This is a genomic window from Oceanobacillus caeni (genome assembly GCF_019037185.1).
In the GTDB taxonomy this organism is placed as follows: Bacteria; Bacillota; Bacilli; order Bacillales; family Amphibacillaceae; genus Oceanobacillus; species Oceanobacillus caeni.
Window position 1 is genome coordinate 1 of sequence record NZ_JAHHXM010000015.1, and the last position, 57,671, is coordinate 57,671.

General features: G+C 37.5%; 51 protein-coding genes, 1 pseudogene and 3 riboswitches (1 of these 55 running past the window's edge). Of the genes and pseudogenes, 32 read left to right on the plus strand and 20 right to left on the minus strand.

Annotation, left to right across the window (positions count from 1 at the left end):
* Positions 1–338: 338 nt before the first annotated feature.
* From KM885_RS09840 to hpaB, 3 genes are all read right to left on the minus strand, one after another.
* Positions 339–974 carry a pentapeptide repeat-containing protein gene (locus KM885_RS09840; protein WP_216883866.1) on the minus strand — a complete coding sequence of 212 codons (636 nt, stop codon included), beginning with the start codon at positions 972–974 and terminating at the stop codon, positions 339–341.
* 355 nt (positions 975–1,329) lie between these two features.
* Entirely contained in the window at positions 1,330–2,004 is a 675-nt protein-coding gene (locus KM885_RS09845) for a phosphatase PAP2 family protein (RefSeq protein WP_204797712.1), read from the minus strand.
* A 348-nt stretch (positions 2,005–2,352) separates the two neighbouring features.
* Positions 2,353–3,795 carry a 4-hydroxyphenylacetate 3-monooxygenase, oxygenase component gene (hpaB, locus tag KM885_RS09850; protein ID WP_216883867.1) on the minus strand — a complete coding sequence of 481 codons (1,443 nt, stop codon included), beginning with the start codon at positions 3,793–3,795 and terminating at the stop codon, positions 2,353–2,355.
* Positions 3,796–4,013: 218 nt separating this feature from the next.
* Here hpaB and KM885_RS09855 point away from each other — a divergent pair, with 218 nt between their 5' ends.
* The 6 genes from KM885_RS09855 (at position 4,014) to rbsB (ending at position 9,783) form a co-directional block, all read left to right on the plus strand.
* Complete coding sequence (locus KM885_RS09855; RefSeq protein ID WP_060667686.1) at positions 4,014–4,997, plus strand: LacI family DNA-binding transcriptional regulator; 984 nt, start codon at positions 4,014–4,016, stop codon at positions 4,995–4,997.
* Position 4,998: 1 nt separating this feature from the next.
* Positions 4,999–5,877 carry a ribokinase gene (rbsK, locus tag KM885_RS09860; RefSeq protein ID WP_047185976.1) on the plus strand — a complete coding sequence of 293 codons (879 nt, stop codon included), beginning with the start codon at positions 4,999–5,001 and terminating at the stop codon, positions 5,875–5,877.
* Positions 5,878–5,880: 3 nt separating this feature from the next.
* A complete protein-coding gene (rbsD, locus tag KM885_RS09865) occupies positions 5,881–6,291 on the plus strand; it encodes a D-ribose pyranase (protein WP_047185977.1) in 411 nt (136 codons plus the stop codon).
* Positions 6,292–6,440: 149 nt separating this feature from the next.
* On the plus strand, positions 6,441–7,922 hold the full coding sequence (locus KM885_RS09870) for a sugar ABC transporter ATP-binding protein (protein ID WP_216883868.1): 1,482 nt from the start codon (positions 6,441–6,443) through the stop codon (positions 7,920–7,922).
* A gap of 1 nt (position 7,923) precedes the next feature.
* Complete coding sequence (locus KM885_RS09875) at positions 7,924–8,862, plus strand: ABC transporter permease subunit (protein WP_370447411.1); 939 nt, start codon at positions 7,924–7,926, stop codon at positions 8,860–8,862.
* A gap of 12 nt (positions 8,863–8,874) precedes the next feature.
* Complete coding sequence (rbsB, locus tag KM885_RS09880; protein WP_047185979.1) at positions 8,875–9,783, plus strand: ribose ABC transporter substrate-binding protein RbsB; 909 nt, start codon at positions 8,875–8,877, stop codon at positions 9,781–9,783.
* A gap of 60 nt (positions 9,784–9,843) precedes the next feature.
* On the opposite strand, the gene KM885_RS09885 is transcribed toward rbsB, so the two are convergent.
* On the minus strand, positions 9,844–10,302 hold the full coding sequence (locus KM885_RS09885) for a DinB family protein (RefSeq protein WP_145523602.1): 459 nt from the start codon (positions 10,300–10,302) through the stop codon (positions 9,844–9,846).
* A gap of 152 nt (positions 10,303–10,454) precedes the next feature.
* Positions 10,455–11,207, minus strand: a complete 753-nt coding sequence (gene nfsA / locus KM885_RS09890; RefSeq protein WP_047185981.1) for an oxygen-insensitive NADPH nitroreductase — start codon at positions 11,205–11,207, stop codon at positions 10,455–10,457.
* A gap of 179 nt (positions 11,208–11,386) precedes the next feature.
* Positions 11,387–11,597, plus strand: a riboswitch (cobalamin riboswitch).
* Between the two features lie 126 nt (positions 11,598–11,723).
* Between nfsA and KM885_RS09895 the strand changes: the two genes are divergently transcribed.
* The 6 genes from KM885_RS09895 to KM885_RS09920 all read left to right on the plus strand — a co-directional run bounded on the left by KM885_RS09895 (position 11,724) and on the right by KM885_RS09920 (position 18,670).
* Positions 11,724–12,005, plus strand: a complete 282-nt coding sequence (locus tag KM885_RS09895) for a hypothetical protein (RefSeq protein WP_047185982.1) — start codon at positions 11,724–11,726, stop codon at positions 12,003–12,005.
* On the plus strand, positions 11,986–13,092 hold the full coding sequence (mmgD, locus tag KM885_RS09900; protein ID WP_420874571.1) for a citrate synthase: 1,107 nt from the start codon (positions 11,986–11,988) through the stop codon (positions 13,090–13,092). The genes KM885_RS09895 and mmgD overlap by 20 nt, the downstream gene beginning before the upstream one ends.
* 93 nt (positions 13,093–13,185) lie before the next feature.
* Complete coding sequence (locus KM885_RS09905; protein WP_216883870.1) at positions 13,186–14,619, plus strand: bifunctional 2-methylcitrate dehydratase/aconitate hydratase; 1,434 nt, start codon at positions 13,186–13,188, stop codon at positions 14,617–14,619.
* Between the two features lie 105 nt (positions 14,620–14,724).
* Positions 14,725–15,630 carry a methylisocitrate lyase gene (prpB, locus tag KM885_RS09910; protein ID WP_216883871.1) on the plus strand — a complete coding sequence of 302 codons (906 nt, stop codon included), beginning with the start codon at positions 14,725–14,727 and terminating at the stop codon, positions 15,628–15,630.
* A 704-nt stretch (positions 15,631–16,334) separates the two neighbouring features.
* On the plus strand, positions 16,335–17,702 hold the full coding sequence (locus KM885_RS09915; RefSeq protein WP_216883872.1) for an FAD-dependent oxidoreductase: 1,368 nt from the start codon (positions 16,335–16,337) through the stop codon (positions 17,700–17,702).
* Between the two features lie 164 nt (positions 17,703–17,866).
* On the plus strand, positions 17,867–18,670 hold the full coding sequence (locus KM885_RS09920) for an arginase family protein (RefSeq protein ID WP_216883873.1): 804 nt from the start codon (positions 17,867–17,869) through the stop codon (positions 18,668–18,670).
* A 170-nt stretch (positions 18,671–18,840) separates the two neighbouring features.
* Here the strand turns inward: KM885_RS09920 and KM885_RS09925 are convergent, their stop codons facing one another.
* The gene (locus tag KM885_RS09925) at positions 18,841–19,944 is read right to left on the minus strand and encodes a 5-methyltetrahydropteroyltriglutamate--homocysteine S-methyltransferase (RefSeq protein WP_060667675.1); all 1,104 of its coding nucleotides are present in this window, start codon (positions 19,942–19,944) and stop codon (positions 18,841–18,843) included.
* Positions 19,945–20,159: 215 nt separating this feature from the next.
* Positions 20,160–20,915 carry a cyclase family protein gene (locus KM885_RS09930; RefSeq protein WP_216883874.1) on the minus strand — a complete coding sequence of 252 codons (756 nt, stop codon included), beginning with the start codon at positions 20,913–20,915 and terminating at the stop codon, positions 20,160–20,162.
* Between the two features lie 91 nt (positions 20,916–21,006).
* A riboswitch (SAM riboswitch) is annotated at positions 21,007–21,108 on the minus strand.
* A 167-nt stretch (positions 21,109–21,275) separates the two neighbouring features.
* Between KM885_RS09930 and KM885_RS09935 the strand changes: the two genes are divergently transcribed.
* The 4 genes from KM885_RS09935 (at position 21,276) to KM885_RS09950 (ending at position 26,472) form a co-directional block, all read left to right on the plus strand.
* Positions 21,276–21,947 carry a FadR/GntR family transcriptional regulator gene (locus tag KM885_RS09935; RefSeq protein WP_047185640.1) on the plus strand — a complete coding sequence of 224 codons (672 nt, stop codon included), beginning with the start codon at positions 21,276–21,278 and terminating at the stop codon, positions 21,945–21,947.
* A gap of 234 nt (positions 21,948–22,181) precedes the next feature.
* Positions 22,182–23,438, plus strand: coding sequence for a CynX/NimT family MFS transporter (locus KM885_RS09940; protein ID WP_216883875.1), 1,257 nt, complete (start codon positions 22,182–22,184; stop codon positions 23,436–23,438).
* Positions 23,439–23,776: 338 nt separating this feature from the next.
* Entirely contained in the window at positions 23,777–24,733 is a 957-nt protein-coding gene (locus tag KM885_RS09945; RefSeq protein ID WP_216883877.1) for a substrate-binding domain-containing protein, read from the plus strand.
* 20 nt (positions 24,734–24,753) lie between these two features.
* Positions 24,754–26,472, plus strand: a complete 1,719-nt coding sequence (locus tag KM885_RS09950) for a methyl-accepting chemotaxis protein (RefSeq protein ID WP_216883878.1) — start codon at positions 24,754–24,756, stop codon at positions 26,470–26,472.
* Positions 26,473–27,080: 608 nt separating this feature from the next.
* Here KM885_RS09950 and KM885_RS09955 read toward each other — a convergent pair.
* Both KM885_RS09955 and KM885_RS09960 read right to left on the minus strand, forming a co-directional pair.
* Positions 27,081–27,848 carry an SDR family oxidoreductase gene (locus KM885_RS09955; protein ID WP_145543024.1) on the minus strand — a complete coding sequence of 256 codons (768 nt, stop codon included), beginning with the start codon at positions 27,846–27,848 and terminating at the stop codon, positions 27,081–27,083.
* A gap of 99 nt (positions 27,849–27,947) precedes the next feature.
* Positions 27,948–28,721 carry a DeoR/GlpR family DNA-binding transcription regulator gene (locus KM885_RS09960; RefSeq protein WP_145523614.1) on the minus strand — a complete coding sequence of 258 codons (774 nt, stop codon included), beginning with the start codon at positions 28,719–28,721 and terminating at the stop codon, positions 27,948–27,950.
* A gap of 283 nt (positions 28,722–29,004) precedes the next feature.
* Here KM885_RS09960 and KM885_RS09965 point away from each other — a divergent pair, with 283 nt between their 5' ends.
* The 9 genes from KM885_RS09965 to KM885_RS10005 all read left to right on the plus strand — a co-directional run bounded on the left by KM885_RS09965 (position 29,005) and on the right by KM885_RS10005 (position 40,058).
* On the plus strand, positions 29,005–30,108 hold the full coding sequence (locus tag KM885_RS09965; protein WP_204798520.1) for an MDR/zinc-dependent alcohol dehydrogenase-like family protein: 1,104 nt from the start codon (positions 29,005–29,007) through the stop codon (positions 30,106–30,108).
* 36 nt (positions 30,109–30,144) lie between these two features.
* Positions 30,145–31,413, plus strand: coding sequence for an MFS transporter (locus tag KM885_RS09970; protein ID WP_216883880.1), 1,269 nt, complete (start codon positions 30,145–30,147; stop codon positions 31,411–31,413).
* A gap of 153 nt (positions 31,414–31,566) precedes the next feature.
* Positions 31,567–32,571 carry a dihydroxyacetone kinase subunit DhaK gene (locus KM885_RS09975; RefSeq protein WP_047185649.1) on the plus strand — a complete coding sequence of 335 codons (1,005 nt, stop codon included), beginning with the start codon at positions 31,567–31,569 and terminating at the stop codon, positions 32,569–32,571.
* Between the two features lie 23 nt (positions 32,572–32,594).
* On the plus strand, positions 32,595–33,248 hold the full coding sequence (gene dhaL, locus KM885_RS09980) for a dihydroxyacetone kinase subunit DhaL (protein ID WP_060667666.1): 654 nt from the start codon (positions 32,595–32,597) through the stop codon (positions 33,246–33,248).
* A 199-nt stretch (positions 33,249–33,447) separates the two neighbouring features.
* Positions 33,448–33,939, plus strand: coding sequence for a ribose 5-phosphate isomerase B (rpiB, locus tag KM885_RS09985; RefSeq protein WP_047185651.1), 492 nt, complete (start codon positions 33,448–33,450; stop codon positions 33,937–33,939).
* Between the two features lie 26 nt (positions 33,940–33,965).
* The gene (gene glpX, locus KM885_RS09990) at positions 33,966–34,913 is read left to right on the plus strand and encodes a class II fructose-bisphosphatase (RefSeq protein ID WP_047185652.1); all 948 of its coding nucleotides are present in this window, start codon (positions 33,966–33,968) and stop codon (positions 34,911–34,913) included.
* Positions 34,914–35,046: 133 nt separating this feature from the next.
* Positions 35,047–37,068 carry a transketolase gene (gene tkt / locus KM885_RS09995; RefSeq protein WP_338113674.1) on the plus strand — a complete coding sequence of 674 codons (2,022 nt, stop codon included), beginning with the start codon at positions 35,047–35,049 and terminating at the stop codon, positions 37,066–37,068.
* A gap of 576 nt (positions 37,069–37,644) precedes the next feature.
* Positions 37,645–39,585 carry a TcaA NTF2-like domain-containing protein gene (locus tag KM885_RS10000; RefSeq protein WP_204798521.1) on the plus strand — a complete coding sequence of 647 codons (1,941 nt, stop codon included), beginning with the start codon at positions 37,645–37,647 and terminating at the stop codon, positions 39,583–39,585.
* Between the two features lie 200 nt (positions 39,586–39,785).
* Positions 39,786–40,058: a YqhV family protein gene (locus KM885_RS10005; protein WP_204798522.1), complete on the plus strand. Its 273-nt coding sequence runs from the start codon at positions 39,786–39,788 to the stop codon at positions 40,056–40,058.
* Here KM885_RS10005 and KM885_RS10010 read toward each other — a convergent pair.
* The 3 genes and pseudogenes from KM885_RS10010 to KM885_RS10020 form a co-directional block, all read right to left on the minus strand.
* Positions 40,032–40,832, minus strand: coding sequence for an ATP-binding cassette domain-containing protein (locus KM885_RS10010; protein WP_204798523.1), 801 nt, complete (start codon positions 40,830–40,832; stop codon positions 40,032–40,034). The genes KM885_RS10005 and KM885_RS10010 overlap by 27 nt on opposite strands.
* Positions 40,833–40,871: 39 nt before the next feature.
* Positions 40,872–41,636: pseudogene (locus tag KM885_RS10015) on the minus strand (ABC transporter permease subunit).
* A gap of 14 nt (positions 41,637–41,650) precedes the next feature.
* A complete protein-coding gene (locus KM885_RS10020) occupies positions 41,651–42,613 on the minus strand; it encodes a sulfonate ABC transporter substrate-binding protein (RefSeq protein ID WP_216883882.1) in 963 nt (320 codons plus the stop codon).
* A 231-nt stretch (positions 42,614–42,844) separates the two neighbouring features.
* Here KM885_RS10020 and KM885_RS10025 point away from each other — a divergent pair, with 231 nt between their 5' ends.
* Together KM885_RS10025 and KM885_RS10030 are read left to right on the plus strand one after the other, a co-directional pair.
* A complete protein-coding gene (locus KM885_RS10025) occupies positions 42,845–43,342 on the plus strand; it encodes a DUF3231 family protein (RefSeq protein WP_338113675.1) in 498 nt (165 codons plus the stop codon).
* 34 nt (positions 43,343–43,376) lie between these two features.
* Complete coding sequence (locus KM885_RS10030; protein WP_216883896.1) at positions 43,377–44,594, plus strand: MFS transporter; 1,218 nt, start codon at positions 43,377–43,379, stop codon at positions 44,592–44,594.
* 2 nt (positions 44,595–44,596) lie between these two features.
* On the opposite strand, the gene KM885_RS10035 is transcribed toward KM885_RS10030, so the two are convergent.
* Entirely contained in the window at positions 44,597–45,211 is a 615-nt protein-coding gene (locus KM885_RS10035) for a YitT family protein (RefSeq protein WP_244986975.1), read from the minus strand.
* A 279-nt stretch (positions 45,212–45,490) separates the two neighbouring features.
* Here KM885_RS10035 and KM885_RS10040 point away from each other — a divergent pair, with 279 nt between their 5' ends.
* The 3 genes from KM885_RS10040 (at position 45,491) to KM885_RS10050 (ending at position 48,159) form a co-directional block, all read left to right on the plus strand.
* On the plus strand, positions 45,491–46,039 hold the full coding sequence (locus tag KM885_RS10040) for a YusW family protein (protein WP_216883885.1): 549 nt from the start codon (positions 45,491–45,493) through the stop codon (positions 46,037–46,039).
* 258 nt (positions 46,040–46,297) lie between these two features.
* Entirely contained in the window at positions 46,298–46,630 is a 333-nt protein-coding gene (locus KM885_RS10045) for a DUF485 domain-containing protein (RefSeq protein ID WP_216883887.1), read from the plus strand.
* Complete coding sequence (locus tag KM885_RS10050; protein WP_216883888.1) at positions 46,630–48,159, plus strand: solute symporter family protein; 1,530 nt, start codon at positions 46,630–46,632, stop codon at positions 48,157–48,159. The genes KM885_RS10045 and KM885_RS10050 overlap by 1 nt, the downstream gene beginning before the upstream one ends.
* Positions 48,160–48,230: 71 nt before the next feature.
* Here KM885_RS10050 and thiT read toward each other — a convergent pair whose 3' ends face one another.
* From thiT to KM885_RS10075, 5 genes are all read right to left on the minus strand, one after another.
* Positions 48,231–48,827 (minus strand): energy-coupled thiamine transporter ThiT, encoded by a 597-nt coding sequence (gene thiT, locus KM885_RS10055; RefSeq protein WP_145543014.1) that lies wholly within the window; start codon positions 48,825–48,827, stop codon positions 48,231–48,233.
* Positions 48,828–48,922: 95 nt separating this feature from the next.
* Positions 48,923–49,021, minus strand: a riboswitch (TPP riboswitch).
* Positions 49,022–49,216: 195 nt separating this feature from the next.
* Complete coding sequence (locus KM885_RS10060; protein ID WP_145523797.1) at positions 49,217–50,422, minus strand: peptidase; 1,206 nt, start codon at positions 50,420–50,422, stop codon at positions 49,217–49,219.
* A 119-nt stretch (positions 50,423–50,541) separates the two neighbouring features.
* Complete coding sequence (locus KM885_RS10065; protein ID WP_216883890.1) at positions 50,542–51,726, minus strand: HD-GYP domain-containing protein; 1,185 nt, start codon at positions 51,724–51,726, stop codon at positions 50,542–50,544.
* An 82-nt stretch (positions 51,727–51,808) separates the two neighbouring features.
* Complete coding sequence (locus KM885_RS10070) at positions 51,809–52,462, minus strand: GGDEF domain-containing protein (protein WP_216883891.1); 654 nt, start codon at positions 52,460–52,462, stop codon at positions 51,809–51,811.
* A 235-nt stretch (positions 52,463–52,697) separates the two neighbouring features.
* Positions 52,698–53,519: a thermonuclease family protein gene (locus KM885_RS10075; RefSeq protein ID WP_244986976.1), complete on the minus strand. Its 822-nt coding sequence runs from the start codon at positions 53,517–53,519 to the stop codon at positions 52,698–52,700.
* A gap of 313 nt (positions 53,520–53,832) precedes the next feature.
* Here KM885_RS10075 and KM885_RS10080 point away from each other — a divergent pair, with 313 nt between their 5' ends.
* Together KM885_RS10080 and KM885_RS10085 are read left to right on the plus strand one after the other, a co-directional pair.
* Positions 53,833–54,222, plus strand: a complete 390-nt coding sequence (locus tag KM885_RS10080) for a hypothetical protein (RefSeq protein ID WP_204798526.1) — start codon at positions 53,833–53,835, stop codon at positions 54,220–54,222.
* Between the two features lie 294 nt (positions 54,223–54,516).
* Positions 54,517–55,512, plus strand: a complete 996-nt coding sequence (locus KM885_RS10085; RefSeq protein ID WP_047185669.1) for a LacI family DNA-binding transcriptional regulator — start codon at positions 54,517–54,519, stop codon at positions 55,510–55,512.
* 46 nt (positions 55,513–55,558) lie between these two features.
* On the opposite strand, the gene KM885_RS10090 is transcribed toward KM885_RS10085, so the two are convergent.
* Both KM885_RS10090 and KM885_RS10095 read right to left on the minus strand, forming a co-directional pair.
* Complete coding sequence (locus KM885_RS10090; RefSeq protein ID WP_216883894.1) at positions 55,559–57,004, minus strand: glycoside hydrolase family 32 protein; 1,446 nt, start codon at positions 57,002–57,004, stop codon at positions 55,559–55,561.
* On the minus strand, positions 57,001–57,671 hold the 3' portion of the coding sequence (locus KM885_RS10095; RefSeq protein WP_145523792.1) for an MFS transporter. 583 nt of this gene lie beyond the right edge of the window; 671 of the gene's 1,254 nt are visible here — the last part of the coding sequence; its start codon lies off the right edge, out of view — the gene reads right to left on this strand; it ends in the stop codon at positions 57,001–57,003. Before KM885_RS10095 ends, KM885_RS10090 begins: the two co-directional genes overlap by 4 nt.

Below are 57,671 nucleotides of genomic sequence, written 5' to 3' on the forward strand. Positions count from 1 at the left end.
AAAGTTCAAATTAAATCTTAGTTAGAGTATAAAATAGCCCATACCTTAATACTAGGTGTGGGCTATTTGACGCTTACCCAATTACCGATATCAAGCGCATGACTACTGATATCCGAGAGCTGAATGCTGATAAAAAGCGTCCTACTGCTGATATCCGGGTGCCGATTACCGATATCAATCGTCCGACCTGCTGATAAACTAGTGCTGACTACTGATGTCAAGCACATGTCTGCTGATATCCAGCTCCTAAGCAAAAGGATTATTGATGATGAAAGGAGGAGCTGTTGATGCACAGCTCCTTTTACCATAATCCGCCGATTGACTTCATGTGCCCATCATCAATCTTTAATCTTCAATCCCAATAACGATGCAAACTGGGTGGCTTGAAGGGAAGATACTTGGCACCCTCTCAAATTATCAATAGAAACAATTAAAGTCTCAAAATATGATGAGCTTATATCGATTCCTTTTAATGATGTATCCTCAAAACTTGCCCTATTCAAATTACAAGAAAGGAATTCAACTTTTTTTAGTTTACAATCATAAAAGTCGGCACTTTCTAATGATACATCTTCAAATATTAATTTCTCTAACTTTGAATTCCCAAACATCGCCATATTTAAAATGGAATCTTTAAACTTAACATTGCCAATGTACGACTCGGTTAGATTGCTCCCAAGAAGTTTGCAATTATGGAATTCGACTCTATTCATAGAAGCATTGCCTAGATTTGTATTGGAAAGATCGCAATTTTCAAAGCGCACATCGGTAATATCGATTCTGCTGAAGTCGGTATTCATGAATTTGCAGTTTTTAATTACACAATTGTATAATCGTACTCGTTCAAGGGTTTCATTGGAAAACTCAGAATCCGTGATAAGACTCATTTCAAATTCTGGATCTATCTCATTATAAATATCCGCAAAATTTCTAGGTATTAAATCATGAGCTATTTTAGGTGCATCTATTTTCATTTCGATACCTTCTTTCGGGGGAGATGTCTTTTGGAAGTATATCATACCCTAGTTAATAGAGGTGACTTTGTAGTTGCTTTTAGAGAAATGACAAAAACCCATTGTATTGCTAGTAAGATTTACTTTCGGTGCTTCCCTGATAGCACGGTTAATTTTTTTTGAAAAATTTTTTAACTTTAAAAGGTAACTCATTCTCCCGACAAGTACTCACCGGATCTACATTCCGTTTAAACGACAACTCATTCTCAACCTTTTTCAATAAAATAACTACCCAGACTCATACTGAAATCCGGATAGTTATATTTGAATTTACCATTTATTGAGATTGGGAAGGGTCCTGCCCCTCTGGTTCTATTTACCGCGAACGATAGTAAAAGGGACTTATTTTTTCCTGATGGTCGTATTTTTTCACGATTAGATATACTAAACAAAACCAAGCAACTGAAATACTAACGGCACCGATTGTATCAGATAAATAATGTGCTTCTAGGAACAAGCGGCTTAACGCTACGCCTATAATTAGAAATACACCGATTATGGATAAAACCGTTTTTAGTAAATTACCTTTTATTAAACGAAATACGAGATATAATAGAAACAAAAGTAAAATGGTGCTTCTCATCGTATGACCACTAGGGAAACTATAGGATGGGATTTCCAGTGAAAAGTTGAATACTTCGATGTTACTAACATCGTTACCCGGACGCTCCCTGTGAAATAATATTTTTAGAAGAAAGTTTAAAACCACTCCACCAACTGATAATGATAAAAAGAATATCGTGTGATACCAATCTTTTTTTAATACAAAGAGAGCGGCAATGACCAATGTAATGAATAAAATTACTTCACTAGCCCCTATTAGGGAAATAACATTCATTATTTTAACGATTGTCGTTGTCGAGATATCATAAACCCAATTTACAATATTCTGATCGTAGTTAGTTCCCTTTTCTCCTGTAAAAATAAATGTAATGGAAAAAAACACAATGATAGAAATGAACATGATGATAAGTATCGACTTGTTTTTCATGAAATACTCCTTACGCTTTATTAATTGAACGTACCCTATCATATATTTTAAGGATTTGTTAAGTCAATGGTTATGGCGTTAAGGGTTCTGTCTCTGTTATGGGGGGATGAAGGAAAACCCCTACTGATGGAAGTCTTCTTTACGAAATTAAACTAATTTGTGTAAAAACAGCATTTGGAAAATGTATCAGAGGACTTATCTTTCCCCGTCCCAATTAATGTAGCAGTGTTTTTCGCATTGTAAAACACTACTCTTTGTTTTTAGAAAGCTTTGATTGGAGGAATAGACCTATCCACATGGTTCCCCTAGCTAAAAATAAAGAATCTGGCACGATAGCCAGATTCAAAATTAATCCATTTCCAACAAATCCTTCACCCGCTTCACATAAGGTTCCTTATCATATGAAAAATACAACATACTGGTTAACCGAATTGGATCACCAAAGAAAAAGCGTTCATACTGGATCTCGCGTGTGCCGAAAGCGCTCATTGTCATATCCCAAGCTAGGCGGAAAATCTTAACACGTGATTCAGCATCATCGGCTTTCGATTGCAAATATTGATCCAAATCTCCCCTAAGTGATGATTGAAATGCTTGTTCTGTTGGGATGGACATTAATCCACTAGCCCCAAGTTGCTGGATAATTTCACTGAATCTTGCATAGACACGTGGGAATACAACACTAGCTACTTGTAACGTTTTTCGATCGGGTCTTATAAATCCCCATTCATCCAGTTCAGCTTCCACTTCCGATTTGATAACCAATGCCTTCATCGTTTCCAATGCAACAATGATTTCAGACGCCTTTTCCTGAACGTGCTGGTATTCACCAATATGGATTGTATCAATGATGGATTGAACCACACCTAGGACAAATTCGATTTTCACAATCTGTCTGGATACGGATTGGTGCAATGTAAGCGGAAGAAATGAACTAGCAGTAATGAAAGTATTGGAGACTTCTATATTGTTATAATAAAACACACGCTCCCACGGAACAAGCACGTTATCAAAGACTACAAGGGTATCCATTTCTTCATAACGGGAACTTAATGGATAGTTAAATGTAGAATCCCCACCAACAAATGACTCTCTACAGATAAATCTCAGTCCCTTTGTATTATTTGGGATAGCAAATGCAAAACCATTGGCCTTATCTTGTACTCCGCCATTTGATAACACCACGATTTCGTCTGTTATCCCACCCTGTGTTGCCAATAGCCGTGCTCCCTTGATGATAATGCCTTCATCGTTTTCATCCACGACTTTTGCGGCAATTGGCTCATCGTCTAAATCTTCAAAGTAAAACTGTCCACGATTGACTTGAGGATTTACAAATGTATGTGTCATGGATAAATCTTTTTCGCGGGCATATTCATAAAAAGATACTAGATGTTCGGGAAAACAGTTTTCTTTTCCTTTTAAAAAGTTTGCAGAAGATGCAAGTGCCGTCACCACGGTATTCATATAATCCGGACTTCTTCCCATCATGCCATTAGTGGATTGGGCCCATTGTTGAATCATGTTGCGTCTTTTCATTAGATCCTCTTTCGTTTTAGGTTGCAAATAAGACATTCCTACCCGATGTTCCGTTAACGGAGAAGGGTATGTCATCCTATCTTGTAACGCCTTTTTATGTTGCAAGTCATATAATTTTGCTTGACTTCTCATAACCCCTTTGAATGCTGGGTGCTCAGAAATTTTCCCGGTGACAGGGTAATCATCTACCCATACTTCCGTTTGAAGGCGGTCGATTCGATTGATATATTCACTTCCAATAATGGCTGGCATAACACACACTCCTTAAAAATTCATAATCAGATGTCAACAAGATTAAAATATTTTATTAGAATTTATGGAGATGGTTACAATTTTGGAAGCAGCTACATGTGATTGATTTTAATTGCTTAAAGATCATAGAAACAGGTTCCCAAGGATCCATCTCGACATTTAAAAATAAACATGTTAAAATAAATATGTAACCGGTTCCGGATAGGAGAAGGATGGATATGGCGATAACGATTCGTGATGTGGCGAAAGAAGCTGGAGTTTCAGCTGCTACGGTATCACGGGTACTGAATAATAGTGGTTATGCGCATGAAGATACGAGAAAAGCGGTATTAGATGCGATTCATAAATTAAATTATAAACCGAATGAAGTGGCTAGGTCATTATTTAAGCAAAAGTCAAAATTGATAGGATTAATACTTCCAGATATAACGAATCCATTTTTTCCAGCGTTGGCTAGGGGAGTGGAAGATCAACTTCGGGAAGAAGGCTATCGATTGATTATTGGTAATAGCGATGAGCATTTAGAGCAGGAAATTGACTACCTTGATACGTTTATCCAACATAATGTTGTGGGTATTATTGCTTCTGTTAATGAGGCTCACAGTGATATGTTGAAAAACCTAAATATACCAGTAGTTTTGCTAGATCGAACGATAGAGAGTTTGCCTGCTGTGTATGCAGACCAGTTTGAAGGAGGCAAGTTAGCTGCTCGGAAGATAGTAGAGCTTGGCTGTAAGGAAATCACCATTATAAGAGGCCCGGTAGAAGTGAAGCCTGTTTATGAGCGGTTTGTTTCTTCGTTTCAAACGTTAAGGCAGGCTGGTGTGAAGATAAATGTATTCGATTCCAAGCTTTCGTTCCAAGGGGCAAGCAATTCAGTGAAAACATTGTTTGACAAATACCCGAACACAAATGGAATTCTTGCCTGTAATGATATCGTTGCAGTTGCCGTCATGAATGAAGCACAGCGTACTGGTCGAAGGATTCCAGAGGATGTACAAATCATTGGATTCGATGATATTTCTATATGTGAAATCGTTTATCCGGGATTATCAACGATTCGTCAGCCTGCGTATGAAATGGGCGCTAAAGCTGCGGAAATCATTATTAAAAAAGTAAAACAGGAAGTTTTACCGAATATACATTGTAAGTTACCCGTTCAATTTGTGGAAAGAGAGTCCACAAGAAAGGTAGGAGATTAAGATGGTAAATATTGTAGTTGTTGGAAGTTCCTCTATGGATTTAGTCGTTACAGCTGATAAAAGGCCAAAAGCTGGAGAAACACTAATTGGAGAATCGTTTCAGACTGTTCCTGGAGGGAAGGGAGCCAATCAAGCCGTAGCTGCAGCAAGACTGGGTGCTAATGTATCCATGATTGGCCGAGTTGGAAAGGATGCATTTGGTAAGGAAATACTTGATAATTTAAAGAAAAATGGTGTTTCTGTAAACCATGTGGAACCCGTTCCACATTTATCTTCTGGTACAGCACATATCACGCTTGCTGAAGGAGATAACAGCATTATCTTTGTAAAAGGTGCAAATGATGAGGTCACACCATCCTATTTGGAAAAAGCTGATTCTATTCTAAAGGAAGCAGATATGATCATGGTACAACAAGAAATTCCAGAGGAAACGGTTGAATACATTGCAGATTTTTGCAATCAATTTAATAAAAAATGGTTACTGAATCCCGCTCCCGCACGGAAGATAAGCGATAACGTTATTGAATCTGCAACATATCTTACACCGAATGAACATGAGTTTACTGTTATGTTTGGGGAGGAGAATCGTTCCGAGGTACTCGCTCGTTATCCAAATAAGCTATTAATTACAGAAGGAAAAAATGGAGTTCGTTATTTTAATGGAGAATGCGAGGAAGTTGTTCCGTCCTTTGTTGTAGAAGCAGTGGATACTACGGGAGCTGGGGATACATTTAATGCAGCTTTTGCAGTTGCTGTTGCGGAAGGGAAAACAATAAAGGAGGCACTGCGATTCGCGAATCGTGCAGCATCCATTTCGATTACGAAGTTTGGAGCACAAGGTGGTATGCCAACTAGAGAAGAAGTGGAAGGGAATTTTTAAACAATGAAAAAGAATGGCATTTTAAATAGCAATATAGCAAAAGTATTAGTCGATCTGGGTCATACCGATACCATCGTTATTGGCGATGCGGGTCTACCCGTTCCAGATGGAGTATTAAAAATAGATTTAGCACTTACACCTGGTACGCCTTCTTTTCAGGAGGTAGTAAAAGCAGTCGTGGATGACATGGTTATTGAAAAGGTGACAATCGCAGAAGAAATGAAAGATACTAATCCAAATCAACATGAATTTATGAAAATGTTTTTTGGTCACGATATGGAATATGTGAAACATGAGCAGTTTAAACAACTGACAGCAAATGCGAAGGCTATCATTCGAACAGGAGAAATCACTGCATATTCTAATTGTATATTACATGCTGGTGTCTTTTTCTCCCACCTAAACGGACAGTAAGACTTCTACCTCAGGCTTCTGGAGAAACAAAGGAGGTAGGCGGGAGTCTTAATGCCCGTAAAGTTCCGATAAGTGCGACTAACATCAGTGGGGGATGAAGGAAAACCCCCGCTGACGAAGTCTTTTTTATAAAAAGAGGGGTGATTGATATGCGAATTTTGATGGAAAATATTCACAAAGCTTTTGGAGCTAATAAGGTTCTCGAAGGAGTAGATTTTGAATTAGAGCCTGGGGAAATTCATGCGCTAATGGGTGAAAATGGAGCAGGAAAGTCAACGTTAATGAATATTTTAACGGGGCTTTTCCATCAGGATCAAGGAAAGATTACGATTGATGGAAAGGAAACCGTGTTTAGTGATTCAAAACAAGCAGAAGAAGCTGGACTTGCTTTTATTAGACAAGAATTAAATATTTGGCCACAAATGACTGTTTTGGAAAATTTATTTATTGGAAAAGAGAAACGAAATGCACTAGGTGTTTTAAAAGAGAAGGAAATGAAAACGTTAGCAGAAGGCGTTTTTAAACGGTTGAATATTTCTATTCCGTTAAATAAAGAAGCTGGAACATGTTCTGTCGGTGAGCAACAAATGATCGAAATAGCAAAAGCACTGATGCTTGATGCAGAAGTAATTATCATGGATGAACCAACTGCTGCTTTAACGGATAGAGAAATTAGATTGTTGTTCCAAATTATGAAGGAGCTTACTGCAACTGGTGTTTCCCTTGTCTATATTTCTCATCGAATGGAAGAAATCTTTGAAATATGTGATCGTATTACGGTCATGCGTGATGGTGTATCTGTGGCAACCTCGTTCATTAAAGATACTTCCTTTGATGAAATTGTGAAGCAAATGGTTGGGCGTGAGTTAGAAGATAGATATCCAGAACGAAACCCTAAATACGGGGAAACGGTTATGGAAGTAAACGGGTTAACAAGAGAAGGCGTTTTTGAAGATATTCATTTTTCCATAAAGGAAGGAGAAATACTCGGGATATCTGGTTTGATGGGTGCAGGACGAACCGAGATTATGCGTGCATTATTCGGGATTGACCCTTACGATCGTGGAGAAATAATCATGAATGGAAACCCCATTTCTATTAAAAATCCATCAAGTGCTGCAAAACAAGGCTTAGCTTTTATTACAGAGGATAGAAAAGATGAGGGGTTAGTTCTAGATTTCTCCATACGTGAAAATATAGCTTTAACGAATTTAGAAAGTTTTGCCCCAAATGGAGTTGTGAAAGCAAAGGATGAGAAACAGTTTGTAAAAATGATGGTGGAACGATTAAAAGTAAAAATGGAGTCCCAAGAAACGAAGGCTGGTAATCTATCAGGGGGAAATCAACAAAAGGTAGTAATAGCTAAGTGGGTTGGCACTTCTCCTAAAGTTTTAATTATGGACGAGCCTACCAGAGGAATCGATGTTGGTGCGAAACGTGAAATTTATAATTTAATGAATGAGTTAACCGAACGAGGACTCGCAATCATCATGGTTTCTTCAGATCTTCCTGAAGTGTTGGGGATGAGTGATAGAATTCTAGTTATTCATGAGGGGAAGATCTCTGGTGAATTAGTTAGAGAAGAAGCAACACAAGAAAAAATTATGACGTTTGCTACAGGGGGTAATTAAAGTGAAAACAGCAAAGCTATCAACGATTTGGAATAAATTTCTTCCTCTATTGGCGTTAGTCGGTCTGATCGTCGTTGTTACGATATTAAATCCATCATTTATGGATCCGGCCAACATTATGAATCTATTACGACAAATATCTATCAATGGTTTGATTGCGTTCGGTATGACTTTTGTTATTTTGACTGGTGGAATTGATTTATCCGTAGGGTCAATCCTCGCTTTAACGAGTGCTCTTTCAGCTGGAATGATGGTAGCTGGAATAGATCCGATTCTTGCCATTATTATTGGTACAATACTTGGGGCGGTGTTTGGAGCGCTTAATGGTGTGTTAATTGCAAAAGGAAAATTGGCTCCATTTATTGTAACCCTTGCAACGATGACTATTTTCCGGGGATTAACTCTTGTCTACACAGGAGGTAAACCAATTACTGGACTTGGAGATTCCTATGCATTTCAATTGTTCGGTAAAGGATATTTTCTAGGTATTCCTGTTCCAGCGGTAACGATGATTCTTGCGTTTATTGTATTATGGTTCATGCTTCATAAAATGGCATTTGGACGTAAAACGTATGCTCTTGGTGGAAATGAAAAAGCTGCACTTATTTCCGGTATTAAAGTAGATCGAGTGAAAGTTCTGATTTATTCCATTAGTGGAATGATGGCAGGATTAGCTGGTATGATTCTAACTTCACGTTTGAACTCAGCACAGCCAACAGCAGGCCAAGCGTATGAAATGGATGCTATTGCCGCAGTTGTTATTGGTGGTACAAGTCTTGCAGGTGGTAAAGGACGTATTGCAGGTACGTTTATCGGGGTTTTAATTATCGGTATTTTGAATAATGCGATGAACTTACTCGGTATTTCATCTTTCTATCAACAAGTGGTAAAAGGTGTCGTTATCTTAATTGCAGTATTAATAGACAGAAAGAGATCATAAGAGGTGAAAAGAATGAAAAAGCTAGTCACAATTGCGATGGTTTTGATGATGGTCTTTTTAACAGCATGTTCCATGGAAAGTCCGTTTGTCAAGGATGGTTTAGGTGAAGATGAAAATGTAAAAATCGGATTAAGTATTTCAACATTGAATAACCCGTTCTTTGTTTCGCTTCGTGACGCCATTGTTGCGGATGCGGAGGAAAAAGGATATGAGATTATCGTTGTTAATGCTCAAGATGACGCTGCAACAGAGATTAGTGGGATTGAAGATTTAATTCAACAAAACGTGGATGTTCTTTTAATTAACCCGACCGATTCTGCAGCAGTTTCTTCTGCCGTACAATCAGCAAATAATGCGGGTATTCCTGTTATCACGATTGATCGCTCCGCAGATAACGGGGAAGTAGAAACACTCATTACTTCAGATAACGTAGCTGGTGGAGAAATGGCAGCTGACTTTATTTTGGAACAACTTGGTGAAGGTGCAAAAGTAGCAGAAATTCAAGGTATTGCAGGTGCATCTGCAACAAGAGAACGTGGAGAAGGATTCCATCATATTGCGGATAAACAGCTTGATATTGTGGCAAGTCAACCAGCAGACTTTGATCGGACGAAAGGATTAACCGTCATGGAAAACACGTTGCAAGGAAAAGGCGATATTCAAGCGGTGTTTGCACATAATGATGAGATGGCCCTTGGAGCTATAGAAGCAATTAAAGCGGCAGGTAAAGATATCGTTGTCATTGGTTTTGATGGAGTAGAAGATGCATTAGCTTCTGTTCAAGCTGGTGAACTTACCGCGACGATTGCACAACAACCTAACCTTATGGGACAAGAAGCAGTTTCTACAGTGGAAAAAGTGCTTAATGGAGAAGAATTAGAAGAAGTGATAAAAGTACCTTTGGAATTGAAAACGAAATAGGGGAGACGTGGGGATAGGACGAATAACCGCCAAGGCATTGGCGGTTATTTTCATACATCCTTACTTTACTTTAGTAGCTTCAACAACTCGCTTCAATGATTGAATTTGACCTAAATGCATTGCCTCATGGAAAGCCCCCGTTGCAGCCAATTCTCCATAAGTCTCATTACCTAGGAATCTCTTTGGGAGTTTTTGATTAAATGCTTCGCTAGGAATCTCTTTAATACGTACCAGTTGCTCGTTTAATTGCTCGATTAAGGTTTCTACTTTAGGAATATCACCTGTCCAGTCATCTGGTTTTGTACTAGGTCCAAAAATTTCGTTATAATTTGCTGGAATCTTTTCCTGACCTTTGAAGAAAAAGTGCTCGGTTACGACCAGGATATGACCGACTTGCCAATGAATATTGTTGTTGAATCCTTCTGGAACAATTTCTAAAACTTCGGACGAAATACCTTCTAACGCTTGTGATAAAGCTTTTCTTGTTCTAGCAAATTGACCTTTAACTAGTTCGCTCATATAATAACCTCCAAATAATTAAGTGGCTTATATATAATGTATCGAATTTTCAGATATAAGTCTAATCATATGGAGTCAGGGGGACAGGTTGCAAGTGCCGAAAGTTATGATAGTCAAAGTAGTGGTGATTGGGACAAGAGATTTACCCCTAATTATGGCAAATTAAAGCCTTTGCTTTTCATATATTCTCGCATATGGGTTCTTCTTTTATTTCTCATGAAATCGGCCATCGTTTCAGTCCAGCCTATATTTTTATTATTACTAGCTCTAGACTGATAATAATCGCTTATTGTTTGATCGTATTCCTCCAGTATATCTTCATATTTTTCCTCATGGTATGTATTCTCATGAAGAATAGCATCTACAGGGAGTCGAGGTTTTACGTCGTTGATGATGGAGGGTGTGCCTAAACATAATCCAAATAAAGGGAATACTTTATCCGGTAATCCGACAATTTCCCCGATTTGCTTCGGATTATTTCGCACGCCGCCAATATAACAACCACCATAACCAAGTGATTCTGCAGCAACGATAATATTTTGTGCCATTAAAGCTGTGTCAATGGTAGTGACAAGAAAGTTTTCAAGATTATCATGCTCCATTGCTACTCCATGTTTCATACAAGCATGTTCCAATCGTTTTAAATCACCACAAAATAAAAGAAATTCCGAAGCTTCTTTCACATGCTGATTCCTTGAGTATTCGGCAATTTTCTCCCTTTTTTCTAGGTCTGTAATACGAATGATGGAATATGCTTGAACAAAGTTAGAGGAAGAAGCGCTTTGTCCCGCGCGGATCATTTCTAACAAATGTTGCTTTGGTATAGGTGCTGAAGTATATTGGCGAACAGAGACGTGACTATTCATTGTGTTCATCGTTTCCGTTAATGCATCTTTAGGGTTCATTTCGACATCGCTCCTTATCTATTAATTAATTTAAGGCAATTATAGTATAGAGGTGCTAGTATTACAAAATACCCGAAACAGATAATAACAAGAGGAGTCCGTTATTCTGGCCCCTTGGAATATACAAAATTTATGTAATTATTGAAATATTAAAGCGGAGATGTTATACTTGGACTAATTTAATAGGTTTAGGAATAGGTGCAATAAAATATTCTTTTGAACAACCTTTTTTATTGCTTAAAAGGGAAATCGGTTAAACTCCGATGCTGTCCCGCAACTGTATATGGGAGCGATTCGACTACATACCACTGTTTTCATTCGTATGAAAATGGGAAGGTTCGAAAAGTGATGACCATGAGCCAGGAGACCTGCCTATTCTAGCAACATCCAAACCTACGAGGATAGGAGGTGTTAGATGCGACTGGGTTGACATGATAGCCATTGTTATCATGCTTCATCTTAATCTGCTTTTTATGTGTTTATGCATGCTAACAACTTCTATAGGGAGTTGTTTTTTTGTTTTCTGAAATAAAATCGGAACACATGGAGGAAAACCCAATGTATGGGACCGTTAGTTATTTTATTAAAAGGTTAAAGGAAATCATGATGAATAATTTAGTTGTTGATCAAGCATCTACATTGCAAGTGTGTTATTCACAAATAAAACAAGAGATTCGTGCTTACGCAGAAAATAAAGAGAAAGAGGAGGCTTATTTACTTAACTTTGAAAGGGCTTTCGACAATGTGCGAAAAGATTTACTAGGACAAGAGGAGGAGTTTGATGAAAACAAATATTGACTTTGTTCCAGGCCTTGAAGGGGTTATTGCAGCAGAAACAGCGATTTCTTTGCTTGATACAGAACAAGAAAAAATCATCTTAAGAGGCTATGATCTTATTGAATTGTCGCAGCAATATGATTATTTGGATGTGGTGCATCTGTTATTAGAGGATAAATTACCTGATTCAACCGAAAAAGGTCAATTGGAAGAAAAGCTGAAGGACGAATATCAGGTTCCTACTTTTGTAAACGATGTCTTTTCTCTATTGCCGAAGCAGTTACACCCGATGGACGGACAGAGAACAGGTTTATCTATTTTAGCGGGGGTTGATAAGAGCATCGATGATCGTTCCATAGAAGTGAATAAAAATCGCGCCTATAAACTGTTGGCAAAGCTCCCGACTATTACCGTGAATAGCTATAGAATTCTAAATAATGATGAGCCACTATCTCCAAGGAAAGACTTACCGTATAGTGCGAATTTCTTATATATGATAACAGGAAAAGTACCGTCTGATCAGGAAATGAAGATTTTTGATCGCTCCTTACTATTATATAGTGAGCACGAAATGCCCAATTCAACGTTTACAGCGAGAGTTATTGCTTCAACACAATCAGACTTATACGGCTCCTTAACCGGTGCGGTTGCATCGCTGAAAGGGAATTTGCACGGGGGAGCGAATGAGGCTGTGATGCATATGTTGCTAGAAGCTAAAACAGTCGCTGGATTTGAAAAAATGCTAATGGGTAAGTTGGAACGGAAGGAAAAGATTATGGGGTTTGGACATCGTGTATATATGAAGAAAATGGATCCACGGGCATCTATTATGAAGGAATCTTTAAAGCAACTCTGTGAGAAAAAAGGTGATTTTTTATTGTTAGAAATGTGTGAAGCTGGAGAAAAGATAATGGAGGAAGAAAAAGGCCTATACCCTAATCTTGATTATTATGCTGCTCCAGTATATTGGATGCTTGGAATTCCAATTGCATTGTATACCCCAATCTTCTTTAGCGCACGGACAGTTGGATTATGTGCTCATGTAATCGAACAACATCAAAACAATCGACTTTTCAGGCCACGTGTACATTATATTGGCGAGCGGTAATTCGATCAACTGGGGAGTTGTGTACCGCCCGCCGATAAGTGACAGGCACTCATACTTATCATATAGAAAATTTAATAGGAAAGGAAGAGGATTTTGCTAAAAGTAAACGAACAAACGAAAACCGATCCATTATTAGAGGAAATTACGGACTATGTTCTAAACAAAGATATTACGAGTACAGAAGCTTATACAACGGCTCGTTATGTTTTGTTGGATACATTAGGAGGTGGCATTCTTGCACTCAGTTACCCAGAATGCACGAAGTTACTTGGACCTGTTGTACCTGGGACAATCGTACCACATGGAACTCGTGTGCCCGGAACATCTCACGTTCTAGATCCGGTGCAGGGGGCATTTAATATCGGTACGATGATCCGTTGGCTTGACTATAATGATACATGGTTAGCAGCGGAATGGGGACATCCATCCGATAACCTGGGTGGAATATTGGCGGTTGCTGATTATATTAGCCAAATTCGTGTTGCTAAAGGGCAGTCTCCTCTTCTCGTAGATGATGTATTGGAAATGATAATTAAGGCGCATGAAATCCAAGGTGTGCTTGCATTGGAAAATAGTTTAAATCGAGTTGGACTTGACCATGTATTATTTGTGAAAATCGCAACTACTGCTGTTGTTACGAAAATGTTAGGTGGTGGCAGGGAAGAAATTATTAATGCATTGTCCAATGCCTGGATTGATAATTCAAGTTTACGAACGTATCGGCATGCCCCAAATACGGGTTCTCGTAAATCATGGGCTGCAGGGGATGCTACTAGTCGAGCGGTATTTCTATCCTTGTTAGCTATAAAGGGAGAAATGGGCTATCCATCCGCATTAACGGCACCAGATTGGGGATTCCAAGATGTTTTATTTAACAAACAAACCTTAACACTTGCTCGTCCGTTAGATTCCTATGTGATGGAAAATGTATTATTCAAAGTTTCCTATCCTGCTGAATTTCATGCCCAAACTGCGGCGGAAGCGGCTATCGAGTTGCATCCGAAAGTAAAAGATCGTTTAAACGAGATTGATAGAATAGAAATTACAACTCATGAGTCTGCTATTCGTATTATTGACAAAAAAGGCCCTTTAAACAATCCTGCAGACCGCGACCATTGCTTGCAATATATTACGGCAATTGGACTCTTAAAAGGGGATATTACTGCAGAGGATTACGAGGATGAAGCTGCAGCAGATCCAGTCATTGATATGTTACGAGATAAGGTGATAGTTACGGAAAACAAAGAATATACCAAAGATTACCTTGATCCGAATAAGCGCTCGATCGCTAATGCGGTTCAGGTTCATTTTAAAGATGGGACATCAACAGAAAAAGTGGAATGCGAGTATCCATTGGGTCACCGTTTTAGAAGAGAGGAAGCATTTCCGAAAATTATCGCGAAATTTTCCTCCAATCTATCGACACATTATACAGAAAAACAACGAAAGAAAATAGAAGAAGTGTGTTTGAATGATGATAAAATCCGTTCGATGCATGTGAATGAATTCATGGAACTATTTGTCTGATAAGGGAAGTATAAACCTTACTCTCTGCAAGTACAACTAAGGCGTTCTCCGGCCTAATGGCGAATGCCTTAGTTTCTAATCAATCCATAAAGGAGGGCTTTATTCATGGCTTGGATAGTCGATCAACAATCATCTCAAGTAGAATTGGCCAATCAATTTAAAGAATTAATCAATGAAGAATCTATTTTGCAAATCCCCGGGGCGCATGATGCGATGGCAGCGCTTGTTGCAAAAAATGCAGGATTTTCGGCACTTTATTTGTCGGGTGGTGCTTATACAGCGAGCAGGGGGCTTCCTGACCTTGGAATTATCACATCAACGGAAATAGCAGAAAGGGCGAGGGACCTTATTCGGGCTACGAATTTACCAGTACTTGTTGATATTGATACAGGATTTGGTGGTGTCTTGAACGCCGCTCGTACGGCAAGAGAAATGGTCGAGGCGAATGTAGCCGCTGTTCAAATAGAAGATCAAAAGCTCCCTAAAAAATGTGGTCACTTGAACGGAAAGCAACTTGTTTCCACAGAAGAAATGGTTCAAAAAATAAGAGCGATGAAAGAAGTTGCTCCATCTTTAGTTGTTATTGCACGGACAGATGCACGTTCGGTTGAAGGTTTGGATGCAGTTATGGAAAGATCACAAGCCTATATTCAAGCCGGAGCGGACGGGATTTTCCCAGAGGCGTTACAGTCGGATGAGGAGTTTCGATTGGCCGCTAAGAATATTGATGTCCCACTTTTAGCGAATATGACGGAATTCGGAAAGACACCATATATCACTGCAGAAGAATTTGAAAGTATGGGCTTTAACATGGTGATCTATCCAGTGACGTCTTTGAGAGTGGCCGCAAAAGCTTATGAGCGGATATTTTCCTTAATTAAAGAGCAAGGAACTCAAAAGCAGGGGATTTCGGATATGCAAACAAGAAAAGAACTATATGATACGATATCCCTCTATGACTTTGAGGAACTGGATGAAAGCATTGCTAAGACGCTATTGCCAAAGGATTAACATTCCTTTGGCGAGTTACCTTAACTTGTCCTTCATCGATCCCAGGGCAGAGTGCTGATATCTCGGAGCATAGCTGCTGATATCTCGGAGCAGAGAGTACTGATATCTTGGAGCAGAGAGTACTGATATCTTGGACAGAGCTGATATCTTGGAGCAGAGCGCTGATATCTTGGAGCAGAGCGCTGATATCTTGGAGCAGAGCGCTGATATCTTGGAGCAGAGCGCTGATATCTTGGAGCGAGCGCTGATATCTTGGAGCAGAGCGCTGATATCTTGGAGCAGAGCGCTGATATCTTGGAGCAGAGCGCTGATATCTTGGAGCAGAGCGCTGATATCTCGGAGCAGAGTACTGATATCTCGGAGCGGAGTACTGATATATTGGTGCTGAATGCTGATATCTTGATGCAGAGTGTGATATCCCTGGTTTGAGTACCGATTTTTTAGAATAATAGTTTGTAAATATGTAAGAAATATCCACAATGTATGATAGTTTCGTCCATTGCCCTTCTTCCATTAAAATATGTTCATGATAGGTGGAAGGGACGTTGTGGGTCAATACATTGTGTAAAATATTTGTGAATATAATCACATATACTTGTCAATATATGATCTAAGTGTTATAGTCATATTGTTAATTATTTAAGTTAATTGTTCTACTGAATGTGAAATGTTGAACGATTAAATATATTGGAGGCTTATTTATTATGAGAGTAGCGGTTATAGGATGTACACACGCTGGAACAGCAGCGATTAATAATATATTAAATCTTTATCCCGATGCACAAATAGATGTTTTTGAAAAGAATGATAATGTTTCCTTCTTATCTTGTGGTATTGCCCTTTATGTAGGTGGAGTAGTTAACGATCCAAACGGGCTATTTTACGCTTCTGTAGAACAATTTGAAAAACAAGGTGTACGTATGCATATGAATCATGAAGTGACATCTTGTGATATAAATAACAAACAGTTACAAGCAAGAGATATGAAAACAAATGAAACAAAAGATTATAACTATGATAAATTAATTATTACCTCTGGTTCTTGGCCTGTAACACCACCGATTTCAGGTTCTGATTTAGAAAACGTCTTATTATGTAAAAACTTCGCTCACGCCAATGAAATCATCAAACGTTCTGAATCCGTTGAAAATGTTGTCGTTGTTGGAGCGGGATACATTGGTGTTGAACTAGTGGAAGCCTTTGAACAAAATGGCAAAAACGTAACATTAATTGATAGTGAAGAAAGAATTTTAAATCGCTATTTGGATGATACTTTTACAGCACCTGTTGAAACCACATTTACCGAACGAGGCGTTGAATTAGCACTTGGACAAACTGTTTCCAAATTTGAAGGAACAAACGCTGTGGAAAAGGTAATCACGGATAAAGGTGAATACAGAGCGGATTTAGTTGTCATGTGTATTGGATTTAGACCGAATACAGAATTAGTCAAAGGTCAAATCGATATGCTAGGAAATGGTGCCATTATCGTTGATGAATATATGCAAACAAGTGTAAAAGACGTGTATGCAGCGGGGGATTGTTGTGCTGTGAATTATAATGCAACAAAACAGCCAGCTTATATCCCATTAGCAACCAATGCAGTAAGAATGGGTACGCTTGTCGCCCATAATCTTGTCACACCAGTATTAGCACATCCCGGAACACAAGGTACATCAGGTTTGAAAATATATAATCATAACATTGCGTCAACAGGTTTAACCGAAAGTGCTGCAACGTTAGCGGGATTATCTGTCGATAGTGCGTATATAGAAGATCAGTATCGGCCAGAATTTATGCCGGAAAATGCATTGATTCAATTAAAACTAGTCTACGAAATAGAAACACATCGCATTGTTGGTGCTCAAGTAATTTCTGATGCTGACTTTACCCAAGCGATTAACACAATAAGCGTTGGTATTGCAAACAACATGACCATTGAACAACTAGCATTAACTGATTTCTTTTTCCAACCTCATTATAATAAGCCAGTAAACTATTTGAATCAGGTAGCATTAGAAGCCATGGCGAAGGAAAGCAAAAAGGTTAATAAAGAAACTGTACCTGCTTAATCCGCAAATGAGCCGGAGGGGCCTATCCCTCCGGCTCATTTGAGCAATTCTAGCATTTTAAGAAGATAAAAATGTTATAATAAAACAATAGAAGTTTCCTTATTACATATTAGTCTATAAGTGAAAAAGTAAACAAAGTAAATTTAAGAAGGAGGAAAATCAAAATGGATAGTAGTGTGGCCTTATTAAATTTTGATGGGTCCTATAAAAAGCAAACATTTTATCAAACTTATCCTTATGAATGGATAGAACTTGAGTCGATGGAAAATACAAGTTTATTATGCGAAAAAGAAACGCTTAAGGATATTTCTAATAAAATAATCGGTCAAAAACGAAGCACAATCTATTTCTTAGGTAGTGGAAACTATCATTATGTGTCTCATGTATTACAATCCAATATAAAGAAACCGTACAGTTTAATTTTATTTGATCATCACACAGACACGCTTCCTAGCCCAAGCAATGACTTGATTTCTTGCGGATCCTGGGTCCTAGATTCCCTGAATACTCTCCCCATGTTAAAGAAAGTATGTATGATTGGTGTGAGTGAAGATGCTCCCAATCACATCCCCAACTCTATTCATAATAAAGTAAAATTTTTAACAGAAGACTCTCTTCAATCAAATCTTGCTATTATCATAAAATCTATTTTAAATTATATACCGACGGATTCTGTATACATTAGTATCGACAAAGATGTACTACATCCAGAAGATGCTTTAACTGGATGGGATCACGGAACGATGCGACTAAAACAAATGCTGAAAATGCTACAAGTGCTCTTCCGAAACAAAGATGTCATCGGGCTTGATATTTGTGGGGAATACCCGGTAACCCCGACGAGTGAGAATCAAAGAGAAATCCGGACCATCATCGGAAAAAACAATCATACAAATGATATTCTTCTTAGATATGTTAAAAGATGGATGTATCGCAAGTCTAATTTTCAACAAATGTTGCATGCATGAATTTTTAATTGAAATTGGTTTCTGCAGCCGAAGTCCGCGCCAAGCACTACTAAGTAACTTAGCTGGATAACAGAATTTAATAGGGGTAGTCGACGAAATAGCTGACTACCCCTATTGTATAGAAAAGGAGGTATTTTATTTTATCCTAACGTTTCCTGCATGAGGATCACTTACCCCCAAATTTCTTTAGAAATATCCACAATATATTTCAGCTTCGCCCATTGTTCTTCTTCGGTTAAAATATTTCCGTGATGGGTAGAAGCGAATCCGCATTGTGGGCTAATGCATAGATTTTCTAATGGAACATATTGAGAGGCCTCTTTCACTCGTGCAATAATATTTTCCTTATCTTCCAGTTCGCCATGCTTCGATGTGAATACTCCTAAAACCACTCTTGGACCATCATTTGGAATGTATGCTAGTGGTTGGAAGTCCCCTGAACGGTCATCGTCATATTCTAGGAAAAATCCATCTACCTTTTCATTGGCAAATAAGGTTGGAGCGATTTTCGCATAACTACCTTCAAATGCCCATTTTGAACGATAATTTCCACGGCAAAGATGAGTGGTTACCGTTAAATCCTCTGGTTTATCTTCCAATACCCCATTAGCGACACGTAATGCTAGGTCAATTAATTTTTCTCTAGAATATCCGCTATCATTAAATGGAATTTCTGGTGCATTTAATCCAGCAATATATACATCATCTAATTGAAGATAACGACAACCCGCATTATAAAAGGCTCTGATCGCATCACGGTATGTTTGAATAATATCATTCGCATATTCTTCAATATCTGGATAGATTTCTAGGTTACGGATACCAGCGTTGAAAAATTGGTTTGGACTTGGAATGGTTTGTTTGGCAATTGCACGATCCCCAACAATTTCTTTAAAAAGAGAAAAGTCTTTCAAATGTGGGTGTTCCGGGTTAAAGGAAACCTTACCTACGACTCGGACATCATATCTTTCTGTTTCTTCTCCTTTAAAGGCAAACCCGCTTTCAGGAACATAGCCTTCCACCCCATTTAAATGCTCCATAAAATCTGTATGCCAAAATCTACGTCGAATTTCTCCGTCAGTAACTGCCTGTAGGCCAACCTCAATTTGCTTATCAACAGATTGTTTAATTTCTTCTGTTTCTATTTTGTATAACTCGCTAGCTGTAATATTGCCAGCTTGGAAATCCTTTCTTGCTTGATGGATTCTTTCTGGACGTAATAAACTTCCTACATGATCTGCTCTAAATGGTGCTTTTACTAGAGTTTTTGTCATTTTTATCTCTCCTTATAATTTTAAAATTTAGGCTTTATCATGCTAACAACAGCACAAGCCGCGTCCGGCTCCAGCGCCCAGCAACTAGCAAACTTCACGCTTCTCCACTACGATAAGTCAACATCGGTTCGCTTCCAGCTCACCGTGTTTCCTTTATCTCATTGCGAAGTGCTCCAGTTTGTACGTTGCTAAACGGGCGCTTACGCCTTTGTTTCTTAAGGTAAAATAGCAAAAGAACGAACTGGAAACCCGGTTGCTCTCTCAGGTTTAGGACTAATACTGAAGATAACGGAACCTTTTGCAGGTACTTTATCTAAATTCGTTAATAACTCAATTTGATACGTATCTTGTTCAAGAACATAATATTCTCCAATTAGAGAGCCGTTTTTTCGAACATCGATTGCTGCATCCGTATCAAATGTTTCGTGTCCAACTGAACTAATGTTCCTTTCTTCAAACAAAAATTGAAGTGCTGCGATTCCCCAGCCTGGTGTATGACTATTTCCTTCTGTATCTTTGTTCTCAAAAGCTTCTTTGTTCGGCCAACGTTTACTCCAATCTGTTCGGAGCGCAACAAAGGTACCTGCTTCTATCCTTCCATGCTCTTTTTCAAATTCTAAAATATCATCGACAGAAAGAACAAAATCATTATTTTCTTTTGCCTCTTTCGATTTATCAATGACTACAAGTGGTAGGACTAGTTCTTTTAACTCAAGGTCTTCCAAGTAACGTTTGTCCCCTGGAACGAAATGTATTGGTGCATCAATATGTGTTCCATATTGTCCAGGAAATTTAAATCGTTGCGCAAAAAATCCATCATCATGTGTAAAAAGTGTTGTAATTTCTGCATCTTCAAATGCTGCAAAATGTGGAGAATCTGGACCGAATGTATGCGTCAAATCCACCCATTGTTTCCTTTTAAGTAATTCAATCGCATTTAAAAGTTCATTTTCTGTTTTTGTTAAAGACATGAAACCACCTCCATTAAATAACTTTTAAAAACAAAAAAATCTCTTCTTAAAGATAAGAAGAGATTTACTACACAGATAATCGAAGTTACTCTTCTTATCTCTAAGCTTATTGCTTCTGGAATTGGCACAGTACTTTTACAAGTCCGCTGCCGAGGCTTCCAAGGGCCAGTCCCTCCACCTCTCTGGATAAGAAATATTAAGAATATTAAATTGATTGAATCAACTATATACGATTTGAAAATGGATGTCAAGGGTTAAATTAGATTCAGTGGGATTTTTCTCGGTTCCATTTACAATACATGTTGGCTATGATAAAATATCCAATATCCCAATCATCCTACAAATTTGGAGTGTGGAAAAATGCTAAAAAAGACAAACAGGGTATCCTTAGTGGATCAAGTGGTTTCCCAAATAGAGCATCTAATTGAAAGCGAGAAGTGGCCCATTGGTGAAAAGTTGCCACCAGAAATGGAACTTATGGAGGAATTTGGTGTTAGTCGTAATACGTTAAGAGAGGCTATTCACGCTTTGGTGCATGCGGGCTTATTGGAAACAAAACAAGGAAGCGGGACGATTGTTCGTTCGTCAAGCGCTTTGGAAGCTGCCTTCAATCGCCATATCGAAAAATCCAATTTAATCGATACGCTAGAAGTACGACTAGCACTAGAGCGGGAGGCAGCTGAGATGGCCGCCAAACATAGAACGGAGGAAGCTTTAGCGGAAATTGAAGTATGTATGGCGCAATGTCAGGCGGCAGCCAAAAAAGACGACATAGAAGAATTCGTTATAGCGGATATTACATTTCATAAAGCTATTGTAAAAGCGAGCAATAATCAATTATTGCAGGATTTATATGAGTATATGACAGACCCTTTATATTCCTCCATTCATGACATCATGATCATGGACATACCATTCGATTATGACAAGGAAATTCACCACGAACTAGTCCGAGCAATTCGGGAACAGGATGTCGAAGGGGCTAGAAAATATGTGAATGAATATATTCATGCGTTTAAAGAACGATTGTAGGGCATTTATCTCACCTAAATGGGCAGTAAGACTCCCACCTCAATCTTCTGGGGAACAAAGGAAGTAAGTGGGAGATCAACTGCCCGTAAAGATCCATAAGTGCGACTAACTGCTATCACGGCCAAAAGAGCAAGCAACTGTAAAAGAAATGTCCGTGATGCCAACAGTCGGGAATGAAGGACCCCCCATTGATGGAAGTCTTCTTTATTTAATAAAAGTAATGGAGGTAAGGCTTTGAATAAAAACATTTCAACATCCTTAGAAAATACACAAGAACGAAATAAAACTTGGCTATTATTCATCGGTATTATTTTAATTGGTGCGAATTTACGGGCTCCTTTAACATCTGTGGGATCATTAATATCCTATATTCGCGATGATTTAGGCATCAGTAATGGGTTAGCCGGAACGATTACAACTTTACCCTTACTGGCATTTGCCCTTCTTTCCCCATTTGCTCCGAAAATAGCAAATCGGATCGGAATGGAATGGACTATTTTTATTTCTTTAATTCTTTTAATTTGTGGGATAATCGTACGGTCTTTATTTGGTTCCGTCGCCCTGTTTGTCGGAACGATGATTATTGGAATAGCAATCGCTTTTGGCAATGTGTTATTACCCGGATTTATCAAAATGAATTTTCCTTTAAAAATCGGGATAATGACGGGGGTATACGCCGTTTTTATGAACCTTTTTGGTGCTTTGGCTTCCGGTTTAAGCGTACCTATTTCATCAGTTGGAAATATCGGATGGAAAGGATCGCTCATCTTTTGGGGAATTATTTCTTTCATTGCATTGCTCGTGTGGATTCCACAACTAGGAAAACAAAAACAGCGTGAATCACTGCAAGCAGTTGAAAGCCCATCGAAAAAAGGGAATTCAATCTGGAAATCACCTTTGGCATGGAACATTACCCTGTTTATGGGATTACAATCATTGATTTTCTATACACTGATTACTTGGTTGCCTGAAATATTGCAGGCTAATGGGTATAGCGCTAGTGCTGCTGGCTGGATGTTGTTTTTGATGCAGTTTGCCATCATTCCGATAACCTTTATCATCCCTGTTATTGCAGAAAAAATGACTAATCAAAAGGTTTTATCGGTCATCACAGCTATTTTATTTGCCGCTGGAATCGCTGGATTATTACTGACAAGTAGCAATTTCTTCTTGGTTATTTCGGTTATTCTAATCGGTATTGCTGGCGGAAGTGCCTTTAGCTTGTCCATGATGTTTTTCAGTCTTCGTACGAGTGATGGAAAACAGGCAGCGGAAATGTCCGGTATGGCCCAATCGTTCGGCTACCTTTTAGCAGCAATCGGACCTACATTGTTCGGTATGCTTCACGATATTACGAGCGGCTGGCAAGTTCCACTACTCATGCTTATTGTTGCTTCGATTATTATTTTAATTACTGGAATTCAATCTGGGGAAAATAAAGTAATTGCGGATACACAATCATCGAATACTAAGTCGGTGCATGTAGGATAAAGACAGCCAGAGGGACAGTCCATGTCCCTCTGGCTATTTAGCTTTTTCAACTTACACGAGTATTCTGTCCCAGCGGTTCATGTAATCTAATTACAAAGTGTATGATTTCATGAAAGAAGTTGGGTTAGTTATTGTTTTAAATCATTTTAACATTTCAATTTAATTTAGTTAGAGTTAAAGATAAGGGTTAGATTAATTTCTAATCCTTTTTATTTTGAAATCACATAGCCATAAGGAACTGTTCCTTCCAGGCTCTTGTAATTTGTCAAAAATTGCATTAATATTACTATTGAACTAGTACAAAATATCTAAATTATACATACATTGGAGTGAAAGTGATGGGGTGGAAGAAAGTCATTTTTTCTATTATTCTTCTTTTAACAGTTCTGATATCAGGTTGTAGTTCGGCTGAAGATGTATCGACAACAAGAGTAGAAAACCAAAATGACAAGCTTGTGATAGGGGTTGCACATGCCAATTATGAGGACACGTTCTTAAATTTATTGTTAGATGGGGTAAAAGAATTTGTAGACGAACATTCCAATGAAATGAAAGCGGAATACATAGATGCCGAGAATGATTCCAATAAGCAAATTGAGCAGGCTGAAAAGTTCATTGAGCAAGGAGTAGATGCGATTATGCTTATTCCTGTAGATGTTATTGCGGCGGAATTAATTTTAGAAAAAGCGGAAAGGGCAGATATTCCGATTGTACTCATGAATCGTTCTAGTTTGGAAACGGAAAGTGTATTCATCGGTTCGGATGATGTATCTTTCGGATTCATGCAAATGGAAAGGGTTGCACAGATTTTAAAAGGAAAAGGGAATATTGCTATTATTAATGGTCCAATGGGCCAAGAATCTCAAGTAAACCGGACTAAGGGAAATAAACAGGTCATCGAAAAACATAAAGGGATGAAGGTTGTGTCAGAAGGTACTGCAAACTGGAATCAAGATGAAGCAAAAAGTCTTATGAAAACATGGATTGAATCTGATATTAAAATAGATGCCGTTGTTGCTAATAATGATGAAATGGCGATTGGGGCTATAGAAGCTGCTGAGGAAGCCGGGATTCGTGATGAAATCATTTTTGCGGGAATTGACGGGACTCCAGATGGCCTCCAATATATCGAGTCAAAAAAATTAGCAGTATCTGTTTTGCAAGATGCAAAAGAGCAGGGACAAACGGGGATGAGTACTGCTTTTCGTATGGCTAAAGGAGAAACAGTAGCGAAAGAACCGATTTATATTCCAGCAGAACTAATCGTGAAAGATAATGTAGCCAAGTATAAATAAAGGCTCAGCGGGGTAGGCATATGAGAAAAAGTGAGAGAGAAAAGAATAAGTTTTTTTCCATCAATAAAAAAATAGTCTTGAGTTTTTTAGTAATAGGGATCGTGTTTTTTAGTGCCTCGGCTATTTACTTTACTCAATTGAAAGCGGTAGAGAAGTCTAATTTAGAAATCATGAATCGGCATGTAGCCATTTTGGAACATATTGATGAAATTCAAATTCAAGCAAAGAGTCAAATTGACCTTTTACGTGCGTTCTTTTTATCTGGGAATGCTGATTTAGTAGCTGAAATGGAAGAAGCCAATCAGAATGTACAGGAGATGATTAATACTTCAAGGGAACTTGTGAATACTCAAGATGAAAAGGATAGTCTACGCAAAATAGAAATCATGAATAAGTTGTTTCTAGATGCTGCGACTGTAGCAATTCCGTATCAAGATAGTAATTCTCCAGTAAAATTAATTTCCTCATTAGCGGACATTCCGAGTATAATGGCTACTAAAATGGTAGATGAGTCGAAAATATTAGCCGAATCTACTAATAAAGAAATTGAAGTAGCCATTCATGATAATAAGGAAAAGGTTCAGCAAACTTTTATTCTATTAATCATTTCGGCCGTTGTTTCATTGGGGTTGTTAGTAGTGATAGGGATGGCGGTATCGCGATTGATTGTGAAGCCAATTGTGCAAGTCTCGAATATGGCTCGTGAAATTGCAAATGGAAATATTAGGGGTGAAAAAATAGAAATAAAAAATAATGATGAAATTGGTGATCTTTCAAGTTCCTTTAATTTGATGAGGGATAATTTACATCAAGTTTTATATAAAGTAGAACAAAATGCAGAGCAGCTTGCGGCAACGAGCGAAGAGCTAACGGCAAGTACAGAGCAAACAAGTCAAGCATCGGAGCAAATCAGTGACGCTATTCAAGAAATTGCCGTTGGAGCGGAGAATCAAGCAGACAGTACCCAAAATGCTACAACGGTGGTGAAAGAGATGTCTGCCAGTATGGACCAAGCTTCATCATCAATGGGCATGGTGGCGAGACTTACTTCTAAGACAAGTGAAAAGGCTGCGGATGGGCAGCAGGTGGTTAACTATACGACCCGTCAGATGGAACAAATCCAGCAGAAGGTCTCACAAACCTATGAAATTGTTCAAGTATTAAGTGAAAAATCCAATGAAGTCGGAGAAATAACGACAATTATTGCTAAAATTTCGGAACAAACGAATTTATTAGCCCTAAATGCTGCGATTGAATCGGCTCGAGCTGGGGAACATGGAAAAGGATTTGCAGTTGTAGCGGAAGAAGTACGAAAACTAGCTAATCAATCTGGCGAAGCAACAGCCCATATACGTGAAATTATTGAGGAAATTCAAAATGAAACTAGGAAAGTGGTAGACTCGATGCAGGAAGGAAAAGAGTCTACAGATCAAGGAATTAAACTGGTAAATCAAACAGGTGATACCTTTAAGGAGATTACGAGTATGGTAGAGGATGTGGCGGAACAATCTGTCCATGTATCTAATATTATCGAGGAGGTCAATAATGGCTCACAGTCTATGGTGGAATTAGTAGAGACAATCTCAACGGTTTCCGATCAAGCCTCTGCGAATAGCCAAAATGTTGCAGCTGCCTCTGAAGAGCAAACAGCTTCCATGGAGGAAATCTCCGCATCCTCCCAAATGCTGAGAGAAATGGCAACTGATTTGCAAGATTTGGTGCAGACGTTTCGGTTTTGATTGTGGGAGGGCAGGTCAATTGTTCTTGCAAAATTATTAAAATACGGTATGCAATTATTAGACTAAGTGTAATCCGCACTTAGTCTATTTTGAATGGTTCATTCTGAAGCTCTTCTAAAGTAACTCGGGAAATTAGTCTTTGTATATTTGAGGTACCCTACATACTAGTTTTTGAGAAACGGCTGCATATATCAGTGCTTACACCTCGGATATCAGCGAACGTATACTGAATATCAGTATTCACGCGCCAGATATCAGCAATCACACACAAAATATCAGCTATCACACCCAGAATATCAGTAATCATGGCTTGGAAATAAGCATTCGCGTAGCAATCGTAGGAAGATGAAGAGTCGTTTTACCAATTTAATATTTTGAAAATAGTTCCTTTAATCATATAATCTTCATTTCTATAAGCCATTGTTACGTCATATTTAAATTCACCAGAATAAGGGTTTGTAGGACATAAGAAACTCCCCTTTAGGTAGAACAGATTTTTTATTTTTTAATCTGTCTACCTTAAGGGGAGCATATCAACATGCACCTAGATCATTCTTAGATGGAGGAAATTGGACCCATCTCCCCCTTGGCCCTGATACATCTCTTTATTATTTAATCGTATTCCCACCATCAATAACGATGTTTTCACCTGTAATTAGGTTAGTTGCATCACATGCTAGGAATAGTGCAATTGCGGCAACTTCTTCTGGGTAACCAAAACGACCAAGAGGAATTTCTTTTTTCGCCTTTTCCCCTTTTTCTCCAGCCCATGCTTTTTTACCTAATTCTGTTAGAATAACAGTTGGTGAAATTGCATTTACGTTAATGTTGAATGGTGCCCATTCTAATGCAAGAACTTTGGTCATTCCTACCACACCAGCTTTGCTTGCACCATAAGCAACGTGATTATCTAAAGCGATGATTGCTGCTTGAGAAGCTAGATTGATAATTTTTCCACCATGACCTTGTTCAATCATAATATTTGCAACTTTTTGTGACATTTTGAATGTACCAGTTAAGTTAATATCAAGTGTTTTTTGCCAGTAGTTATCTGAAATGTTTTCTGCATCATCTAGTAGAGCAATTCCTGCACAGTTTACTAGAATATCAATTTTACCAAAATGATCCTTTACTGCTTGAACTGCCTGAGTCATACTTTCATCATTAGTTACATCGCAATGTACGCCTATTGCATTTTCAGCACTCATATTTTTAGCGACATCATTTACATCCTCTTTAAGGTCCAAAATAGCAACTTTCGCACCTTTTTCAAGGTATAACCCAGCAACCGCGTTCCCAATACCGCTTGCTCCCCCGGTTACAATCGCAACTTTATCTGTAATGTTGAAGTTTTTGTCAAAGCCTTTGAATTCCATGTTACATCCTTCTTTCGCTTATTTTTGTCTGTCTGCGCTTTCATATTAGTTATTAAAAAGGAATAGTAGATTGCTTTTAAGCTACCATCTCCTTTCATGTTAATCTGCAATAATTATTTCTACATTCTTTACTAAAAGTTGATTTCGAATATCATCATTAATGGGTTCATCTGTAATTAATTTATCAACTTGCTCCACTTTAGCAAAAACAGCACTTGAAGATTTTCCGATTTTAGAAGAATCTATTAATGCTACTACTTTAGAGGCCCTTTTTACAATTTCTCGTTTTAACTGTACTTCATATAAATTGAAATCCTCTAAGCCATTTTCCACTGTAAAACCATTGGCGGATGTAAACATAATATCGATATTTACAGAATCTAAAATATCAAGTCCCAGTGTACCTTCAATAGAAGTTGATTTATTGGTAACAACCCCCCCGACAAGGATGACTGTTATATCAGGATTTTCTTTTAATTCTAAAGCTGTTTGCAATCCAGTCGTCACAATTGTTAAGCGGATTGGAGTATCTTTAAGTAATTGTGCAAGCTCTAAAGCGGTAGAACTAGCATCTAGAAGAATACATTGTTTTTCTTCTATATGTTGAAATGCCTTTGAAGCAATTTTCGCCTTTTCCACTTTATTTTTTTTCTGACGGACGTTAAAGCTAGTTTCGTTTTCCTTCTCATCGTTAAGGACAGCTCCGCCATGTGTTCTTGTTAATAAGCCATCTAATTCCATCTTATTTAAATCGGCACGTAACGTAGCTTCGGAAACCCCCATTTCCGAAGACAGTTCTTTCACTGTTATTCTTTTTCGTTCTTGTAAGAGATCAATAATTCTATCTCTTCTCTCTGTTGCAAACATTTTCATGAAACGTCACCCTTACTTTTTTACTACTTTTATATTATTGCATTTATTACAGATTATCAATCCATATAAATATATTTTTTCTTATTTTATCATTTTGCTAAAATAATTGCGAAAAAAAACCAAACATTTAATCGATATTGAAAGTAATTAAAAAAAATATTGACGAAACAAAAATAAATGATAAAATAAAAGTATCGATTGGAAACGATTGCAGACTTCCATCAATTCCAAGCGTTTAAAATTTTTTATAACTTCATTACTTAACTATAAAAGGAGAATCGTTATGTTAGAAACAGTAGAAAAGAAACAAAACTTAGAGATTCCAAAAAAAATGAAGGCCGTTGTTGCGTACAGTCCTGGAGATTATAGATATGAAGAAGTAGAAACACCTAAATTAGAGAATGATCAAGAAATTATTATTGAAGTGGAAGCTTGTGGTATTTGTGCTGGGGACATTAAAGCATATGATGGAGCGCCAAGTTTCTGGGGGGATGAAACACAACCTGCTTATATTAAAGCTCCTATGATCCCTGGTCATGAGTTCATTGGACGCATTGTTCAAAAAGGTGACGCTGTTACAGATTTCGAAGTTGGTGATCGAGTTATTTCAGAACAAATTGTTCCTTGTGAAGAGTGCCGTTTCTGTAAGCGTGGTCAATACTGGATGTGTGAAAAACATGATCTATATGGTTTTCAAAACAATGTAAACGGTGGCATGGCTCAATACATGAAGTTTACGAAAGAAGGTATTAACTACAAAGTACCTGAAGATCTGCCGATTGAAAAAGCTATTCTAATTGAACCATATGCATGTAGTTTACACGCTGTACAAAGAGCGAACATCCAATTAGGTGATTTTGTTGTATTATCAGGTGCCGGAACGCTAGGTCTAGGTATGATTGGTGCTATAAAGAAATCTGGTGCTGGCAAACTAGTAGTACTAGATATGAAAGAAGACCGTCTAGAATTAGCTAAAAAATTCGGTGCTGACATTGTAATGAATCCAGCTAAAGTAGACGCAGTAAAAGAAATTAAAGAGATGACGGAAGGCTATGGTTGTGATATTTACATTGAAGCTTCTGGACATCCTTCATCAGTTGAACAAGGTTTACATGCAATTAGAAAACTAGGAACTTTCGTTGAGTTTAGTGTATTCGGCGAACCTGTAACTGTAGACTGGAGTATTATTAGTGACCGTAAAGAATTAGATTTATTAGGTTCTCACCTAGGGCCGTACTGCTACCCACTAGTAATTGAAGGTATTTCTAATGGAGATTTCCCTACTGAAGGTGTAGTAACACATCAATTACCGTTAGAAGAATTTGAAAAAGGCTTTGATTTAATGAAAAAAGGGGACAAATCATTAAAGGTTATTTTAAAACCATAAATTACTAGGAAACATTACTAGAAAGGTGGGAGAAAGATGTCAAATTTATCAGGCAATGAATCATTCTTAGATAGAATAGGTATTCCATCACATCTAGCTTGGGGATTCTTTGGGGTTATGATTTTTATGATGGGGGATGGACTAGAATTAGCCTGGCTCAGTCCATATCTTGTGGAACAAGGGCTAACAGTGCAACAAGCTGCTGTTTTAACTACATCTTATGGTGTAACAATAGCTATCGCTGCTTGGTTGTCTGGGGTATTAGTTGAAGCAATCGGACCAAGAAAGACAATGTTAATTGGAACAACGTTTTATGTAATCGGACATGCATTATTTGTTGGAGTTGCATTACCTCATTTACATTATGGCTTAATGATTCCAACTTATGCTTTAAGGGGATTTGGGTATCCGTTATTTGCATACGCATTCTTAGTATGGATTACTTACCGTACACCGCAGCATCAGTTGGGTAAAGCTGTTGGTTGGTTTTGGTTTGTGTTTACTGGCGGACTAAGTGTATTAGGAGCATTTTACTCTAGTTGGTCCATTAGCTTGATTGGACATATTCCAACATTATGGAGTGCCATTGTTTGGGTATTAGTAGGAACTTTCTTTGCTGTTTTTGTTAATCGGGACAAATTTGAACTAGAAGAAAAAGCGGACAAAACAAATAAATTTAAAGAATTAATCAACGGTATTTTAATTGTTAAAAAGGAACCTAAAGTTGGCATTGCTGGTATTGTACGTATTATTAACCAGTCTTCCCAATATGCCTTCCCATTATTCTTACCTATATATCTAGCAGATAAAGGGATTAGCACAACAGTTTGGTTGAATATATGGGGGATTATTTTCATCTCCAATATCGCTTTCAACTTAATATTCGGTTATGTTGGAGATAAATTTGGATGGAAGAATACCGTTACCTGGTTCGGAGCTGTTGGATGTGGAGTCTTTACTTTAATGTTATTCTACACACCACAATTCTTTGAAGGGAATGTCTTTTTAGTAGGATTCATAGGAATGCTATGGGGAGCTTGTATCGCAGGATTCGTTCCTTTATCAGCATTAACTCCTTCACTAGTTGGTGATGGGGACAAAGGTGCAGCTATGGCTATTCTTAACCTTGGAGCTGGATTATGTGTATTCGTTGGACCTGCATTAGTTGCTTTATTCTACGATTTAGTTGATGCGGAAGGTACTATTTGGATCTTAGCTGGTCTATACTTTATCGCAGCTATTTTGACAAGGTTCTTAAAACTACCTCATGAAGAAAATGCAAAGGCGAAAAACGGTGCAGCTTAATAAGTGTTTAAGCATGAAGTGAGGTATATTACCCCGCTTCATGTTTAATAAGCCATCCCGTGTGTTATAACATTATAGGGAATATAACATGTTATAATCGAAATGTTTAGTTAGTTAAGTGAACAAATTAAAGGAACGAGGAGAATTTTATCCATGAAGAAACTAATTAACGATCCTAGATATGTCGTAGAAGAAATGGTAGAAGGGTATGTAAAAGCACATCCTAATCATATAAAACAACTTCCAGAAAATGATAGAGCACTAGTAACAGCAAGAGAAACTCGTGAAGGAAAAGTGGGCGTTCTTATCGGTGGTGGTTCAGGTCACGAGCCAGGATTTATGGGTTATGTTGGCGATGGAATGGCTGACGGTGTAGCAGTAGGTAACATCTTTGCTTCTCCATCTCCAGATCCAATTCTGGAAGTAACGAAAGCTATCGATAAAGGTGCGGGAGTTGTTTATTTATATGGTAACTATGCTGGAGACGTAATGAACTTTGGTATGGCTGCAGAGATGGCTGACCTAGAAGAAGATATTCAGGTTGGTACAGCATTGGCGTCAGATGACGTAGCATCTGCACCAAAAGAAGAAAAAGAAAAACGTCGCGGTATCGCCGGAGAATTCTTTATCTATAAAGCGGCGGGGGCAGCAGCAGACTTTGGTTACAACCTAGATGACGTTGTAAGAGTAGCAAAAAAGGCAAATGAAAATACACGTTCTATGGGTGTTGGTTTATCTCCATGTTCATTACCGCAAACAGGTGAGCCAAGCTTTGAAATCGGTGATGATGAAATGGAAATTGGATTAGGTCACCATGGTGAGCCCGGAATTGAAAAAGGTCCTATAGAATCAGCTGATAAAGTAGCAGATCGTCTTGTGCATGATATTTTAGCTGATATTGAAATTAACTCAGGAGATAAAGTAGCGGTTCTAGTGAATGGCCTTGGATCTACACCAAGAATGGAACTATATATTGTATATAGAAGAGTAGAACAAATTTTACGTGAAAAAGGTATCGAAATCTACCGTTCATACGTTGGTGATTATATTACTTCTCTTGAAATGGGAGGATGTTCCGTTACATTAATGAAATTAGACGAAGAGTTAGAAAGAGCAATCGACCACCCAGTAGATTGCCCAATGTTCGTTCAAAAGTAAGAATACAATAGGGGGAAACAACGATGAATTTAACAGCTAAACAATTAAAAGATTATTTTAAAGAAATTGTAGAAATGATTGAAAAGGAAAAAGACTATCTTTGTGAACTTGACCGTAAACTAGGTGATGGAGATCATGGTGTTACGATGTCTATCGGTTGGCAGGCAGTAAATGAAAAATTAAACAATGAACTTGCAGAAGAACAAGATTGTGCAAAAATCAGCTTAACAGTAGGTAAAACATTCCTTAGCGCTGTTGGCTCATCTGTAGGTCCACTTTATGCTACAGGATTTATGAGAGGTGCTAAAGCTGTTAAAGGTAAAACAGAAATGAACGATAATGATTTAGCTGAATACTGGATTGCCTTTGCAAAAGGAATTAAAGAGCGTGGACAAGCTGAAGTTGGCGATAAAACAATGATTGATACACTTGAACCGTTTTTTATTAGTCTGGAAAAACAATTTGCTGAATCCAATGAATTCCTTCCAGCTTTCACTACTGCAGTAGAAGAAGCGAAAAAAGGTATGGAATCAACGAAAGATATTGTATCCAAAAAAGGCCGTTCAAGCCGTTTAGGGGAACGTTCTATAGGTGCCCAGGATCCTGGTGCAACTTCTGCATATTTAATCTTATCAACGTTCTTAAACTTTGTTAAAGGTCAAGTAGAGGTTCGTTAGTAGAAAAGAAATGGTAACAAATGAAAGTAAATAGAATCAGAGTTATGTTTCTGATTCTATTTTTTTGACTTTTACAGAATCGACAATAAACAAAAGTAATAAATCGATGTAAAATGAAAATAAACGAAAATATAGCATTGACATATAATAAATAGTGAAATAAAATGAAACTATACAAAAATATTAGGGGGATTTAAAAGTGAAACTCGCAATCGGTAGTGACCACAACGCATTTGATTTAAAAGAAACAATAAAGGAATTTTTATCTGATACAGAACATGAAGTAGTTGATTATGGATGCCATTCCAAAGATGCTGTAGATTATCCAGACGTAGCTTTTGAAATTGCTCAAGCTATTAGTGAGGGTAAAGCGGAACGAGGAATTATTTTCTGTGGGACTGGGATTGGTGTATGTATCGCAGCAAATAAATACCCTGGAATCCGTGCAGCTTTAGCACATGATGTATACTCTGCGGAAAGAGCGCAATTAAGTAATAATGCACAAATTATCACAATGGGATCTCAAATTATTGGACCTGAAGCTGCGAAAAAAGTGGTAGAAGCATATTTAAACGTAGAGTGGGCAGAAGGATCTAAACGTAAAGTGGATAAAATTATTGAAAAAGAAGAACAATTTGTAAGCCAAAATTATAAAGAAGCAGTAGCAGGAAGTAATTGTAGCGTTAACTAAACGTGTTAACGAAGGGGAGAGGGAGCATGCAATCCTTATTATTAGACTTTCTAAAGGTAACCGAATCAGCAGCAGTTGCAGCACTTCCATGGGTTGGTAGTGGTGATAAGATTGCAGCTGATGGAGCTGCTACAAATGCAATGCGAGAGAATTTAAATAAAATGAAGATGCATAGTACGATTGTTATTGGTGAAGGTGAAATTGATGAAGCACCAATGCTTTATATCGGAGAGAAGCTTGGTAAGGGTGGAAGTCATGAGGTAGATATTGCGGTAGATCCAATTGAAGGAACAACGCCTACAGTAAATGGACAAGGAAATGCAATTACCGTCATTGCTGCTGCACCAAAGGGAACTTTACTACATGCACCGGATATGTATATGAAAAAGATCGCTGTAGGTCCAAGGGCGAAAGGGAAAATTGATTTAGATGCACCAATTGAAGACAATATGAAAGCAGTAGCAAAAGCAAATGGCAAAGAAATTACGGAATTAAATGTGTTTATACAGGATCGACCTAGACATAAAGAATATATTGATAGAATTCGAGAAACTGGTGCAAAGGTTCGATTATTTAATGATGGTGATGTCATTTATGCAACAGCAACTTGTATTGAACGTTCAGGTGTTGACATTTTTCTAGGCATTGGCGGTGCACCAGAAGGCGTATTAGGGGCAGCTGCTATTCGTTCTCTTGGCGGGGAAATGCAAGCAAAACTCTTACCAAGAAACAATGATGAAATAAGAAGATGTAAAGCGATGGGGATTACTAATTTAGAAGGCGTTTTAACCATTGATGACTTAGTAAGTTCGGATGATTGTATGTTTGTTGCAACAGGAATTACCGATAACTTAATTATTGATGGAATTGAAACAGAATATAGTAACTTTATTACCCATTCTATTCTTGTTAATGGTAGGGAAAAACAAGTCCGATATGTTAAGAGTACCTATCCAATCAAACAGCCTTTCTAGTAAACTACGATTTTGAAATCGAAATCATCACAGCTGGTATTCGTACTATTAGCCATTTAGAAAAGGCGGCAATAGCAGGTGCTAAGAAGGTTCCTAAAAAACTGAAACACTATCATAAGGAAGGATGATAACGGTGACAACGACAGTTAATCAAGCTGTAGAACAACTATCAATTAATACGATTCGCACCCTTTCTATTGATGCAATTGAAAAAGCGAATTCAGGACATCCCGGATTACCAATGGGTGCGGCTCCAATGGCTTATACATTATGGACAGATTTTATGAGCCATAATCCAAAAAACTCGAAATGGTTTAATCGTGATCGTTTTGTATTATCCGCAGGTCATGGTTCCATGCTTTTATATAGTTTATTGCATTTATCTGGGTATGATGTTTCCATGGATGATTTAAAAAACTTCCGTCAATGGGGATCTAGAACTCCTGGACATCCAGAAGTGCATCATACAGACGGTGTGGAAACAACAACCGGCCCATTAGGTCAGGGGATTTCTACCGCTATTGGTATGGCAATGGCAGAAGCACATCTATCAGCTAAATATAATAAAGAAGGTTTTTCAGTTGTTGATCATTATACCTATGCCCTTGTAGGTGATGGGGATTTAATGGAAGGAATTTCTCATGAAACCGCATCCTTAGCAGGTCATTTAGGATTAGGAAAACTAATTACGCTATATGACTCTAATGATATTTCTTTAGACGGAGATTTAAATAAATCTTTCTCTGAAAATGTGGAAGAGCGTTTTAAAGCTTATGGCTGGCAAGTTATTCGTGTAGAAGACGGTAACGATGTCAATAAATTAAAAGCTGCTATTAAGGAAGCGAAACAAAACACAGCTCAACCAACATTAATTGAAGTAAAGACGGTCATTGGATATGGGTCACCAAATAAATCAGGATCTTCAGATGCCCACGGTGCACCACTTGGTGAAGAAGAAGTTAAATTAACCAAAGAAAATTACCATTGGTCACATGAACCATTCTTCGTTCCAGAGGAAGTATATGCTGATTTTCAAGAAAAAGTCGTAGAAAAAGGTATCAAGGCGGAGGAAAAATGGAACAAGCTCCTTTCTGATTATAAAGAAGCATATCCAGAACTCGGTCTAGAATTAGAAACAGCAATCAATGGTGAATTACCGGAGAATTGGGAAAAGGATTTGCCCATCTATGAATCTGATAAGGACACCTTAGCAACTCGCGCTTCATCAGGAGAAGTACTAAATGCGATTGCAAAAGCAGTTCCAAACCTTTTCGGAGGAAGTGCTGATTTAGCAGGATCTAATAAAACAACGATTAAAGATGGCGGAGATTTTTCACGAGAAAATTATGCCGGAAGAAACATTTGGTTTGGTGTGAGAGAATTTGCAATGGCTGCAGCATTAAACGGAATGGCTTTACATGGCGGGTTAAAAGTGTTCGGTGGTACATTCTTTGTATTTAGCGATTATTTACGCCCAGCGGTTCGGTTATCTGCCATCATGAAAGCACCTGTAACCTACGTTTGGACACATGATTCAATCGCAGTTGGGGAAGACGGTCCAACACATGAGCCTGTTGAACATTTAGCATCCTATCGTTCCATGCCGGGAGTTTCACTCATCCGCCCAGCCGATGGAAATGAAACACAGGCTGCATGGCGACTAGCTGTAGAGTCAACGGATAAACCAACCGCATTGGTATTAACTCGTCAAAACCTCCCAACGTTAAAAGGTACAGCTGAACGCGCTTATGAAGGTGTGAAAAAAGGTGCCTACATCATAAGTGATTCAGAAAAAGAAACTCCTGATGCATTAATTCTTGCAACAGGATCAGAAGTTCAACTAGCTATCAAAGCTCAAAATGAGTTGAAATCTCAAAATATCGATGTACGTGTGGTTAGCATGCCTTCTTGGGATCGCTTTGAAGAACAAGATCAAGCATATAAAGATTCAGTCATTTCCCCTCAAGTGAAGAAACGTTTAGTAGTTGAAATGGCATCTCCATTTGGTTGGGAACGCTATACTGGGGATGAAGGAAAAGTGCTTGGGATTGATACCTTTGGGGCTTCAGGTGAAGGAAATAAAGTTATGGAGGAGTATGGGTTTACTGTAGAAAATGTAGTAAAACTGGTTGAAGAGCTAGTAAACGAAGTGTAGGTTGAATGTTCCGTAATAGATAATAGTGAAGTACTTTGTTTAAATGCACAAAGTATTTCACTATTTTTTTTGTTCTAAAGATTGGTGGAGAATGTGACGGGGGAACCGACCCTTCCGGCATAGGGATATCAGCGTTGGATCGTCATTTATTAGTAATCACGCCCGTATATCAGTACACACGCACCATATATCAGTAAACGCTGGAAAGATATCAGTACTCATGCACCATATATCAGTAAACGCTGGAAAGATATCAGTACACACGCACCATATATCAGTAAACGCTGGCAGGATATCAGTACTCGTGCACCATATATCAGCAAACGCTGGTAGGATATCAGTACTCATACACCATATATCAGCACTCCCCCCCACCTATCAGCATTCACCCCCCTTCAAATGTTAGGTAAAAGTCTCATGTCAAATAAATACCAAATTAGGACAAGAAACCTGTCCTCCTGTCATATTTCCCCATCCGCCTCATACAATGACGTACAGGGGGAATTTTCATGTCTGGAGATAGGTAGATATGGGATCTTAACGATTGGTTTAACTATGACAGCAGGGGGATTGCATATGCGTAGATCGTTAAGTGCTTTTTTATTTATGTTAGCGGTAGTGCTTGTGGCGGGGTGTACGCAGCCAGTGTCATTAGATGAGGAGAGAAGTAAGAAGCCGGATACGATTCATCATAAATTTTTATTCTATACGGAGAGTTATGTGAATGAGAACGGGGAAGGTATTGGGGAATTGTCCATTAAAACGAAAGATGGAGAGTTGGAGAAAATTGCTAGTAATGTGAAAAATTATGGTTTTGTATATTTGAATGATAAAGATAAGGTTCTTTTTGTGGATGAGGAAAATAAGTTGTATGCGTTCAGCCAGAGGGAAGATAAAGTAAAACTCGCGGAAGATGTACAGTTTTTCGATGGATTTAACGCGGAGGATTTTATCGTTTATGAGGATACGGATGGTAATTTGTACGTAATCAATGAGGATGGGAACGAGGAAAAGATAGGCAATGGAGTTACTCAATATGATTTGGTGGATGGAAATCTATATTTCATTGACTCGGATGGAGACTATTCGGTTTATAACATAGAGAGTAGGCAAGAAAGTAACATTGCTAATAATGTTTTTCATTTTAAAATTTTAAATCGTGATGGGGATCTTGTTTATACCAATGACGATTATATGCTGTTTTATAAAAAGGCAGATGAAAGTAGTGTGAAAATATCGGGTGAGGAGATTGATCCTTACTACATTAAAAACGTAGATGACCGTTTAATTTACTTAAGTTATGAAGAAGAAGGAGCAATGGATTTATATTCCAGTACGTTATCCAAAGATATAAAAACGGAAAAAATTGCATCTAATGTCTATTTGGCAGATTATGACAAAAGTGGATTTTATTACGTGAATGAGGATAATAATCTCTATCAAAAAGGAGATAGTGACGAAAAGGCTACGAAATTAGCGAGTGATGTAAACTATTTCTATTTAGTGGAAGGAACCGTTTATTATACGGATGAAGATAACAATGTTTATCAGATAACTAGTGCGGAGGGTAAGGAACAGATTGCAAAAAAGGTATACCAATTTAATGTCCATACAGATGGAAGGATTGTTTATTTAACAGAGGAGAATGAATTATTTATAGACGATACGAAGGTAACTGATGACGTTGATATGTATGCATTTTTTCATGGTAATCTTGTATACGTGACAAAGGATAATGAATTAGTCCTCATGCAGAATTTAAAAGGGGATCAAGTAATCGAAGACATTAGCGATTTCTCGTCCGTTACTTATCAAAATCTGACGGTATTCTCCAAACAACTAACTTTTGAAGATATTAGTGGTATGTGGAAGTTGGAAAATGATGAAGGAGCCATTTTCTTTGAAATAAATGCGGATGGAACGATTACGGATTATTTAGCCGGGACAAAGGAAATATTTACAGTGGATTATGCCGAATTTAATTCGATTGCAGCTTCATCAGAGAATGATTTTGTCACGATTACGAAAATAGATGATGAGACGTTATCCTTTAACGATAACGATAGCGATTATACAATAATGAAATCAACGAAAGAGGAAGCGGAAAGTTATGTGAATGACGATCAAAAGGAAGAAGGTAACATGGAGATTGAGACGGTCATAGAGGATTTTTTGTATATGATGACGTATGCAACGGATGCAGGAGACCTTCAGAACCTTGACTATTACATTGATCCTGATAGTGAGCTTTATCGTGAATTAGCTGATTCTATTATGACTATGTATGAGAATCAATTGGGAAGAGTTCTATTAACGCATGAAGTAACAGATATTAAAAAATTAGAAGGAAATCGTTATAGTGTGACTGTATATGAAGAACATTCTTTAATAGATTACACGGATTACTCCGAGGAAATGGTGAAACAGACTGTGATCTACGAGCTAGAGGAAATGGATGATCAATTTTTTATCATAGATATGGAAATTGTGGAACAGGGAAATACGGTAGCGGTTTGAGCCATGGTAACAGGTCCTTTGTCCGACCGATAAGGGAGCAGAGCCAGTGAATTACATTTTGATTTATGAACAGGGCGATAAGAGAATCGCCCTTACTTATAATTCGATACTCATGGACCATGTCCCTCCCAAAAAACACTGTCCTAATCTGGACAAGTTAAACATATAATGTCTAGAGTCTACATTTCGGGAGGAAGAAGATGTTTACCTTATTGGAAAAAGCTGTTGTTGCCATGGCATTATTTCGTATCTTATCTGGATCCATTGAGGTCTTTGCCGCATATTTGATGATTAAAATGAATGATGTGGAAAAGGCCCTTGTTATTAATAGTTCACTTGCCTTTATTGGGCCTTTAATTCTTATCATTACAACCACAATTGGAATTGTTGGTATCTCTGATAAAATATCTTTTGGTAAATTTTTTTGGATTTTTCTCGGAGTAGCTTTAATTATTTACGGGGTCAAAAAGTGATTCCATCTCCGTATTGACAAGCATACTATAGTTTTTCTTACTTTTTCGATTCATAATTCGTGCTAAAATTTCCTCCACATACATGGAAAAGGCGGGATTTGTACGTTGTCTTGGTCTAGTTAAATGTATCGGTTGATTTAACGTTACCTTTCCATCTTCAATTAAAATGACACGATCGGAAATAGCTACTGCTTCTTCTACATCATGTGTAACAAGAATAGAGGTGAATTTTCTTTCTAACCACAATGATTCAATCAATCGTTGCATTTCTAAGCGTGTCAAAGCATCAAGCGCTCCTAAAGGTTCATCTAAAAGTAATAAGGAAGGATCATGTACCAATGCTCTTGCAAGTGCTACACGCTGTTTCTGTCCCCCAGAAAGTTTAGATGGATAATCATGTATCCTTTCCTTCAGTCCTACTTGTGTGATGGCTTGCATTGCTCTATTTTTTGCATCAGAAGATAATCCTAAACAAACATTATCCATTACTCGTTTCCAAGGAAGTAACCGACCATCTTGAAACATCATTCTTGCTTGTTTATTCAACCCATTCAATGGTGTTCCGTCTAATTTAATCGAGCCGTCATTCATGTTTTCTAATCCCGCTACTAGACGTAACAATGTACTTTTTCCGCAACCACTTTTTCCGACGATCGCTACAAACTCACCTTCTTTAATCTGTAAATCCAGTCCCTTCAATACCTCCCTTTTATCATATTTCTTCTTAACTTGATGAATCGTAACATCTACTCCTTGTAAATCATATGAATTCAATTTGCACTCCCCCTATTTCTTCGCCAATACCGCCTAAAACTAGTTATTCCACTTTAATAATTTCCCTTCAAAATACCTAGCAATCATATCTGAAATTTTTCCAAACAACGCATAAATAATAATACTTAAAACAATGACATCCATTTGCATAAATTCCCTAGCGTTCATCGCCATATAACCGATACCAGACTGGGCAGAAATAGTTTCCGCAACAATCAGGGTTAACCACATGACCCCAAGTGAGAACCGTATACCAACGAGAATGGAAGACATAGCCCCTGGTAAAATTATTTGGAAAAAAAGCTCCTTCCCATTTAATCCATATGCTTTACCCATTTCAATAAGCTTTTTGTCAATAGACTTTATTCCATGATACGTATTAATATAGACTGGAAACAAAACGCCCAATGCTACAAGAAATACTTTGGAAGATTCACCAATTCCAAACCACATAATAACGAGAGGGATCAACGCAAGATGGGGAATATTACGTAACATTTGAATCGAGGTATCAAAGATTAAATCGGCAAAGCGAAATACGCCATTTAATAAGCCGAAAACAAATCCAGCAATTCCCCCAATTAAAAAGCCTACTAAAGCTCTCCATAAGCTAATCCCCATGTGTTCGGATAATTCCCCTGTAATCGTTAAGTCAATACCCGCCTGAATGATTTGGGATGGGGCCGGTAATATTCTTTCAGGTATAGCTCCGGACCACGACAATAATTGTCACGCAGCAATAATGAAAAGTGGAATAAACCAGGGAAAGAATTTTTCCAAAGGTCCTTTGATACTTCTTTTCATTTGTCATTTCCCCCTTATTTCATAACCTCTTCTACGTTTATTTCTTTAGGAATAATCTCTAAACGATAAAATGTATCTGCAATTTCCTGTTGTTCCTTTATGGTATCTTCTGTTATTTCTTCCACTCCATAAATACGTCTTTCAACAGACTTTTCAATGGATTCTTCATCAATATTTAAAATGGGTGCTAACATTTTCACCAGTTCTTCATGGTGGTTATTTGCCCACTCGGAAGATTTCTCAATTTCTTCCAAAATAACGCTAATGATTTCTTCATTTTCTTTAGCAAAACTCTCGGAGGCAACAAAGAAGTCTCGATCCGTTGTTAACCCTTCCCCGTCAACGAGTAATTTCCCGTCCGAGTGAAGTTCTGTAGATGCCGTAAATGGATCCCAAACGACCATCGCATCAACTGTGCCTTGTTCAAATGCTACCCTTGCATCACCCGGATTTAAAAATGCAGGGGTAATATCGGTATACTGAAGCCCGACTTTCTCTAAAGCTTTAACAATTAAGTAATGGGAGCTCGATCCTTTTGCAAATCCAACCTTCTTTCCTTTTAAGTCATTTAGATCCTGTATATCTGAATCATTTGGTACCAAGATGCCACTACCTTCATATTTGGAAAATCCGACTGCAACATACTTAAAAGGGGCATCGGCAGCTTGCGCGAAGATTGGTGGTGTATTACCTGTTCTACCAAAATCAATGCTCTCTGCATTAAGAGCTTCCACCAATAATGGACCTGCCTGAAATTCATTCCATTCCACAGAATATCCCATAGATTCTAATCGTTCATCTAACGTACCTAATGATTTTAAAATAATCAACGGGCCATTTTTCTGGTACCCAATACGTACAACTTTCTCGTCTTCTGAACTGCTACTGCCACTTTTTTCTTGTTTTTCATTACATGCTACTAGTAAAAAAATGGAAGAAAAAGCAATAACCAGAAATAACCACATTTTCTTTTTCATGGTAGACATATCCCCTCTTCACCTTCTTTAAGTTTCTGATGTTAGCCTATGTATAAAATGAAAGTAGGTTCCTGTCCTAATACAATTTTCCCCACCTCAAGCTTTTTAGGGAAACAGAGAGCTATATATAGGATGGATTACTGATAAATGGTGGACGAGTACTGATATATAAGAGGGATAATATCTCACTTTTAAGAGATACTATATACGCATACGAAAAGGAGGAATATGATGGAACTAACAAATAAAAAGCCAGATGAACCATTTCACTCTGGAGAAGTTTACCATTTATGGTCCTATCTATATAATACAAAAAACATTTTAGTTACGATGCAAGTACTTATCAATCATACTGGTGATCATGATTTAAAAACATATTTAGAGGATTTAGTAGAAAGTTGCCTTACACAAGAAGAACAGCAAGTGGAAGCTATCCTAAAAGAATCGGGAATTCGGTTACCTCCAGCACCTCCTGATAGACCGAATGTGGAAGTAGAAGATATCCCGGCAGGTGCAAGGTTTCATGATCCAGAAATCGCTGTTATCGTTCAAAATGAGTTAATGACAGATCGAGTATTATGTAGTTTTGTCACAGGAGTAGCAATAAGGGAGGACATTCGTTCTTTATTTGGGGAATTTCATACCCAAAAGGAAGAATACGAACAAAAACTCCTTGATTTATCTAAACAAAAAGGCTGGATTGTTTCTCCACCCATTAATGTAAAGTAGGAGTGTACAGGCTTTGAAAAAGAAAAATAAAGGGATGGTCATCGCTGCCATCGGATCCGTTCCACTTATGATGACATTGGGAAATTCGATGCTCATTCCGATACTCCCAAAAATGAAATCATCATTGGATCTTACTCAGTTACAAGTAAGCTTAACGATAACGGTTTTTTCTATTGCTGCTGCTATCTTTATCCCAATTGTAGGGTATTTGTCTGATCGTTTTTCGCGGAAGATGGTTATTATTCCTTCATTGCTGTTATTTGGTGGAGGAGCGTTATTAGCTGGTTTAGGAGCAGCCGTTTTTTCCAATTCTTATATTTGGGTTATTTTAGGAAGAATATTACAAGGAATCGGTGCGGCTGGAACTGCACCAATTGCTATGGCTTTAATTGGGGATTTATTCAGAGGGGGAGAGCGTAGTAGAGTACTCGGAATATTTGAGGCATCGAATGGTTTAGGAAAAGTGTTATCGCCGATTCTCGGTTCTTTATTGGCTCTCATTATTTGGTATTCAGTATTTTTTGCCTTTCCTGTGATTAGTCTTATCTCTATTTTATTGGTTTGGATATTTATTAAGGAAAAACGAAATTTCCAAGCGCCTCCCCCTTTTAAAAAATATGTAAAAGGGCTTTTAAGTGTCTTTAAACATGAAGGCAGATGGCTATTCACAATCTATTTAGCTGGTGGAACTTGTCTATTTACGCTTTTCGGAATCCTTTTTTATTTATCGGATATCCTTGAAACAAAATACAATATTAATGGAGTTCCAAAGGGCCTTATTCTTGCAATTCCGCTTCTAGTAATGGTTTGTACATCCTATATCACAGGTAGTAAAATTGGAAAAAACTTAGAAAAGATGAAGTGGCTTTCGGTTTTAGGTTTATTTCTGATGACGCTATCTTATAGTTCTCTTGTATTATTTGAAAAGCTTATTCCTTTTCTTATTGTCCTTGCCATTAGCAGTATTGGCGCAGGACTTGTCCTACCATGTGTCAACAGTCTCATTACGGGTGCAGTCGGAAAAGAACGCAGAGGCTTTGTCTCCTCTTTATATGGTTCTGTTCGTTTTATAGGTGTAGCACTTGGGCCACCCGTTTTTATCCGTTTAATGGATTGGTCACGAACGGGAATGTTTCTTTCCATAGCTGCTTTTACCCTACTTGTAGCCTTGTTAGTACTATTGTTAGTCCATGTTAAAGGGAAAGACGGGAAAGAAAAGAAAAAAAGTAATATTCGATACAAATACACGTAAGTTCATGGCTTCTTTCGCCATCCAAGTGTATAGGTCTTTTGAAAAGATATTTCACAAATCATATCCACCACCTTGGTTGAAATCCATTGGCTAATCAATGCAAGAAAGATTAATTTCCAATCGATTATCAACGCTACAAATAGAAAAATAAAGAAATTAAGGAAAAAAAGCGGTCTACCAGGTAAAATTCTTTTTTTGACGGAGATAATTATTGCGATGACACCGACACCACCATTCGAAACACCTTGACGCATTAATATTCCGATTCCTGTACCTAAAAAAACGGAACCAAATAAAAGATCCAAAAGTAAGCTTCGATTTTTCACGAAAATAATTTGTTCAAAAAAATCAACAGATAAAGATGTCACCGTAATGGAAAGAAGCGTCCACAATGCGAATCTTTTTCCTAAATATTTAACACCTAAAAATAATAAAGAAGTATTCACTATCCATAGTGCTAGTCCCATTCCAATGTGAAACAAATAACCCAAAAGAACAGTAATCCCACCAGCCCCACCAGAAGGAATGGAATGGGGGAACAAAAATACCCCCATTCCCAGCCCTTGAATAGCTCCCCCTGCTACAACTAAGCCGAATTTTAACATAAATGAATTCAATAAAAATCCTCCTTACAAATAGGGCTGCATTCTATTCAATAGACGGACAACCTATCTTATTGTATTCAAAAGTAAAAAGAAACATGCTTAACGATGGTATGAGTGGTGGAAGACGTAAGAAAAGCGTTCAAATCGCAACTCATCGAAAAGAACGGATTTAATCTACCCCTCCAACCTGATCCCTACAACACCCAACATGTAATCTAAACCTTTATGGTTAATTTTTGATTAAATGGGAAGATTATTAAATAAATTAAGGTAAAAATAGGAGGGAAAAATATGAAACGAATTTTATTTCTAGCTTCAATATTTATTTTAGCTTTAACTTTAGTAGCATGTGGTGGCAATAACAATGATAATAATGATACGACCACCAATCAGGGAGCCGATGTAACAAACAACGAAAATCAAGATACCAATGAAGCTGATGATAAAGCCGGTAATGATACCAATGACACAGCAACTAACAATAACAATGGGACCGAAGACATGCGAGCTAAAATGGATGAATTGAATTATGTTGATTTTGAGTTATCTGTCAAATATGACGGGGATAAAGAATATGAAGCAAGCTTAGAAAAAAATCAAGATGGTAGTGTTGAAGCGGAGTTAGAAGATGAAATTAATGGAGTTGATATTCACGGTCAAGAGGCATTTGACGAGGTTTATCCAAAAGTTAAAGAGCTAACGATTGAACAGAAGACGAATAAAGACGATGCTATTCAACAAGCATTAGATGCATTTTCCCTAGAGTCAAATTACAAGGAAATAGAATTAGAAATTAAATTTAAAGATGGCACGAAAATAGAATTCAAGGATAACAAATAATCACTAAAAAACAGGCAAAGCTTTCTAGTTTGCCTGTTTTTTAGTGGTTTGCTTTTTTCACTTCAAGTTTCTGGGGGAGATCAACTGCGAAAGTGGGGGATGATGAACCCTCGGCTCGTTTTCTTTATCATATTTTAAATGAATCATTCATAAATCATAAGTGTGGTATCAAAATAGTAAGCGTTTTCCGAAAGGGGGGGTGAGTTAGTATTTTTAATGTGAGCGCTGTAAGGACATTAAATAAAAGGGGGGTATTAGATGGCTGATTTACACAAAAATAATAAAGTGGATTATGAAAGTATCGCAGAAAGTGAGCAATTTAAGCATTTTATGAAGGAAAAAAGAAGGTTTACGGTACCAATGACTGTTTTCTTTCTCATCTTTTACTTTTTGCTTCCTATATGTACGTCTTACACCACCTTTCTAAACACACCGGCATTTGGGGATATTTCTTGGGTCTGGATATTTGCGGTTGCTCAATTTGTGATGACTTGGGTGTTATGTACGATTTATGTGAGAAAGGCAAACTCCTTTGATGAAAAAGTAGAAGCTATTATTCACGACCAAATTAAAAAAGGAGGTAAAGCCTAATGGATCCAATTGTTGTCTTCCTTTTCATTGCTATCGTTATTCTAACTTTAGTAATCACGTATTTTGCCGCGAAGAACACCAAGTCAACTGGTGACTTCTACACAGCCGGTGGGGGATTAACTGGCTGGCAAAATGGATTAGCCATTGCCGGTGACTACCTATCAGCTGCATCTTTCCTTGGAATAGCTGGGGCGATTGCGTTAAACGGTTTTGATGGATTCTTTTACAGTATTGGATTTTTAATTGCTTATTTAGTTGTTTTATTTTTAGTAGCGGAGCCATTGCGTAATCTTGGGAAATATACACTTGCTGATATGATTCATTCACGATTTGATTCGAAAAAGGTAAGAGGTGCGGCTGCACTAAGTACGATTACAATCGTTCTGTTTTATATGATTGCACAGCTTGTAGGAGCGGGTGCACTCATTCAGTTATTATTTCATATTGATTATTGGATTGCTGTTTTAATTGTTGGTGTTATGATGACCATTTATGTGCTTTTTGGTGGAATGATTGCCACTAGCTGGGTGCAGATTACGAAGGCTGTTCTTTTAATGGCGGGAATGGTTATTATGGCATTTCTTGTTCTTTGGAAATTTGATTTTAATATAGCTGCCATGTTTACTGAGGTGAAAACTGCTACAAGCCATGGCGCTGCTTATTTAGAACCGGGATTAAAATATGATGATCCATTAGGAACGATTTCCTTAATGATTGCGCTTGTTCTCGGTACAGCCGGTTTACCACATATTTTGATGCGTTTCTTTACGGTAAAAGATGCGAAAACAGCTAGAAGTTCAGTTATTACAGCTACCTGGACGATTGGTATCTTTTATATTCTTACGTTATTTCTAGGCTTTGGAGCGGCCATATACGTTGGTCAAAATGAAATACTTGCAGCTAATTCGGGTGGGAACATGGCGGCACCGCTACTTGCAGAGGCGTTGGGAGGTAATATTTTATTCGCCTTCATATCTGCTGTTGCGTTTGCTACCATTCTAGCGGTTGTGGCAGGTCTTGTATTATCTGGAGCCTCCGCTTTTGCCCATGATATATATGGTCAAATTATTAAAAAAGGGAAAGCTACGGATAGAGAACAAATGCTAGCTGCACGTTATGCGTCATTAGCAGTTTCGGTGTTATCGATTATTTTAGCCTTAGGTGCGCAAAGCCTTAATGTTGCATTCCTTGTTTCGCTTGCTTTCTGTATCGCAGCAAGTGCCAATTTACCTGTCATTCTTTATACGATTTATTGGAAGCGATTTAATACAACTGGTGCGATTTCAGCAGTATTATTCGGTCTAATTTCAGCATTAGTTTTAGTATCGATGAGCCCAAGTGTTTTCTCGCCAGAAGCGGGCGCAGCGTTATTTGTCGGAAATCCAATCTTTCCATTAGAAAATCCAGCGCTTGTTAGTGTACCACTAGGCTTTCTCGGAGGTTACCTTGGTACGATTTACTCAAAAGAACAAGATCTCAAACGCTATGCAGAGGTTAAAGTAAAAGCGCATATTGGTAATAGGGAATAGGGGGTATAGGGACAGTAGAGACCACTGAAAAAAAGGTGCTTTTACAGTAGTCTCGAACCTGTTCCTTTGTCTCACGCTGCTCGTTTACTTCTATTCTCTGTGCTCACAGATGTAACCAGTCTTGATCCTTTCGAAAGCACCAACGCTAATACAATGGAACATGCAATAGCAGAAGAAATATAAGAGATGCCATTCATAATTAAGGAATAAATAACTGGTGCTTGGCCTGCTTCAATTGCATATTCACTGAAGAAAACTATACCTGCAAGGAAATGCCAGAAGTAACGGGCAAATCCACCGACGAAGGTTGCGACAATTATCCAGACAATAGCCTTGCCCATGTTTTTGCTTCTTAAGTTATTTTTAATTGGGTTGATAAATAGTCCTGCAAAACCGACACATGCGAAAGCTACGAAATACTCTATGAACGCTTGTAATGGTGTTAGAATCCATGCTTCCCCAATGGCAATTTGTAATAATCCCCAAAGGAATCCACTGATAATTGCCGCTAAAAATCCTCTGCGAAATGCGATGATGAATATCGGCACCATTGCAAAGGAAATGGAGATGGACGGTCCAATACGGAGTGATGGCAATAAATCGAGCACAAGGGCAAGTGCCGCAAAAATGGCCACCTCAATAAGCGTTTGTAAACCTAATTTTTTCATTAAAAAAAGCCTCCTAATTGTGTTTTTAACGCACCAAAAGGAAGACATAGTTACCTAGTTTACTAGATAGATTTCACATTACGCATAAACAACTAGTAAACTATTCACCACATCCCTACGCTAGAATTAACTAACAGGTTCGAAGGGTAAGAACAATTTGTTCCCTCTCAGCTTTCGCTCCCCTTGTGGTCACGTTATTCGATTTACTCATGATAGTATCATATTTTCTATCTTTTGAGAAGTGGGAGGGCAAGTCCGTCATTGTCACCTGAGCCATTTTCTTTTAAAGTACTAGGATTTCATGGGAAAATTATTAAACTTGTACCCTTATTTCTTCTTTGAACTAAGTTTCTACAGCTATTATTTTTAAGCTGATTTTGAACAACAATTTACCTTTTACCTCGAAATGGAACGCGAGACCTGTTCCCCCGACTTTTTTTAGCGTAGAGGAATAAGATTAGTAAAAGTACAGTTTGTCCGAGAAAAGCTATAGCATCCCAGAATGCTAATGAATTTGTCGACCGGAGTAAATTAGAAAAAACTTGCGAATAAGCATAATAGGCCTGTGGTACAAAGTAAAAAACAAATAAACTAAGGGTTAACAGCATCCCGCCGATATAAAATGCACTATAAATACGAACAACTTTGCACTCTCCCTCGAATGGTTCTGTCTCATTAGAATCAATCTTTAAAAATGGGATCCATTTACTTAAAAACTGCTTGCCGCGTTCCAGTAAGTTATAGCATCCCGTTATATTTTCAATAAAATAATAGACATCTGTCTTCATATAGAAACAACATTGGTACAAGGTTTTAATAACAATATCCAATGCGATAATGCCAAGAATGCCTATAAAAATACCGTTCGCACTGGGGAAGAGGAGTTGTATTGTTAGGACGATAAAAACGATTGTTTGTTCAAAAGCCATTCCGGCAAAGTATAGGATGTTTCTTTGCTTTGGCGCCAATTTCCAAGCTGAGGTTAGGTCTGTTTCAAAAACGACAAAAATAAGTCTATTCCCGATATCCAATTTAGTTGGTAAATCGTAGGAACGGATAGCAAGGATATGCCCAAATTCATGAATGATGATAAAGAATAGCGAGATAAACATATAGGTGATGATATTGAGCATCATGGAATGGAACAGAAATATATCTTGATAATGGGGGAAGAGTTCGGGATTCCACACTATAAGTGAGATATTAACCATTAATAGGATGAGATAAATCTTATTCGTAACCCTATTAAAAAAGAAACGTCCAACTCGAGGGGGGATCCATGTAAATCCACCTGAAGATTGTATTTCCTTTACTTGCTTGACTTTTTCTCCATTTACCTCTTGAATGAGACCCAATTCCATTAGCTGCCCGCCAAATTCAATTATATCTACTTTTTCTTTCGGATACTTTTTCTGTAATTTACTTTCGATTTCACCTAATAGTTGCCCATCATTTATCCTTTCAATTGCATCAATACAAATCTCCGGCATTTCAAAAAAATCACCAGAAACAGGTTCCTCCACGATATAATTCTTCCTATCTTTTTGAATGGACAATGGATATAGGGTGATTTGCGATTCTAATGATAATTTCAAGCCTTTCACCACCGTTCTTTAGAAATGAAAATAGGATGCAAATGCACCCTATATCTAAAACTACTTAACCTTTTGGAATGATGAAACACCACCAACATGTTGCTTTAACTTTTTTTAGTTTACGGATTTTCATGGTTGCTACCCTCCTTTAAAGATTGGTCTTTATTATATTTTTTAAAGATTGTCATCCAATCTGGATACACTTGTTTAAAAGTTTCTACTAATTTAGGATCAAATTGCGTTCCTTTGCCATCTATAACACGTTGATAAGCTTCACCAAAAGGAAGTGCTGGTCGATATGACCTTGTAGAAGTCATCGCATCAAAAGCATCTGCAATAGCTGTGATTCTTGCAACAAGAGGTGTTTCCTCTCCTTTAAGTCCATCTGGATACCCCTTGCCATCCCATCTTTCATGGTGATGATAAACTACAGCGATATGATCAGCAATACCTTCTACATCTTTAATTGCTTTCGCCCCCACAACGGGATGAGTTTTAATGATTACATATTCTTCATCTGTTAGTTTACTAGATTTTGTCAGAATGGAGTCGGGAATATTCACTTTACCGATGTCATGTAAAAGACACGCATAATAAAAATGATTATAATTGGATTCTTTCACTTGTTCGGTTGCTTTTGCTAGACTTATTGCGTATTCTGCTACGCGTTCACTATGACCACGAGTATAAGGGTCTTTTAACTCCAAAGTGGCAATTACTCCTTTAACAATTCCCGCTAATTGTTCATTGTAAGAATCTTTCAGTGCCTGTACATATATTAAAAAACGATGAAGAAGCATATAGGCAATAAAAGCTAATAAGATATTGAGAATAACAGGAAAGAATACGACAGGGTCTTGTATGAATACTCCTACCACTATGTACTTTAAGATAATTCCCAATGTAACTAGATAGAAAAACCGCTTATTGATAAAAATAGGAGAAAATAATATAATCACTACTTCTACTAAATTACCACTACTATATGATTCCTGATTACCAAAGTAATAATAAATATCAGTCACTAAGTTTGTGATTAAATAGGTGATAACGAGAATATATTTTACATTTTCAGGTTTACCCTTTTTAAAGAAATATATGGTAACAGGGATAAGACAGATAATGATGAAATGTTTAACGAAACTTAAATAGTACCAAATCTTATCGGGTAATTCTAATGCCCATGGAAAAAAGGGTAAAAAATTATAATAAAATATATCATATAAAAAGAATACAATATAAAATAACCACATAAATAATAAGGTAGCCCTTTTTTCTTCTTGTAATAATGACATATTTTTCATCTATTTACCTCACTAACCAACGATGGAGTGGCCGGATGAATGTTGTTCCGATTGACTGTAGGACGATGGGAGTATACTTGACTCATGATGGGCTAACTTCCACAGTATTGGATTTTATTTGATACATTCGTTTATCGGAAATCAATAATAATTCTGAAATATTTTGCCCGTCTTCTGGATAGATGGCATGACCGATGGATAAAGTTACACCTGATTTATTAGATTCTTGACAATGGTTCAACTCGGCCCTAATCGACTCGTTCATTTGATTAATCAGATTTTGTGCAGATGTACAATCCATATTATTAAGTAATACAATAAATTCATCTCCGCCCCAGCGAACAAGTATGTGCTCTTTACGAATATTTTTCGTAATCGACCTACATAATTGTTGCAAAATGAAGTCACCATAATGATGGCCATAGGAATCATTAATCATTTTAAAATTGTCTATATCAATATTTAAAATTCCTATTCTTTCATTCTTGCGTTTTGCACGTTTTAACTGCTTTTCAAAATAGATATAGGCATACCTGCGATTATAAACACCGGTTAGCGGGTCATGATAGGATAGGTATCTGAACTTATCATACCAACCTCCAATAAACCATGAAAAACCTGCATGTATGAATGTAAAGATAGTGAAAAGAATGATATCAACTCTTCCTACTATCGAATATACTGATGCAGAAGTCAACGACAAAATTAATAAAATAAACCTACCGTAATATTCCATATGTTCTCCTTTGGGACAATAAGACGGTGATTATCCCACGACATAAATTTGGTTGTCCTATCTGCTAAAAAGTAAAAAACTACCATAAAAACCATCATACAATACTATTATATTAAAATATGCAAAAAGTATCATGGTAAAATTGTACTATGATCACCAAATAAAATAGGGGAGAAGAAATAAAATAAGAAAACAAGCCATGAGAGGCTATGGCTTGTTTATGAAGTAGGGGTTATCACCGCATTGATTTCCTAAACCCAGCATCTACAGCTTCTTGTTCCGTGCAAAACATTTCTTCCGGTTTCGTCACCTCATAAAATTGTTGGTCTGGCATATGATAGATTTTCTCTCCATCCTTTGCTATGTTTCCTTTAATATCGCAACTACTTGAGTTGCTGGAAGGTTCTTTCTCTTCTTTAGGAGAGTTGATAACAGATGCATCAAAGCCACGGTCTGTTGCGTAATTTTCTACACTCCATATCCCAATAGCTTGTTGCTGCGCTTCTTTTTGTATTTCGTTGTATTGGTCCACATATTTCGTGTTAGGTTCATAAATATATGCGACTCTCGCCAATCCATTTTTTAATAATTCCTCTTGCACGGAAACGCCATCGACATAGACATAAGCTAGCAATCTTTGATATTTATCTCGATGCGAAATATCAAATTCTAATTGCACTTGTCCACTTTCTACCATTTTTCTAGTAAAATCTTTCGCTTCCTGTCCATAGGGCTGTTCCCCTAATCGTGGGTGATTTGTTTCAGGTGTATCAACTAATAAAAATCGTACATTTTCTTCTTTGCCATCGATGTTAACTTTGATGGTATCGCCATCAATTGGTTTGACTAATTGGACGTTTACTAATTTTTTGTCGGTGCTAGTTTCTTGGGCATTTTTGGAATCGGCTGGAGAGGTTTCATTCTCTACTACCGGCTCTTCCTGTGTTTCTGCTTTTTCTGTTTGATTCGTAAAATCGGTATCTAACCCAGCCCCTTCCATACTACATCCGGCTAATAGAATGATAAAAAGGGCAATGATGTTTCGTAATTTTTTCAAAATCTCCTATTCCTTTAAGTCAGTTTTTCACTTTTACTAGTTTAACACCAATGTTAGAAGAAGGAATAGAGTACTTTTTACCCGATTTCGGTTTAGTTTTTTTGAAAGAAAATGAGTTGACTTCCACCTCAATCTTCTGGGTGGACATAGAAGGTACCACAAAATTAAGTCATTCTAGGAAAAAACTTGTGTCATATAATGGGATAACTTAAATCCTTAAAGTATCGATTCTAATGTAATAGGGAAAACTGTTATCAAAAATAGGATAGGACATGAAGGAAATTTATGTTCTTTTATGATAAGGAGTGTATAGATGTTGAATAGAAGAGTAATGTACCAGTTAATTGGAATTATTGTTTTCGCTGTGATGTATGTAATCGGCAAAAATTATCTCATGGCATATGATTTCACTAGTGTACCGAGCTTTTATTATCCTTATAGTAACATAGGGATCATCATGTTACTTGCAGCTTGTGGATTCTCTTATATAGCCTTTACGGTGATCGAAAAGGAAACGAATCGTGAACCAATTCATAAGCTTTTATTTACTTTGCTGCAAATCACTAGCCTTGCGATTGTAATTGAATTTTATACGATCAAGGTTTTTCATTATCCAGTCGTTGTGCAGGTTGTAGGTATTTTGTTGGTGATTTCACTTGTGATTATATCTTCAAGAAATAGTAGGGTAGGTTCTTCTACCTGATGGAAAGCGAGACTGTGGGATATCTTGCTTTTTTTATCCTATCTCAAAGAAGGTGGGTGGGAGATTAATTTCCTGTAAAGGTCCAATAAGTGCGCCTAACCATCAGTGGGGGATGAAGGAACCCCCCGCTGAAGTAAGTCTTCTTTATGTCCCTTCGATTATAAATTCTATGATTCTCAATCTCTTTTTGATGGAAAACAAATATTTTTGACGTATAATAATATAAGTAGTTCCGCGTTATAGGAACGACCATTTCAGCAGAATGCATACATATATTTATAGGTGGTAATTCAATTGTCAAAAGTTAAAATTAAAGACGTAGCTAAAGTTGCTGGTGTTTCAACAGCAACAGTCTCTCATGTTATAAATAAGACCCGTTATGTTTCAGATGAGACAACAGATCGAGTCTTACATGCAATGAAACAATTAAACTATCGTCCTAACCATGCAGCACGGAGTTTAAGAAGTTCAAAAACGAATACAATTGGATTTATCATTCCTGTTCATAAAGAAGATACTTCAAAGACATTCTTCATGTCCATTGCAGAAGGACTAGAAGAGACTTTGAGAAAAAGAGGTTATCATGTTATTATCAGTAACTCAAAAGAAGACTTTGAGCATGAAATAGAGCAGGTTCAGTTATTAAATCATCAAATTACAGATGGGATTATTTTAGCTACAACATGTCATGATTTTGATGAACTAAAGGACTATTTAGAAGAAGACCATCCATTAGTTCTCATTGATCGAATCCCAAATGGATATGATGGAGACTCTGTAACTATTGATTCTTATAGGGGAACTGTTGAAGCTATCCAATATCTGAAGGAAAGTGGTTATCGTCGTATTGGTTTTGCTGGGGCTGATTTATCGATTAGCACAGCTAAGGAACGCTTGCAGGGATTCCGGGACATACTACAACCTGAAGCAGATTTGGAAGATAGAATCTTTATAAGTAGACCTACTTATGAAGACGGTTATCAAATAGCTTCTAAATTAATCGAGCAAGGTTTGGATGCTGTTTTTTCGGCAAATAATGTTCTTACAACAGGAATTATGCACTACTTAGTAGAACATGATATCTCGATTCCCGAAGATATCGCGGTAATAACTTTTGATAATACGGAATGGACACAAATCATCTCCCCATCCGTAACAGTAGTAGAACAACCAGCCTATCAAATGGGAGTAGAGGCAGCAAACATCATTCTTGAACGTATTGAATCACCAGATAATGAACCTATACAAACGGTTTTAAAGCCAACGTTAATTAAAAGAAAATCAACATAAAAGTAGCCAGTTTATACGTAAAACTGGCTACTTTTATTAAAATCTTTTATTTCTCAAGGCTCCATATTTGCAGGTCACTAACATTCACTGTACTGTCTGCAAAAAGTTCTATACGATTACTTCCTTTATCCGGGTAAACGCGATTTGTAATCACTTTTTCTCCATCATTTATGAATACCTCTACTGAACAACGATCGACATATATGTGAAGTGATAGTTCATCGCATTCCTTTATCTTAGCTGAAGCAATACCTGAAACTTGTCCCGCTCTATTTAAATCAACCAGTACTTCGCCAGAACTAGTATCATATTTGATCTCGGTGTACTCTTTCCCATCTTCTGACTTTAAGACATGTAATCCAATTCCTTCACTATTCGTATTAGAAAGGTCAAAGTTTACTTTCAATTCTAATGATTGGCCGCTAGTCTCAGGTGTAAAGGAATGAGTTAGTTCCACATGTTTGTGCTGTTCCTTTCCTTTCCGTAAAAGCTGTAACTCTTCCACTGGTTGGAACCGCACCTCCCCTTCATCATTAAGCGAAACGACACGAGGTACTGTCATAGCACCAGCCCATCCCTCTTTCTTAGTAGGGAATTCTGTTTCCCACTGATCCATCCATGCAATTAATATACGTCTTCCTTTTTCATCTAAAAACGTCTGAGCGGCATAGAAGTCAAAGCCTTCGTCAACTTCAACAAAATAATCTTTCGTAAACCGGTGGAGTTTATAATCCATGTCACCAACCATCATAATATTCTTTCCACCATTCATATTCATTGGCGACACAACCAAGGCATGTTTATGTTGGATAGGAAATAAATCCGGACATTCCCACATATCTCCTAATGTTCCGTCACTTTTAGCGGCAAGTCCACAATACTGCCAATCCATTAAATCCTTTGATTGGAAAACAGCTGCACCGCCGTGACCCTCTTCACTTGTTCCAACAACCATGTACCAAACTCCATCATAAGCCCAAACTTTAGGGTCACGAAAATCTGCACTTAGTGTTTCTGGTGGGTTTGGAATGATTGGATTTATTGCAGGTTTTTCAAAATGAATCCCGTCCTCTGTAGTCGCCATGCATTGGACTTCTTTTGGATTTTTACTATCAATATGTCCTGTATAAAAAAGTACTAGTTGGTCATTGTTTGTAACTGCGCTTCCCGAGAAACAGCCATATCCTTCTCCAGCTTTCCCTAGTTCATAATCTTCGGATGGTGCTAGTGCAACGGGTTGATGTTCCCAATAGACTAAATCTTTACTAGTCGCATGTCCCCAATGCATAGGTCCCCAGTCTTCTGAATATGGATGGAACTGATAAAATAAATGATATATACCTTTATGTTGGATTAATCCATTTGGATCGTTAAGCCAACCAACAGGTGCTGTAAAGTGATAAGACGGTTGAAATGTTCTTTCCTGTTTTTCCTTTATTTTTTCTTCGATATATGTGTTTGCCTTGTCGATTGCTTTTTTGTGATTATTCAAGCTAAGTTCTCTCCCTTATTTATAGTTTTATTTATTTTCTCTGTTGAAGTTTTATCATCTTTACTTAATGTAAAAACAGCCATGATGACAAAAATAAATACAATGGAACCGAGTATATAAAAGGTAGTTTCATAGGTTGTTAAGTCATAAATATATCCAACCAGTGCTGAAAAAACAATGACGCCTAGCTCACTAGAAATTTTGAAGCCAACGAGATATACAGTAGCTGATAATCTGGAATCAAAGTTAATAGCAATATACTTAAACACGGCAATTAATAGAATTGGAAGTTCTACAGCATGAAGTAATTTCACAAATGAAATCCCGAATGTACTCGTTACAAAAGCAGAGCCGACAATTCGAATTGCCATAATACTTCCTGCAAATATTAAGGATCGCTTAACTCCTAATTTATTAACAATAAATGGTGCCAAGAATAAGAACAGCGCTTCCACAAATACTTGGAAAGAATTCAAGTAACCATAAATTTGATTCCCAGTTGCTTGATCAGCGAACTGTTGAACAAAATAGACAGGAAATAGTTGTTGATCATACACGGTATAGATACAGACTGTACCAAATAAATAAATCAATAAAAACCAAAATACTTTATTTGAAAAGATTAACATGAAATCTTTTTTAGAAATTTTACTAGAATTCTTTTCTT

What these genes read in the sequence shown, in the direction of transcription:
- KM885_RS09840 (WP_216883866.1), bottom strand. Translation starts at nt 974, where the DNA reads ATGAAAATAGATGCACCTAAAATAGCTCATGATTTAATACCTAGAAAT.
- KM885_RS09845 (WP_204797712.1), bottom strand. Translation starts at nt 2,004, where the DNA reads ATGAAAAACAAGTCGATACTTATCATCATGTTCATTTCTATCATTGTG.
- hpaB (WP_216883867.1), bottom strand. Translation starts at nt 3,795, where the DNA reads ATGCCAGCCATTATTGGAAGTGAATATATCAATCGAATCGACCGCCTT.
- KM885_RS09855 (WP_060667686.1), top strand. Translation starts at nt 4,014, where the DNA reads ATGGCGATAACGATTCGTGATGTGGCGAAAGAAGCTGGAGTTTCAGCT.
- rbsK (WP_047185976.1), top strand. Translation starts at nt 4,999, where the DNA reads ATGGTAAATATTGTAGTTGTTGGAAGTTCCTCTATGGATTTAGTCGTT.
- rbsD (WP_047185977.1), top strand. Translation starts at nt 5,881, where the DNA reads ATGAAAAAGAATGGCATTTTAAATAGCAATATAGCAAAAGTATTAGTC.
- KM885_RS09870 (WP_216883868.1), top strand. Translation starts at nt 6,441, where the DNA reads ATGCGAATTTTGATGGAAAATATTCACAAAGCTTTTGGAGCTAATAAG.
- rbsB (WP_047185979.1), top strand. Translation starts at nt 8,875, where the DNA reads ATGAAAAAGCTAGTCACAATTGCGATGGTTTTGATGATGGTCTTTTTA.
- KM885_RS09885 (WP_145523602.1), bottom strand. Translation starts at nt 10,302, where the DNA reads ATGAGCGAACTAGTTAAAGGTCAATTTGCTAGAACAAGAAAAGCTTTA.
- nfsA (WP_047185981.1), bottom strand. Translation starts at nt 11,207, where the DNA reads ATGAACCCTAAAGATGCATTAACGGAAACGATGAACACAATGAATAGT.
- prpB (WP_216883871.1), top strand. Translation starts at nt 14,725, where the DNA reads ATGGCTTGGATAGTCGATCAACAATCATCTCAAGTAGAATTGGCCAAT.
- KM885_RS09915 (WP_216883872.1), top strand. Translation starts at nt 16,335, where the DNA reads ATGAGAGTAGCGGTTATAGGATGTACACACGCTGGAACAGCAGCGATT.
- KM885_RS09920 (WP_216883873.1), top strand. Translation starts at nt 17,867, where the DNA reads ATGGATAGTAGTGTGGCCTTATTAAATTTTGATGGGTCCTATAAAAAG.
- KM885_RS09925 (WP_060667675.1), bottom strand. Translation starts at nt 19,944, where the DNA reads ATGACAAAAACTCTAGTAAAAGCACCATTTAGAGCAGATCATGTAGGA.
- KM885_RS09930 (WP_216883874.1), bottom strand. Translation starts at nt 20,915, where the DNA reads ATGTCTTTAACAAAAACAGAAAATGAACTTTTAAATGCGATTGAATTA.
- KM885_RS09935 (WP_047185640.1), top strand. Translation starts at nt 21,276, where the DNA reads ATGCTAAAAAAGACAAACAGGGTATCCTTAGTGGATCAAGTGGTTTCC.
- KM885_RS09945 (WP_216883877.1), top strand. Translation starts at nt 23,777, where the DNA reads ATGGGGTGGAAGAAAGTCATTTTTTCTATTATTCTTCTTTTAACAGTT.
- KM885_RS09950 (WP_216883878.1), top strand. Translation starts at nt 24,754, where the DNA reads ATGAGAAAAAGTGAGAGAGAAAAGAATAAGTTTTTTTCCATCAATAAA.
- KM885_RS09955 (WP_145543024.1), bottom strand. Translation starts at nt 27,848, where the DNA reads ATGGAATTCAAAGGCTTTGACAAAAACTTCAACATTACAGATAAAGTT.
- KM885_RS09960 (WP_145523614.1), bottom strand. Translation starts at nt 28,721, where the DNA reads ATGAAAATGTTTGCAACAGAGAGAAGAGATAGAATTATTGATCTCTTA.
- KM885_RS09965 (WP_204798520.1), top strand. Translation starts at nt 29,005, where the DNA reads ATGTTAGAAACAGTAGAAAAGAAACAAAACTTAGAGATTCCAAAAAAA.
- KM885_RS09970 (WP_216883880.1), top strand. Translation starts at nt 30,145, where the DNA reads ATGTCAAATTTATCAGGCAATGAATCATTCTTAGATAGAATAGGTATT.
- KM885_RS09975 (WP_047185649.1), top strand. Translation starts at nt 31,567, where the DNA reads ATGAAGAAACTAATTAACGATCCTAGATATGTCGTAGAAGAAATGGTA.
- dhaL (WP_060667666.1), top strand. Translation starts at nt 32,595, where the DNA reads ATGAATTTAACAGCTAAACAATTAAAAGATTATTTTAAAGAAATTGTA.
- glpX (WP_047185652.1), top strand. Translation starts at nt 33,966, where the DNA reads ATGCAATCCTTATTATTAGACTTTCTAAAGGTAACCGAATCAGCAGCA.
- KM885_RS10000 (WP_204798521.1), top strand. Translation starts at nt 37,645, where the DNA reads ATGCGTAGATCGTTAAGTGCTTTTTTATTTATGTTAGCGGTAGTGCTT.
- KM885_RS10005 (WP_204798522.1), top strand. Translation starts at nt 39,786, where the DNA reads ATGTTTACCTTATTGGAAAAAGCTGTTGTTGCCATGGCATTATTTCGT.
- KM885_RS10020 (WP_216883882.1), bottom strand. Translation starts at nt 42,613, where the DNA reads ATGAAAAAGAAAATGTGGTTATTTCTGGTTATTGCTTTTTCTTCCATT.
- KM885_RS10025 (WP_338113675.1), top strand. Translation starts at nt 42,845, where the DNA reads ATGGAACTAACAAATAAAAAGCCAGATGAACCATTTCACTCTGGAGAA.
- KM885_RS10030 (WP_216883896.1), top strand. Translation starts at nt 43,377, where the DNA reads ATGGTCATCGCTGCCATCGGATCCGTTCCACTTATGATGACATTGGGA.
- KM885_RS10040 (WP_216883885.1), top strand. Translation starts at nt 45,491, where the DNA reads ATGAAACGAATTTTATTTCTAGCTTCAATATTTATTTTAGCTTTAACT.
- KM885_RS10045 (WP_216883887.1), top strand. Translation starts at nt 46,298, where the DNA reads ATGGCTGATTTACACAAAAATAATAAAGTGGATTATGAAAGTATCGCA.
- KM885_RS10050 (WP_216883888.1), top strand. Translation starts at nt 46,630, where the DNA reads ATGGATCCAATTGTTGTCTTCCTTTTCATTGCTATCGTTATTCTAACT.
- thiT (WP_145543014.1), bottom strand. Translation starts at nt 48,827, where the DNA reads ATGAAAAAATTAGGTTTACAAACGCTTATTGAGGTGGCCATTTTTGCG.
- KM885_RS10065 (WP_216883890.1), bottom strand. Translation starts at nt 51,726, where the DNA reads ATGAAAAATATGTCATTATTACAAGAAGAAAAAAGGGCTACCTTATTA.
- KM885_RS10070 (WP_216883891.1), bottom strand. Translation starts at nt 52,462, where the DNA reads ATGGAATATTACGGTAGGTTTATTTTATTAATTTTGTCGTTGACTTCT.
- KM885_RS10080 (WP_204798526.1), top strand. Translation starts at nt 53,833, where the DNA reads ATGTTGAATAGAAGAGTAATGTACCAGTTAATTGGAATTATTGTTTTC.